General features: G+C 33.9%; 48 protein-coding genes and 1 rRNA gene (1 of these 49 running past the window's edge). 13 read left to right on the plus strand and 36 right to left on the minus strand.

Going from position 1 to position 57,671, the window contains the following annotated elements:
* The 3 genes from AC3E9W_RS00005 to AC3E9W_RS00015 form a co-directional block, all read right to left on the minus strand.
* A 16S ribosomal RNA gene (locus AC3E9W_RS00005) occupies positions 1-582 on the minus strand; the annotation flags it as partial.
* Between the two features lie 746 nt (positions 583-1,328).
* A complete protein-coding gene (locus AC3E9W_RS00010; protein WP_488766114.1) occupies positions 1,329-2,564 on the minus strand; it encodes an ABC transporter permease in 1,236 nt (411 codons plus the stop codon).
* A gap of 100 nt (positions 2,565-2,664) precedes the next feature.
* Positions 2,665-3,159 carry a YkgJ family cysteine cluster protein gene (locus AC3E9W_RS00015; protein ID WP_488766116.1) on the minus strand — a complete coding sequence of 165 codons (495 nt, stop codon included), beginning with the start codon at positions 3,157-3,159 and terminating at the stop codon, positions 2,665-2,667.
* A gap of 72 nt (positions 3,160-3,231) precedes the next feature.
* On the opposite strand from AC3E9W_RS00015, the gene AC3E9W_RS00020 reads away from it, so the two are divergent.
* Both AC3E9W_RS00020 and AC3E9W_RS00025 read left to right on the plus strand, forming a co-directional pair.
* On the plus strand, positions 3,232-3,951 hold the full coding sequence (locus AC3E9W_RS00020; protein WP_488766117.1) for a class I SAM-dependent methyltransferase: 720 nt from the start codon (positions 3,232-3,234) through the stop codon (positions 3,949-3,951).
* A gap of 4 nt (positions 3,952-3,955) precedes the next feature.
* Positions 3,956-4,501: a YfiT family bacillithiol transferase gene (locus AC3E9W_RS00025; protein ID WP_488766118.1), complete on the plus strand. Its 546-nt coding sequence runs from the start codon at positions 3,956-3,958 to the stop codon at positions 4,499-4,501.
* 77 nt (positions 4,502-4,578) lie between these two features.
* On the opposite strand, the gene AC3E9W_RS00030 is transcribed toward AC3E9W_RS00025, so the two are convergent.
* From AC3E9W_RS00030 to AC3E9W_RS00065, 8 genes are all read right to left on the minus strand, one after another.
* Positions 4,579-5,211 (minus strand): 7-carboxy-7-deazaguanine synthase QueE, encoded by a 633-nt coding sequence (locus AC3E9W_RS00030; protein WP_488766120.1) that lies wholly within the window; start codon positions 5,209-5,211, stop codon positions 4,579-4,581.
* Positions 5,212-5,311: 100 nt separating this feature from the next.
* Positions 5,312-6,979 carry a tetratricopeptide repeat protein gene (locus AC3E9W_RS00035; RefSeq protein ID WP_306161490.1) on the minus strand — a complete coding sequence of 556 codons (1,668 nt, stop codon included), beginning with the start codon at positions 6,977-6,979 and terminating at the stop codon, positions 5,312-5,314.
* A 16-nt stretch (positions 6,980-6,995) separates the two neighbouring features.
* The gene (locus tag AC3E9W_RS00040; protein ID WP_488766121.1) at positions 6,996-7,919 is read right to left on the minus strand and encodes a PstS family phosphate ABC transporter substrate-binding protein; all 924 of its coding nucleotides are present in this window, start codon (positions 7,917-7,919) and stop codon (positions 6,996-6,998) included.
* Between the two features lie 2 nt (positions 7,920-7,921).
* The gene (locus AC3E9W_RS00045) at positions 7,922-8,152 is read right to left on the minus strand and encodes a hypothetical protein (protein WP_125717677.1); all 231 of its coding nucleotides are present in this window, start codon (positions 8,150-8,152) and stop codon (positions 7,922-7,924) included.
* On the minus strand, positions 8,152-8,952 hold the full coding sequence (locus tag AC3E9W_RS00050) for an energy transducer TonB (RefSeq protein WP_488766122.1): 801 nt from the start codon (positions 8,950-8,952) through the stop codon (positions 8,152-8,154). Before AC3E9W_RS00050 ends, AC3E9W_RS00045 begins: the two co-directional genes overlap by 1 nt.
* Positions 8,953-8,991: 39 nt before the next feature.
* Positions 8,992-9,549 carry an ExbD/TolR family protein gene (locus AC3E9W_RS00055; protein ID WP_488766123.1) on the minus strand — a complete coding sequence of 186 codons (558 nt, stop codon included), beginning with the start codon at positions 9,547-9,549 and terminating at the stop codon, positions 8,992-8,994.
* A gap of 19 nt (positions 9,550-9,568) precedes the next feature.
* On the minus strand, positions 9,569-10,180 hold the full coding sequence (locus tag AC3E9W_RS00060; protein ID WP_306161481.1) for an ExbD/TolR family protein: 612 nt from the start codon (positions 10,178-10,180) through the stop codon (positions 9,569-9,571).
* A gap of 45 nt (positions 10,181-10,225) precedes the next feature.
* Positions 10,226-11,050, minus strand: a complete 825-nt coding sequence (locus tag AC3E9W_RS00065) for a MotA/TolQ/ExbB proton channel family protein (protein ID WP_008464979.1) — start codon at positions 11,048-11,050, stop codon at positions 10,226-10,228.
* 381 nt (positions 11,051-11,431) lie between these two features.
* On the opposite strand from AC3E9W_RS00065, the gene AC3E9W_RS00070 reads away from it, so the two are divergent.
* On the plus strand, positions 11,432-12,949 hold the full coding sequence (locus AC3E9W_RS00070; RefSeq protein WP_488766126.1) for a helicase HerA-like domain-containing protein: 1,518 nt from the start codon (positions 11,432-11,434) through the stop codon (positions 12,947-12,949).
* A gap of 177 nt (positions 12,950-13,126) precedes the next feature.
* Here AC3E9W_RS00070 and AC3E9W_RS00075 read toward each other — a convergent pair whose 3' ends face one another.
* Positions 13,127-14,470, minus strand: a complete 1,344-nt coding sequence (locus AC3E9W_RS00075) for an FAD-dependent oxidoreductase (protein WP_456894953.1) — start codon at positions 14,468-14,470, stop codon at positions 13,127-13,129.
* 210 nt (positions 14,471-14,680) lie between these two features.
* On the opposite strand from AC3E9W_RS00075, the gene AC3E9W_RS00080 reads away from it, so the two are divergent.
* A complete protein-coding gene (locus AC3E9W_RS00080; protein ID WP_488766128.1) occupies positions 14,681-15,274 on the plus strand; it encodes a GNAT family N-acetyltransferase in 594 nt (197 codons plus the stop codon).
* A gap of 43 nt (positions 15,275-15,317) precedes the next feature.
* Here the strand turns inward: AC3E9W_RS00080 and AC3E9W_RS00085 are convergent, their stop codons facing one another.
* Positions 15,318-16,766: a DUF1214 domain-containing protein gene (locus tag AC3E9W_RS00085; RefSeq protein ID WP_488766130.1), complete on the minus strand. Its 1,449-nt coding sequence runs from the start codon at positions 16,764-16,766 to the stop codon at positions 15,318-15,320.
* A 198-nt stretch (positions 16,767-16,964) separates the two neighbouring features.
* Here AC3E9W_RS00085 and AC3E9W_RS00090 point away from each other — a divergent pair, with 198 nt between their 5' ends.
* From AC3E9W_RS00090 to AC3E9W_RS00105, 4 genes are all read left to right on the plus strand, one after another.
* Positions 16,965-17,759, plus strand: coding sequence for a helix-turn-helix domain-containing protein (locus tag AC3E9W_RS00090; RefSeq protein WP_488766131.1), 795 nt, complete (start codon positions 16,965-16,967; stop codon positions 17,757-17,759).
* Between the two features lie 51 nt (positions 17,760-17,810).
* Entirely contained in the window at positions 17,811-19,349 is a 1,539-nt protein-coding gene (locus AC3E9W_RS00095; protein ID WP_488766132.1) for a serine hydrolase domain-containing protein, read from the plus strand.
* 353 nt (positions 19,350-19,702) lie between these two features.
* Positions 19,703-21,139, plus strand: a complete 1,437-nt coding sequence (locus tag AC3E9W_RS00100) for a serine hydrolase (protein WP_488766133.1) — start codon at positions 19,703-19,705, stop codon at positions 21,137-21,139.
* 146 nt (positions 21,140-21,285) lie between these two features.
* Positions 21,286-21,735 (plus strand): hypothetical protein, encoded by a 450-nt coding sequence (locus AC3E9W_RS00105; RefSeq protein WP_306161466.1) that lies wholly within the window; start codon positions 21,286-21,288, stop codon positions 21,733-21,735.
* 110 nt (positions 21,736-21,845) lie between these two features.
* Here AC3E9W_RS00105 and AC3E9W_RS00110 read toward each other — a convergent pair whose 3' ends face one another.
* Positions 21,846-24,236, minus strand: a complete 2,391-nt coding sequence (locus tag AC3E9W_RS00110; protein ID WP_488766134.1) for a penicillin acylase family protein — start codon at positions 24,234-24,236, stop codon at positions 21,846-21,848.
* 114 nt (positions 24,237-24,350) lie between these two features.
* Between AC3E9W_RS00110 and AC3E9W_RS00115 the strand changes: the two genes are divergently transcribed.
* Both AC3E9W_RS00115 and AC3E9W_RS00120 read left to right on the plus strand, forming a co-directional pair.
* A complete protein-coding gene (locus AC3E9W_RS00115) occupies positions 24,351-25,907 on the plus strand; it encodes a hypothetical protein (protein ID WP_488766136.1) in 1,557 nt (518 codons plus the stop codon).
* Between the two features lie 158 nt (positions 25,908-26,065).
* Positions 26,066-27,862, plus strand: a complete 1,797-nt coding sequence (locus tag AC3E9W_RS00120; RefSeq protein ID WP_488766138.1) for a hypothetical protein — start codon at positions 26,066-26,068, stop codon at positions 27,860-27,862.
* A gap of 56 nt (positions 27,863-27,918) precedes the next feature.
* On the opposite strand, the gene AC3E9W_RS00125 is transcribed toward AC3E9W_RS00120, so the two are convergent.
* The 22 genes from AC3E9W_RS00125 to AC3E9W_RS00230 form a co-directional block, all read right to left on the minus strand.
* Positions 27,919-28,365, minus strand: a complete 447-nt coding sequence (locus AC3E9W_RS00125) for a YMGG-like glycine zipper-containing protein (protein ID WP_306153160.1) — start codon at positions 28,363-28,365, stop codon at positions 27,919-27,921.
* A gap of 455 nt (positions 28,366-28,820) precedes the next feature.
* Complete coding sequence (kynU, locus tag AC3E9W_RS00130) at positions 28,821-30,095, minus strand: kynureninase (protein ID WP_488766140.1); 1,275 nt, start codon at positions 30,093-30,095, stop codon at positions 28,821-28,823.
* A gap of 305 nt (positions 30,096-30,400) precedes the next feature.
* The gene (queA, locus tag AC3E9W_RS00135; protein WP_306153164.1) at positions 30,401-31,450 is read right to left on the minus strand and encodes a tRNA preQ1(34) S-adenosylmethionine ribosyltransferase-isomerase QueA; all 1,050 of its coding nucleotides are present in this window, start codon (positions 31,448-31,450) and stop codon (positions 30,401-30,403) included.
* A gap of 323 nt (positions 31,451-31,773) precedes the next feature.
* The gene (locus AC3E9W_RS00140; RefSeq protein WP_488766142.1) at positions 31,774-33,003 is read right to left on the minus strand and encodes a 3-phosphoshikimate 1-carboxyvinyltransferase; all 1,230 of its coding nucleotides are present in this window, start codon (positions 33,001-33,003) and stop codon (positions 31,774-31,776) included.
* A 134-nt stretch (positions 33,004-33,137) separates the two neighbouring features.
* Positions 33,138-33,464: a nucleotide pyrophosphohydrolase gene (locus AC3E9W_RS00145; RefSeq protein ID WP_007811153.1), complete on the minus strand. Its 327-nt coding sequence runs from the start codon at positions 33,462-33,464 to the stop codon at positions 33,138-33,140.
* A 3-nt stretch (positions 33,465-33,467) separates the two neighbouring features.
* Entirely contained in the window at positions 33,468-35,438 is a 1,971-nt protein-coding gene (locus tag AC3E9W_RS00150) for a DUF3858 domain-containing protein (RefSeq protein WP_488766144.1), read from the minus strand.
* A 4-nt stretch (positions 35,439-35,442) separates the two neighbouring features.
* The gene (locus AC3E9W_RS00155) at positions 35,443-37,431 is read right to left on the minus strand and encodes a DUF3858 domain-containing protein (RefSeq protein WP_488766146.1); all 1,989 of its coding nucleotides are present in this window, start codon (positions 37,429-37,431) and stop codon (positions 35,443-35,445) included.
* 3 nt (positions 37,432-37,434) lie between these two features.
* Entirely contained in the window at positions 37,435-39,351 is a 1,917-nt protein-coding gene (locus tag AC3E9W_RS00160) for a DUF3858 domain-containing protein (RefSeq protein WP_488766149.1), read from the minus strand.
* A gap of 114 nt (positions 39,352-39,465) precedes the next feature.
* On the minus strand, positions 39,466-41,373 hold the full coding sequence (locus AC3E9W_RS00165) for a DUF3858 domain-containing protein (RefSeq protein WP_488766150.1): 1,908 nt from the start codon (positions 41,371-41,373) through the stop codon (positions 39,466-39,468).
* Positions 41,374-41,437: 64 nt separating this feature from the next.
* Entirely contained in the window at positions 41,438-41,890 is a 453-nt protein-coding gene (gene dtd / locus AC3E9W_RS00170; RefSeq protein ID WP_306153182.1) for a D-aminoacyl-tRNA deacylase, read from the minus strand.
* A 102-nt stretch (positions 41,891-41,992) separates the two neighbouring features.
* Positions 41,993-42,970: a ribosome small subunit-dependent GTPase A gene (rsgA, locus tag AC3E9W_RS00175; protein WP_488766152.1), complete on the minus strand. Its 978-nt coding sequence runs from the start codon at positions 42,968-42,970 to the stop codon at positions 41,993-41,995.
* A gap of 566 nt (positions 42,971-43,536) precedes the next feature.
* Complete coding sequence (locus AC3E9W_RS00180; protein WP_125717723.1) at positions 43,537-44,619, minus strand: bifunctional 3-deoxy-7-phosphoheptulonate synthase/chorismate mutase type II; 1,083 nt, start codon at positions 44,617-44,619, stop codon at positions 43,537-43,539.
* 12 nt (positions 44,620-44,631) lie between these two features.
* Positions 44,632-45,489 carry a prephenate dehydrogenase gene (locus tag AC3E9W_RS00185; protein ID WP_488766153.1) on the minus strand — a complete coding sequence of 286 codons (858 nt, stop codon included), beginning with the start codon at positions 45,487-45,489 and terminating at the stop codon, positions 44,632-44,634.
* A gap of 114 nt (positions 45,490-45,603) precedes the next feature.
* Positions 45,604-46,749, minus strand: a complete 1,146-nt coding sequence (locus AC3E9W_RS00190) for a pyridoxal phosphate-dependent aminotransferase (RefSeq protein WP_488766155.1) — start codon at positions 46,747-46,749, stop codon at positions 45,604-45,606.
* A 108-nt stretch (positions 46,750-46,857) separates the two neighbouring features.
* Positions 46,858-47,685, minus strand: a complete 828-nt coding sequence (locus tag AC3E9W_RS00195; RefSeq protein WP_488766157.1) for a prephenate dehydratase — start codon at positions 47,683-47,685, stop codon at positions 46,858-46,860.
* A gap of 427 nt (positions 47,686-48,112) precedes the next feature.
* The gene (locus AC3E9W_RS00200; protein ID WP_345140083.1) at positions 48,113-48,415 is read right to left on the minus strand and encodes a type II toxin-antitoxin system RelE/ParE family toxin; all 303 of its coding nucleotides are present in this window, start codon (positions 48,413-48,415) and stop codon (positions 48,113-48,115) included.
* On the minus strand, positions 48,415-48,621 hold the full coding sequence (locus AC3E9W_RS00205; RefSeq protein ID WP_488766159.1) for an addiction module protein: 207 nt from the start codon (positions 48,619-48,621) through the stop codon (positions 48,415-48,417). Before AC3E9W_RS00205 ends, AC3E9W_RS00200 begins: the two co-directional genes overlap by 1 nt.
* Before the next feature lie 218 nt (positions 48,622-48,839).
* A complete protein-coding gene (locus AC3E9W_RS00210) occupies positions 48,840-50,003 on the minus strand; it encodes a DUF1501 domain-containing protein (protein ID WP_488766160.1) in 1,164 nt (387 codons plus the stop codon).
* Between the two features lie 11 nt (positions 50,004-50,014).
* On the minus strand, positions 50,015-51,412 hold the full coding sequence (locus tag AC3E9W_RS00215; RefSeq protein WP_488766162.1) for a DUF1800 domain-containing protein: 1,398 nt from the start codon (positions 51,410-51,412) through the stop codon (positions 50,015-50,017).
* 413 nt (positions 51,413-51,825) lie between these two features.
* Positions 51,826-54,219, minus strand: a complete 2,394-nt coding sequence (locus AC3E9W_RS00220; protein ID WP_306153203.1) for a ribonucleoside-diphosphate reductase subunit alpha — start codon at positions 54,217-54,219, stop codon at positions 51,826-51,828.
* A gap of 264 nt (positions 54,220-54,483) precedes the next feature.
* The gene (locus AC3E9W_RS00225) at positions 54,484-55,461 is read right to left on the minus strand and encodes a ribonucleotide-diphosphate reductase subunit beta (RefSeq protein WP_179001755.1); all 978 of its coding nucleotides are present in this window, start codon (positions 55,459-55,461) and stop codon (positions 54,484-54,486) included.
* Between the two features lie 337 nt (positions 55,462-55,798).
* Complete coding sequence (locus AC3E9W_RS00230; protein ID WP_456894897.1) at positions 55,799-56,368, minus strand: DUF3109 family protein; 570 nt, start codon at positions 56,366-56,368, stop codon at positions 55,799-55,801.
* 389 nt (positions 56,369-56,757) lie between these two features.
* Between AC3E9W_RS00230 and AC3E9W_RS00235 the strand changes: the two genes are divergently transcribed.
* The 3 genes from AC3E9W_RS00235 to AC3E9W_RS00245 all read left to right on the plus strand — a co-directional run.
* Positions 56,758-57,336, plus strand: coding sequence for a MarC family protein (locus AC3E9W_RS00235; RefSeq protein WP_008465051.1), 579 nt, complete (start codon positions 56,758-56,760; stop codon positions 57,334-57,336).
* A 106-nt stretch (positions 57,337-57,442) separates the two neighbouring features.
* Positions 57,443-57,646 (plus strand): hypothetical protein, encoded by a 204-nt coding sequence (locus tag AC3E9W_RS00240; RefSeq protein ID WP_008465053.1) that lies wholly within the window; start codon positions 57,443-57,445, stop codon positions 57,644-57,646.
* A gap of 1 nt (position 57,647) precedes the next feature.
* Positions 57,648-57,671, plus strand: the start of a protein-coding gene (locus AC3E9W_RS00245; RefSeq protein WP_488767283.1) for an FAD-dependent oxidoreductase. It continues 582 nt past the right edge of the window; 24 of the gene's 606 nt are visible here — the first part of the coding sequence; the start codon lies at positions 57,648-57,650; the stop codon falls past the right edge of the window.

Here is a 57,671-nt window from a genome sequence, read left to right on the forward strand (position 1 = left end):
ACAGGACCGCCTACGGACCCTTTAAACCCAATGATTCCGGATAACGCTTGGATCCTCCGTATTACCGCGGCTGCTGGCACGGAGTTAGCCGATCCTTATTCTTACGGTACCGTCAAGCTCCGACACGTCGAAGTGTTTCTTCCCGTACAAAAGCAGTTTACAATCCATAGGACCGTCATCCTGCACGCGGCATGGCTGGTTCAGGCTTGCGCCCATTGACCAATATTCCTCACTGCTGCCTCCCGTAGGAGTCTGGTCCGTGTCTCAGTACCAGTGTGGGGGATCTCCCTCTCAGGACCCCTACCCATCGTAGCCTTGGTAAGCCGTTACCTTACCAACTAGCTAATGGGACGCATGCTCATCTTTCACCGTTGTGACTTTAATTATAAAGTGATGCCACTTCATAATACTATGAGGTATTAATCCAAATTTCTCTGGGCTATCCCTCTGTGAAAGGCAGATTGCATACGCGTTACGCACCCGTGCGCCGGTCTCAAAGCCCGAAGACTTCTACCCCTCGACTTGCATGTGTTAAGCCTGCCGCTAGCGTTCATCCTGAGCCAGGATCAAACTCTTCATCGTATATTTTAATATTATATAGTCGATGCTTTCCTATCGGTTCTTTTTCGAATCTTGCGACTCTACTGCTCTTATTTCTTTTGTCCTCATCTTTCGATTCGGACGGCTGTCAATTCAATATGTCTACGAACGTGTCTTCTTTTTAATATCGCTTGTGTTTCAAAGCGGGTGCAAAAGTAGAACCTTTTTCCGCTTATGCAAGCTTTTTTATTGAGTTTTTTTACTCTTTTTTAAATCTTTTTTCTAACTCACTGATAACACAATATTTACATTTTAAACTTTTTTAGATTTAAGTAAGATTTTTCCTTATATACTTGTAATTTTAGCAATTCCACCTTTTTCTCTTTTCCGTTTTTATATGGAGATTTTAATGTTTAGACGTCTTTTCTATTCCAGATAAAGCTAGAGTTTCCTCTGAAAACAGTTCCCCTAGCCCTGATTGGAGCGGCATCCTTTTGCTTTTTTCTTTAAAAAGCAAAAGATATAGCGGAAAGCAGGTATCAGCTCCTTATTAATAGTAAATCCCAAATTTAAAACTGCTTCGCCTGTTCGCTGTCGCTCGAGTCCAAATTCCAAAACTTAAAAGCTTCGACTCTGCTCAGCCAGACAAAACTGTATTTAATATGATTATAGCAATGCACTTGTGTTTCCGAAAAATTGAGTTTTAAAGATAATGGTGCATCTAAATAATAGAGAAACCCGACAGGTTTTAGAGTACTGTCGGGTTGTGGATATGATTTTATTGTTAATTAATCGAAGCGAATTGCTTTTACTGGGGATATTTTAGTTATTAAATAGGATGGAATCAACAACACTAGGAAACAAACTCCAATAGTAAGCAGATTTAATAAGAGTATATAAATCCAATTTAGGTAAACGGGTGCTTGATTGACGTAATAGTTTTCTGGATTGAGCTGTATGACTCCAAATTGCTGCTGGATTAGTAAAATTGAAATCCCTATCAAATTACCCCAAAATAATCCGCGGAGGATTAGGTAAAAGGCATTATACAAAAATATTTTTCGAACTGACCAGTTATTTGCTCCCATCGATTTTAAAATTCCGATCATTTGGGTTCTTTCTAAAATAAGAACTAAGAGTGCCACGACCATATTAATTGTGGCAACTAGAATCATAACAGCTAAAATGATCACGATATTAAAATCGAATAGCTGAAGCCAATCAAAAATGTAGCTGTATTTTTCTACTATGGTTTCTGTATCTAAATTAGAGGATGTTTTTTCATAAACTTTATTCCCTACTTCTTTAATGGTGCTAAAATCTTTTACAAAAATCTCAAATCCTCCAACTTGGTCTTCTCTCCATTTATTAATTCTTTGAATGTGTCTAATGTCGCCAATAATATATGTGGCATCAAAATCTCTGAATCCTGAATTGAATATGGCCGCTATTTTAAATCGGCGGATGTTTGGAAGCTTGCCTTGTTCTTCTTTTATAAAAAAAGTATTGAATTGATCTCCGACTTTCAAATTTAAACGGTCTGCAAGGAATTTTGAAATAATAACTTCTTCGTTTAATGCTTTTGAGAAATCTGGGAGTTTCCCTTCTACAATATATTCTTGTATATTATCCCAATCGTAATCTGCTCCTACACCTTTAAATATAATTCCTTCAAAAGCATTTTCAGTTCTAATTATTCCCGCTTTACTGGCTACGGCCTGAATATGGCTTACTTCTGGAACTGATTTGAAATTAGGATAGAAATCTTGTCTCTTCGAAATTGGAACTGTTGTAACTTCTGAATTGTTGTTATCATAATTCGAAATTATTATCTGACCATTGAATGCCGAAACTTTGTCACGGATTTTTTTCTGCAAACCAATTCCTGTCGCCACAGAAACAATCATCATAATTATTCCGATTGCGATTGCGGAAATGGCAATTTTTATAATAGGCGCAGAAATACTGCTTTTGTAATCTTTTGCAGTAATAAGTCTTTTGGCTATGAAATATTCTAAATTCAAATTATGAGTTTTCTTTTGAGTTGTTTAATTATTCCTTTCTCAAAAATACATCTTAAAAAAGGAAATCAGGATATTCTTAGAAACAATTACCAGTTTTAGTTTATAATGGCAGTTTCTTTTTCATTTCTTCCACTATATTAAATGCTGCCGGACAAATTTCGACGTTTTTCAACGTTAGGTTTGAAATCTGATAGAACTTATTTCGATCTGTATGCGGAAATTCTCGACAGGCTTTTGGACGAACATCATAAATCATACAGTAGTTCTCATTATCCAAAAACGTGCAGGGAACACTTTTCAAAACATAATCTTTGTCTTCGTCAATTCGCAAATACTGATCGATGAATTGCTGCGGCTTTTGTCTAAAGTGTTTTGAGATTCTTTCAATATCAGCCAAAGTAAACAGCGGGCCAGTTGTTTTACAGCAATTGGCACATTTCAAACAGTCTGTTCTTTTAAATTCTGCATCGTGCAAATCCTGCATAATGTAATCTAAATTCTTTGGCTGTTTCTTTTTAAGCTTATCGAAATACTTTTTACTTTCGTTATGCTTATCTTTGGCTAACTTACTTAAGTTATTTAAAATCTGTTTCAAGTTTAAAATTTAAAGTTGATCTGCAAAATTAAACAACTTTGAACTTGAAACCTTAAACTTTGAACTAAAACAATGAAAGATCTTTTTGGGAAAGCGATATTTGATTTTTACACCAAAAATTCGCCTGAAGATATTATTACTGAAACTTCTATTTCTGAAGAAGATGAAATGAGTGTCGAATATCTTTTCCGCACTTATAATGAAATGCCTAAAATTGAACAAAAGGCTTTACAATTGGCAAATGGAAAAATATTAGACGTAGGATGCGGAGCCGGAAGTCATGCTTTGTCTCTTCAAAATGAACGCAACTTAGAAGTAACCGCTATCGATATTTCAGAAAAAGCAATTGAAACTTGTCGCCTGCGCGGAATAAAAAATGCTAAAGTCGAGAATATCTTAGATTTTGAAGGAGAAAAATTCGATACCATTTTACTTCTAATGAACGGAACTGGGATTTTTGGCCAATTAAAAAACTGCAATACGTATTTAATCAAATTAAAATCGCTTTTAAATCCTGGTGGGCAAATTCTGATTGACAGTTCTGACATTATTTATATGTTTGATGAAGATGAAGACGGAGGAAAATGGATTCCGTCTGAAAATGATTATTATGGGGAACTCGTTTTTAACATTCGCTATAAAGGAGAAAAAGAAGAGCCTTTTGATTGGTTGTATTTGGATTACAATACGCTTCAAAATGCGGCAATTGCCAATGGTTTAAATTGCGAACTTATTCTTGAAGGCGAACATTATGATTATTTAGCCAGACTTTCCATTAAAAACAAACCATAAAACCATGAAAGAACTAGATTTAGAGAAATTAAAATATCCTATCGGGAAATTTATTACTCCTGAAAATTATTCCACGGAATATCTTGCTGAAAAAATTAAGGAAATTGAAACGCTTCCAGAAAAATTAGCAAAAGAAACGATTGATTTAACTGACGAACAATTGGACACGCCTTATCGCCCTAATGGCTGGACGGTACGACAAGTTATTCATCATTGCGCCGAAAGCCACATGAATTGTTACATTAGAATTAAATGGGCATTAACAGAAAACAATCCTGTCATTAAAGCTTATGACGAAGTTCTTTGGTCTGAATTAAATGATAATTTGACAATGCCAATTCAGCCAACGCTTGAATTATTGAAAGGACTTCATTTCAGATTAGGGTATATCATGAGAAATTTATCTGAATCTGATTTGGAAAAAACGTTTATACATCCTTCAGACAATTCTGAAAACAAGCTCAAAAAAATTATAGGAATGTATGCTTGGCATGGAAATCATCATCTGGCTCATATTACCAGCCTGAAAAAATATAAAAACTGGAAATAATCGATTGTTTACTTTTTACACAAATTGTATACTTATATAAAACAAAAAATCTCTTCACTTGAAGAGATTTTTTTGTTTTATGGAATATTGAGATATTTATGTGTCTGTAATGAAACTCTCCATTTCGGATTATTCATAACATAATCTACAATAAGCGGTGTCATTTCTTCTTTTTTACTCCATTCTGGCTGAAGAAATAAAATTGCATTATCATTTACTAATTCTGCCTGCTCTTCTGCAAAAATAAAATCGTGTTTATTGTAAATAATCACTTTTAATTCATGCGCATTATCATATACGGTTTGTGTTGGCAGTTTGTTCTTTTTTGGCGAAAGGCAAATCCAATCCCACGTTCCTGACAATGGAAAAGCGCCAGAAGTTTCGATATGAACTTTTAAATTCTTTTCTTTTAATCGGTTTGTTAGAATTGTCATATCCCAAGACAAAGGCTCTCCTCCTGTTACAACAACTGTATCAGCATATTTTGCTGCATTTTCAACAATTAAATCTACACTTGTCGGCGGATGAAGTTCTGCATTCCAGCTTTCTTTTACATCACACCAATGACATCCTACATCACATCCACCAATTCTAATAAAATAAGCAGCTCTTCCTGTATGTGAACCTTCTCCTTGAATGGTATAGAATTCTTCCATCAAAGGAAGCATAGCTCCTTTATTTACTTCTAATTGTATTTCTTTTGGTAACATTTTAATATTTTAAGAGTGCAAAGATAGTCAATAATATACGGAACAAAAAAACCGATAGTTTTTTGGACTATCGGTTTTCTATTATTTTTAAAAATCTAGATTATTTTAAAGATTTTACAGATTGTGTAGCGTATGAATTTGCTGGATCTAAAACTAATGTTTTATTGAAATATTCAACAGCTTTAGCTTTATCAGTATTAGCATATGCCGCACCGATTGCATTGTAAGCCTCTACAACTTTCTTAACAGTTGCAGGTTTTGCCATTTCTTCTGCACCTTTTGCAGTAGTCTTAGCTACATATTCCTCATAGTTTTTGATAATCATATCATCTTTATCCAATGCACTGCTAAGTCTTCCTTTGTATAAGTAAGCCTCATCGTAAGATGGAGAAGCCTCTAAAACTTTATCAAAAGTAACGATAGCATTTTCTAAAGCAGCTTTATCACGGCTTTCTGCAGGTTTACCAGCATTACCATAGTAAACAGAGATTCCGTAGTAAACAGCGTCGTCTAAGTAATTTTTAGATTCTTTGTTACCTGCACCAAGTTCAAAGATTGCAGCTGCTTGAGTATATTGTTTTTTACCAAACAATGCTTTTCCAAAGTCTGCAAATTCTTCAACTACTAATGGCTCTAATTCAACCGCTTTTTTGATATCAGCTAAACCAGCATCAAAAGCTGCTTGATCTACTGTACCGTCAGCTGCAGTTCCTTTTTTAATTTTAGATAACCCTAAGTAGTAGTAATCTCTACCAATAACTTTATTTCCTGGAGATTTGATATAATCTTCGATAGATTTAATTGCAACGTCCACATTTCCGTTTTCGTAAGCAGCATATCCTAAATATCTGTAGATTCTAGGATTTACTTTATCCTGAGCAATCATTTTGTTTGCTACAGTTTCTAATTGTTTGTAATCTTTAACCAAGATTAAGAAATCTGCATGACGCATTTTAGAATCAAGAGAGTAATCTGTCAAACTTAAATACTTCTCATAGTTTGTAATTGCGTTTTGCAAATTAACTTTAGAAGTAGAAGGTTTGTTTCTTGCCCATTTGTAATAAGTTTCAGCAAGTTCTCTGTAAACTGGCCCGTAGTTAGCGTCTAAAGCGATAACTTCATTGAAAGATTTAATAGCTTCGTCATAAGATTTAGCACCTTTTAACAAAACACCTAATTGCATTTTTGCTCTTAACAAAGTGTTATCAGCTGTAAAAGCATCACGGTAAGCTTTGTATGCATCATTTTGGTTGTTTGATCCATAATAAGCATCACCAATAGCCAAAAGTGCTTGAGCATTTTGAGGATCTACTAGTAAAGCACGTTTTAAAACATCAACAGCGCTTTTATAATCTGGATTCTCAGAATTCATGTAAGCTCTAGCGATATAAATAAATTCATTTACATCTTTTTTTCTCATGTCTTTTGTAGCCAAAGCAAAATTAGCTTGAGCTGCAGCAGTATTTTTAGCATCAAGATCCAATTGTCCTAAACCAATATAGTTTAAGTTTTTCTTGTCTGAAGCTTGTAATCCATTATTATAATAGATTTTAGCTGAATCAACAACAGATTGATTTAAATAAACATTCCCTAAAACAAAATTTGCTTCCCCATCAGAAGGTTTCGCTTTGATGATTGATTTAAGAAGCGTTTTTGCTTTGTCAAATTGTTCAGCATCTATTGCCTTCTTTGCTTGGTTGATATCTTGCGCTTGTGCCGCGGTAGCCGAGGCAACTAATGCAAGACTAAAAATTTTAAATTTATTCATCTTTATTGTAATTAATTTATTCTTTATCTCTTAAAATTTCACTTCTAATTTTCAGTTTACGACCTGGAGTCTTGAATGGCAGTAATCCTGATTTTAAAACTATGCGCTGTCCGATATCGCCGGCAATGAATGAAGAAAAGCCCATTCCAAGCCCTGAATACCCCTGACAGTTAATAATAAACAAATCACGTGCCAAAGGATATTTTCCTTCTCCTAAGTCATTTTGTGTCGGGCTATAATAACCACCGCCATTTAATCCCTGCACACTTAAAACATTTATATTCTTGATCGTTTCTGTCATATCAGGAGTTGGTTGATACAGCCAGTTGACACCAATAATACCAATCATTCCATCATTTTCAGAAACAAATTTTATTACTTCGTTATTCGTTTTAAAAGAAAAAACTCCATTTTTTGGAATTTCGTTAACCTTTGCTAACTCTTTCATGTAACGTACTGTACTTGAATTCGGATTATCAAAAACAAGTCCTTTAATTTTAGCATCTGCTTTGCCCTGCATAAAATCGATTACACTTTTCAACGCAATTAATGTATCATTATTGCTTTTGTTAGAAATAAATGCAATAGCATCATGAGCAAAAGGTGTTACCCTTGGATTAATCTTACTTTTATCGAAACGAGATCTTTCTTCTTTAGTCAAATCTCGCGTTGTAATTGCAACTTTAGCTTTTTGATTTAATAAATCATTAATTACTTCAGCTTCAGATTTTGGTTTTACTATTATTTTTGCATCATAGTAAGTGCCTTCAAAAACAGCAACCTGATCGTCTACAATTTGCTTTACTGTTTCGTCAACCGTAACATCAAGTGATCCTTTCAAAATGGTCTCTTTTTCAGTTTCACTTTTGCTTTTTTGGTTGCACATAGCAAACAAAAAGACAAAAACAACCAAACCTAAAGCCTTACTATATTTCAACATAATTATTGATCTTTTGCATTAATTAATCTTAAAAATCTTATTGCAGAATATACAATCAGTAATCCACCAAAAGCATATCTGTATTTTGGTTCCATGTTAAGCGGAAGTTTTTCCCAAAACATAATCATTAAACCGAGTACAAGATATATTAAAAAAAACAGTATTCCTAAAACAAGAAGAAATCGCTCTTTGAGCGATTTCTTCTGAATATTATTAAGCATATCTTTTAACATTATTCTGCAGATTGAATAGTAATAGGAAGAGAGTATAATACCCTAACTTTTTTACCATTTTGCTCGCCGGGAGTCCATTTTGGACATTTTTTAAGAACACGAATTGCTTCTGCTCCTGTACCATAACCGATATCTCTTAAAACTTTGATATCTGTTAATGACCCGTCTTTTTCAACTACAAACGTAACGTAAACTTTACCTTTTAAACCTTCTTCTTCTGGAGTTTTGTAGTTGTTTCCTACGAATTTGTAGAATTTCTCAATACCTCCTGGGAAATCTGGTTTCACCTCGATACCAGCTGTGTTGTATACAGTGTTATCTTCTTGAATAACCTCTTGAACTGGTCCTTTACCAACTGGCTCATCAACAGTTAAAACTGCATCTGGATCTCCTTTGATAGTCTCAGCACCAACTTTTTTGTCTTTTAATTCAACAATTTTTGGTGGATCTTCAGTTACTTCTTCCGCTTTTGCAACCACAGGTTTAACGAATTTAACCTGATCCACTTTTGGTGGTGGTGGTGGTGGTGGCGGTTGATTTGGTTTAATTTCCTCTTTTTTCGGAGGTAATTTTACCGTAGCCATCTTAACCTCTTTAACCTCTTCTTCGTCTGTCGATTCTGGTAACAGATTCGCGACAAGAGGAGCAGCAATAGCAGCACAAAAGATAAGAGAACCAATAACAAGTGCTTTCACAGTTGTTTTTCTGTTTGATTTTCTCAGCTCGTATGCTCCATATATCTTATTACGCCCTTCGAATACGATATCAAGCCACTGATTTTTTATAATATCTAATTTCATACTTCTTGATTTTTAAGTCGATAAAATTTAAGATTGCTCTTATTTTTTATCTATCACTTTTGTTTCTTCAGGTGTAAACTCAGGAACAATCGCATACGTTTCAACTCCAGTGATAGCCATTTCGTCCAAGATATCAACCAAATTACGGTAATTTGATTTTTTCGTTGGTTTAATGATCACAATGATTCCGTTTTTAGGTTTCCCTAAAGCTGCAGAATATGCTAAAACATTTTTCTTTTGTTTTAACAATTCTCTACGGATGCCATCTTTACCATATGCAATATCTTTTGGCCCCACTTTTGGTGTTGCCAATAATCCCATATAGTAAACCATTTTATTGTTCTCACCTAACATTACTGTCATAGTACGATTCTCGTCTACTTTGGTATCCTTAGTCGGCTCATCTTTATCATCTTTATTTGGCAATGATAAATCCATCGATTGAGGTTTTGACAACGAAGTAGTTAACATAAAGAATGTGATCAATAAGAATGCCAAATCCACCATCGCCGTTAAATCGACTTTCGAATTTTGCTTTTTACTTCTTACTTTACCACCTTTACCACCACCGCCGTCGCCGGTATTTAATTCAGCCATTTTAGTGTATTTTTTTTAATTAAAAGTCTTTCCCTCTCGTACCTGTAACTAAGTTAAAGGAGTTGATTTTCTGATCTTGCAAAATATCCATAATCTTTTTGATTTTTGGATATTGCTCTTTAGCATCACCTTTAATTGCAATTTGCAATTCTTTATCATCAAGGTCAATTGTAGCTCTTCTAGAAATTAGAAGCCAGTCTTTTAATTGATTATCTAACGAATCCAAAGGAATTCCAGGTTGGTTAGCTTTGGTTCTGTCAGCCGCTTTCATATCAATGATTTGCTTTAAACCTGTAATTGGCACACCAAAGTCGTCCATCAATGCAAATTTGGTTTTATCTTCTTCTGAAAATTCAATACCATATTTTGCACCCATTCCTTCAAGAGTTTTTTTACGAACTTCTCTTCCTTTGATGTCAAAAAATACTTTCCCTTTTCCTACTGTAATAATAGCCAAATCAGTATCTGGCAATTTAGTTATAGCAACAGAAGCAGGCATATCTACAGGCAATGCCTCAGGCACTTTAGCAGTAGCGGTCAAAATAAAGAACGTTAGCAAAAGGAACGCTACATCACACATCGCAGTCATATCTGTCGATGTCGACTTCTTTTTCATTTTTATTTTAGCCATTATCTTTTTATTTTATTTTTTTGATACTTAAATATCAAAAATTAATTATTGTCTTAAACTTCCTCTGAATTTTCTGTAAGTATTCACGATTGTAGTACCAGCCTCATCGATAGAGTAAGTTAAATCGTCAATTTTAGCAGTAAAGAAGTTGTAAGAAACAATTGCTAAGATAGAAGTAGAGATACCTGTAGCAGTGTTGATAAGTGCCTCAGAGATACCTGTTGCAAGAGCAGCTTGGTCAGGAGTACCAGCAGAAGCTAACGCACCAAACGCTTTAATCATACCAGATACAGTTCCTAATAATCCTCCTAATGTACCTAAAGATACTAAAGTAGAGATAATAGTCATGTTTTTCTCTAACATTGGCATTTCTAATGAAGTTGCCTCTTCAATTTCTTTGTGGATTACTTCTGAAGCTTCTTCGCTGTTGAATCCTTCTTTTTTAACATCTTGGTATTTTACCAAAGCAGATTTAATTGCGTTTGCAACTGAACCTTGTTGTTTGTCACATGAAGCGATAGCAGCCTCGATGTTTCCTTCTTTAATACTACCTTGAACGCTTTTCATGAATTTGTCAAGGTTAGTTTTTCCTGCAGCTTTACCGATAACAATAAATCTTTCGATAGAAAAAACAACAACCATTAAAAACATACCTAATAATACAGGTACGATGAAACCTCCTTTATAAACTTGTCCTAATGTATTGATTGGATGTCCAGTTTCTGGATTACCTCCTTCGAAGTTCGCAGAGTCCCCCATGATTACTTTCCAAATAAACACCCCTACTAAGATACACGCAACAATAATGATTCCAGTAATCATTCCTCCCCCATTTGAAGTGCTTTCTTTTTTAACTTTAACGTTTGCCATTTTTTTTAATTTTAATAGTTTTAAATAATTTTTATTTTTTAGTTATATTTAACTTGTAGAGGAGCAAATTTATATGTTTAGTTTAAATAAAAAAACTTTTTTTAATTTAATTGACCGAAATTTAACTTCAAATTAAAAAATATCTCATTAATTTGTTGATGCCATTTTTTAGATAAAACAAAAAAAAGGACGATAATTAGAAAAATTACAACGTTTTAGTAAATATTCAAAGATTCCATTGATATCTTCTTAAAAAGCTGCGAATTTTTTTTTTATTAAATTTTCAATCAAAAAAAGCTTTTTCTTACTAAAAAAAACCACATAAAAAGCACCCAAAAACAAAGCAATACTCATATAACAATCTAAATTACAAATAAAAACATGAATAAAAAAGAGAATTTTATTGCAGATATAAACACAGGGTATTCTTCCAGGGGAGACAGCATCATACTTGGAGGCGCAATGCTTGACGGTGAGCCAGTTGCGGAGGCTCATGTCAAAATTCCGCTAAAAACTTTAAACCGTCATGGATTGATTGCTGGCGCGACCGGAACAGGAAAAACTAAAACAATCCAGGTATTTTCGGAACAGCTTTCTAATGCTGGGATTCCTGTATTAATGATGGATATTAAAGGTGATTTTAGTGGTATCGCCAAAGAAGGTAAAGAAGAGGGTTTTATTACAGAGCGCCATGCTAAAATAAACGTACCTTATAATGTAGCCGCATTTCCTGTTGAATTAATGTCTCTGTCTAAACAGAATGGTGTGCGCCTGCGTGCTACGGTTTCTGAGTTTGGACCTGTTTTGTTTTCAAGAATTTTAGATTTGAATGACACACAGGCTGGAGTCGTAGCGGTGATCTTCAAATATTGTGATGATAAGCAAATGCCTTTATTGGATTTGAAAGACATTAAAAAAGTAATCAATTATATTACTGAGGAAGGCAAAGATGAAATTTCGGCTACTTACGGAAAAATTTCTACTGCTACTACAGGAACAATTCTTAGAAAAATTATTGAATTGGAACAGCAGGGTGGTGATCTGTTTTTTGGCGAACTTTCTTTTGAAACCGATGATTTAATGCGAATTGATGAAAACGGAAAAGGATATGTTAATATCATCCGCTTGACGGATATTCAGGATAAACCCAAATTGTTCTCGACTTTTATGCTAAGTCTTTTGGCTGAGATTTACCAAAAAATGCCCGAAAAGGGAGATGCAGGCCAGCCTGAATTGGTAATCTTTATTGACGAGGCGCATTTAATTTTTAATGAAGCCAGCAAAGCGCTTCTGGAGCAAATTGAAACGATAGTAAAACTTATCCGTTCTAAAGGTGTCGGACTTTATTTTGTTACGCAAAACCCGATGGATGTACCGAGCGGGGTTTTGGCCCAGTTGGGATTAAAGATTCAGCATGCGCTGAGGGCTTTTACTGCAAATGATCGCCAGGCAATTAAAAAAACAGCCGACAACTACCCTACTTCTCCTTATTATAAGACTGCTGAATTGTTGACGAGTTTGGGAATTGGTGAAGCTTTGGTTACGGCACTTAACGAAAAAGGGATTCCAACTCCTCTTGTTGCTACGATGATGCGTGCGCCAATGAGCAGAATGGATATTTTATCTGCCGACGAAATTGACGAAATAAACAATAAGTCCAAACTAGTTAAAAAATACGCGGAAGAAATTGACCGCGAAAGTGCTTATGAAATCCTAACTAAAAAGATTGAAGAAGCTTCACAAGCTGCTGCTCAACAAGAAGAACAAGCTCCTGCAAAAACATCTAAATCAGGACCAAGCACTACAGAAGTAGTTACCAAATCTGTATTAAAAGTAGTTACCAGCGCTACCTTTATAAGAGGCGTTTTTGGCGTTTTAACTAAAATATTTAAAAAGTAAAATTTTATTTAAACCATATAAGTTATATAAGCTTATTTAATGGCTTGTCTCGAATTTAAACAATATAAAAGTTTTTCCAGAAGTATAAATAATAAACCCAACAGGTTTTAAAAACCTGTCGGGTTGTTATCGGGAAGTTTAAAAAAAAACTTATATAGCTTATATGGTTTAAAAAATTTAAGCTTTCTCCAACAATGCGAGGATTTTGTTTTCGACTTCTGGACCGTCCCAGATGTTTTCAATGTTTTCCATTCTAAGGATTTCTTCCATAATTCCGTTTTGATAATCGCCTATTGCTAAAGCTTCTGCATACGGGCGATCGCTGAAAGTAACTCGGCTATAGAGCGGAATCCATTTGTCTGGATGTTTGTCTGAAAAGACTTTTTCTATTTTCTTTTGCAGCAAGAATTTTTCGTCTGCTGTTTTGGTACTCATTTCTAAGAAATTTCGATAAGAAAGCTCTGCAATTGCATCTGCATTTGGTTTTCTAGAAATTTGATATTCTGCAAATATCTTTTTCCAATCGTCTTGGTACTTTTCAATCATTTCGCTCAAAACGGTAATATCTTCAAAACCAGCATTCATACCTTGTCCGTAAAAAGGAACTATGGCGTGACAAGCGTCTCCGATCAAAGCAATTTTATCTTCGTAAGTCCACGGAAAGCATTTCATGGTAACCAGAGTACTTGTTGGATTTTTAAAGAAATCATTGGCCAATTCTGGAATCACTTCAATAGAATCTGGAAAGTTTTTCTCGAAAAAATCTTCAACCATTTTACGGTCGGTTAATGACTCAAATGAATTTTCGCCTTCAAAAGGCATAAATAAAGTACAGGTAAAACTTCCGTCAAGATTAGGAAGCGCAATTAACATGTACTCACCTCTCGGCCAAATATGAAATGAGTTTTTATCTAATTTATGTGTTCCGTCTGGGTTTGCTGGTATATTCAATTCTTTATATCCCATATTCAGGAATTCCTGAGAGTAATTGAACATACTCTGGCGCTGCATTCTGTGGCGGATTCTAGAAAAAGCTCCATCGGCACCAAAAACCATATCAAATTTTCTTTCTTCCCACTCGCCTCTTTCGCTTTCTCCAATATGAAGTGTGGCATCGCTCAAAGTAACATCCCAAACTTTCTGTTCAAAATGAAATTCAGCTCCTGCTTCTTCAGCAAGATCGATCATTCTTCTGTTTAGTTTTCCTCTTGAAATAGAATATATCGATTCGCCTTCTTGTCCGTAATTCTGAAAATTCAATTTATCGACCAAATGAATGGCGCGTTTATCCATCGGAATTGCGATTTCTCGAACCGAATCTCCTACACCAACTGCATCCAAAGCTTTCCAGCCGCGGTTGGACATTGCTAAATTAATAGAACGTCCAGAAAAATTTATTTTTCTAATATCGGGACTGCGGTCGTATACATGAACTGTATGGCCTGCTTTTTTAAGATAAATTGCTAGAAGCGACCCTACAAGTCCAGAACCAACAACAGCAATTTTTAATGAAGTTTGCATCGAGGAAAATTCTAATATTGGGTCGTAAAAATAACTAATAAATAGATAAGCCTTCAGATAAATAAACAAATTCTTTGCAAATAGAGATGATAAAGACTATTTATCATCCTAGTCTTTTTAAAAATATAACAAATTGTTATTTTTATTAATTTATTTAGAAAAATCAAACAATTAATTTCGCTTCAGATTACATTATTAAATACAAAAATTATGAACAGCGAAATTCTACAATCGGACATTATTTTAGAAAATGAGAAAGTGCTTTTAATTCCTTTCGAAAGTGAAAGAAATAAGGAACTTAAAGAAATCATTTTTGATGATGAAGTTTGGAAATATATGGGAATGTACGTTCGAAACGATCAAGATCTTGAAAACTATATAAAAAGTACATTAAAACAAAAAGCAGACGGAATTTGTTATCCGTTTTTAATAGTTGATAAAGCTACAAACAAAGTGGCTGGAAGCACTCGTTACGGTTATTTAAACCACGCAAGCCAGAAATGCGAAATTGGATGGACTTGGTATGGAGAAGCGTTTCAGGGAACGGGTTTAAACAAAGCCTGCAAATTTGAATTGCTGAATTTTGGTTTTGAACAGATTCAATTTAGAAGAATACAATTTAGTGCCGATCTTGAAAATATACGTTCGCAAAAAGCTATTGCCAAACTGGGCGCTGTAAAAGAGGGAATCTTTAGAAATAACTACGTCGATTCTGAAGGGAAAAGCAAAGATGATGTTTACTTCAGTATCATTTCTGAAGAATGGGAGAAAACGAAAAAAGAGTATTTTTCGGAGTTTATTTAAGAAATAAAAATAGCCCAGTTTTGAAACTGGGCTATTTTCTGTATTAATTTACTTTTTCTACATCATTCAATTTCCAAGACTGATCGTATAAAGCTTTTGTAGGACCATAAAATCTTGCGAGTAATTCGAAATCGCCTTTTGGATCTGTTGGAATCCAATTGCTTTCTCCTTCATCTGGCGGTTTAGGGCCGAAATATAAGGTTACAGTTCCATCTGTATTCTTTTTGAGTCCAGGTGTTTGAGAAGAACGACCCGCCCATTTCGTATCTCTAATAAAAGTATGAGTTTCTCTATTGTATACGGTAATTGACCAATATTGTTTTACTGGAACATTGGCTGGAACGATTACTTTATAGTTAGAATTTCCTTTTAAGAAATTGCCTTCTTTGTCTTTTAAAGCCAAAAGATAGTATTGCGATTCTCCAATATGTTTGGCACTGAAAAAAGCCATCATATAACAAACTCCTCTATTATCAACAGGATAAATTCCTGGAGTTACATACGATTTCATTACACTCAATTTATACTCGTCACTTGCAGGGAAAAACCAATTTGTTCCAGCATAAAATGGTTTTGTATTTTCGTAAATCGACAATAAATATTCTCTCGCATCTTTTGAAGCAGAATTAAATATCTCTTTAATTCTTGCATCTGGAGCAAATGTTTTTCCGCGCTCGATTCCGATTGTTTTTAAGGCATCGATCATTGCTCTGTCTCTTTCTAAAAATGGTTCTTCTTGAACAATATCGTTAAGCGCTTGATAAAAATTTTCGTTATACGGAATAGCCGAATTGAATTCTGCTTTACTTGCGTCTATGAATACGGTTTGTGGCGAACTTGACGCTTGAGCATAAGGGTAGAGTTTAATTCTTTTTCCATAATCTACAGCTGCTTTTACATCTGCAGGGCTTCCACTTTTAAGCACCGAACGTAAAAGCGCATATCCGCGATAGGTATCAGACTGCATAACAAAGTATCCTGATGGAATTTTACTTTTATCATAACCTGGCGGCAGAATAATATATTTTCCACCTTTTCCTTTATCCATTCCGCCTGGCCCCACGTCTTCAATTGCCGCCTGCCAGCAGTTCATTACGCTTCCGTTAAAAGTTCCGTTGTCTGCAGGAGGAATTTCTAAAACCACTGGCCCTTTTTCAGTATTAAAAAAAGGCATCAGATAAATTACATCTGGATTTGGCGTTAGTGTCTGATTTTTCCAGTTTAATAATTCTGGCCATAACAGAACTTGGTTGTACGAACCATTAATCTTTTCCATCTCTTTGTACATGAGTTCAAAGTTCACGGCTGGCATTCCCCAAATTGCAGCTTGTACAGCACGATTGTACTGTATCTTTTCTTTAATATTTTCTGCATGAAATTCTGTTTTCTGAGAAGATTCAGTATTTTGTCCCGAATTGCTTTCTACTGTATTTTCTTTTTTGCAAGCTGTTACGAAGAACAGCAATGCTATGGAAACCATTATTTTTTTCATAACATTAGTTTAAATTTGAATGAGACATAAAATTTCAATCAAATTTAATTCTAGCAAACATAGAATAGCTATTTTCTAGCTTCAAAGATGTTTCAAATTATAAAATGAAACCTATTTTTCATTCGTCTTCGCTTTTACCGCATAATTTTTTTAAGCTAAATTTGAAATCGAATTGGCAAATCAATCTTAAACTCACAAATGCAATTATATTCAGAACATTACGTCAGTGCAAAATCCGAAAGATTTGTCAATAAGATCTGGTGCTTGGATAACAGCATCGGCGAAAGCGTGATTGAAAATAAATTGGTTCTGCCAAACGGCTGTTTTAATCTTGCTATTATAGACGGCAATTTTATTGAAGTTCATACCAGTAAAAGCAAATACGAGATGAACAGCGGAATCTATTTTTGTTCTCAAATGACGAATAAAGTTTTGGTCAATATTCAACCGAAAACGAAAGTGACCATAATCCAGCTTCATGCTTGGACGCTTTCTATGTTTCCGAAATATGATTTGAGCAATTTTACCGATTCCATTATCAAAATTAATGTTGCAGAATTGCCGTTTCAAATTGAAATTCAATCAGAAATCAAGACATTTTTGAATACCATTAATGCTTATTTTGAAGCTTTAGCCGATTCCAATTCCAATCAAAATGTCATTGAAAAAATCTGCGAAATCATCAGACTCCGAGAAGATGAAATTTCGGTTTCTGAAATAGGAAAATTATTGAATTCTTCGCAACGACTTCTTCAAATAAAATTTAAAGCTTCAACCGGACTTACCATCAAAAAATACATTCAGATTTTAAAGTTCAGAAAATCGGTCGATCAAATGCTGAATACAGATTTAGAAAAAATGAGCCTTACGGAAATTGCTCTTTATAATAAATACTTCGATCAATCGCATTTTATCAGAAAATTTAAGGATGTGACGAAAACCACTCCTAAGATGTTCGATCCAGATTCGTATTTTCTTTCGCAAAAAAGATAAAATTTCGCTTTTGTACAATTTTGGTGCTTCTGATTGAACTACTATTGCAAAATGAATCATCATCAATCAATCATCAAAATGAAAATCATCAATCACATTCCCTTTCAATTAAAAATCATTTTAGTTGGATTTTTACTTTTTCAGATACAAACCGTTTTTTCTCAAGAAGAAAAAAATTCAAAACTGTATAAAACCATTATGTCAAAAGACAGTCTTCTTTTCGATATTGGATTTAATACCTGCGACGTTAAACAATTCGAAAATTTATATACTGAAGATTTTGAGTTCTACCATGACAAAGACAGTATTTCTGATAAAGCTCGATTTCTAAAAACTTTCAAAAGCGGTATTTGTTCTCCATCCAGAAAATATAATTATCGCAGAGAATTAATCGACGGGAGCACTGAAATTTATCCTTTGTATAAAAACGGCATTTTATACGGCGCAATACAAATGGGAACGCACCGTTTTTACGAAAGTTCGGCAGGAAATGCAGAACAAGCAGGAAGTTTTGCCAAATTCACACATCTTTGGCTCCTAAAAAACAAAGATTGGAAATTGGCACGGTCGCTAAGTTACAATCATCAAATGACTAGTTCTACCGCAGGTATTTCTGCTCTTTTTGACAATGATCAGGAAACTGAAAAATGGCTCAAAGAGAATAATATCCCTACTTTGGGAATTGGGATTATTTCAGATGGAAAACTAAAACAGATCAAAACTTTTGGCAATCTTAAAAGAGGTTTTCCAGCTCCGTATAATACGATTTGGAATGTCGCTTCTTTGACTAAACCAATAACGGCAATAATTGCTTTGAAATTAGTTTCTCAAGGAAAATGGGATTTGGACGAACCGCTTGATAAATATTGGATTGATCCGGATATTAAAAACAACCCAGATCATAAATTATTGACCACTAGAATTATTTTGAGTCATCAAACGGGTTTTCCGAATTGGAGGTCTTTTAACGAATCTAAAAAACTGGATTTTAAATTTAAACCTGGAACACAATATCAGTATTCTGGAGAAGGTTTTGAATATCTTCGAAAAGCTTTGGAAAAGAAATTTCATAAACCTTTAGATCAGTTAGCCTCAGAATTGGTTTTTGAACCACTGAAAATGACCGATTCGCAATTAATCTGGAATGACAAAATCGATCTTTCGAGATATGCCATAAATTATGATAAAAACGGAAATGCTTACGAACCTACCAAAAACAAAACTGTAAATGCCGCAGACGACTTATTGACTACGATTGGAGATTACGGTAATTTTTTGTCCAGCGTAATGAATAGTGAAGGTTTAAGTAAAAAAGTTTTTGACGATATGATCTCACATCAGGTTCAGACCAAAAAGGATAAATATTTTGGTTTAGGCTTTGAAATTTATGATCTAGGAAATGAAAACTACGCTCTTTCGCACGGTGGCGCAGACCAAGGTGTTCAGACTATTTTTATTTTACTTCCAAAAACCAAACAAGGTTTAATCATTTTTACAAATGTAGATGATGGCTATAAAATTTATGAAACCATTGTTGCTCATTATCTTGGACAAAACGGCAGAAAAGTAGTTGATATCGAAACAAAATAATTTCCATTTCAATCAGATATTAACCTTAATCTGAATTATATGCTAAAATTATTTATCCTTCTGTTATTACTTATAAGCAAAATTCTAACTGCTTAAACTTTTGAAAATATTTGTTAGTTATGAGCATAGGCCAATTTTAAAGCGGTCTGTGCTCTGCTTTTTTATATTTTAAAAAAAATGAAAGAATCTTGAAACTAAATTGCAAAACAGTCGTCTAAGATTTTAGGACATAAATATATTTCATTAAAAAATCGTGATCAAGATTTAAAAAACGGAATATCTTTCTGCTAGCAAGTTTCAATCATCAATCAAAAACAAATCATTCATTAATCTTAAACCATAACCCGTTTACTATGAAAAAATCAATCAAACTTATAGCTCTTTTTGTCGCTTTTCAACTTTCGGCATTCAGCGTTTTTGCTCAAGATAAAGCACAAAAAATTGAAGAGCTTTTAAACAAATACAGCGAATACGGACAATTTAACGGTTCTGCTTTGGTAGCCGAAAATGGAAAAGTAATCTTCAAAAAAGGTTTTGGCTCTGCAAATATGGAATGGAATATTCCGAACCAGCCTGACACCAAATTCAGATTGGGTTCTATCAGCAAACAGTTTACGGCTCTTTTAATTGTAAAATTGGCAGAAGAAGGAAAACTTAAACTTGATGTTCCTATTACGACCTATCTTCCAGATTATCCAAAAGAAAATGGCAGTAAAATTACGATTCACCAATTATTGACGCATAGTTCAGGAATTCCAAATTATACTGATGCTCCGGGATTCTTCAAAGATAAAGCCCGAAATCCGTACACTCCCGAAGCGTTTGTAAAAACTTTTTCAAGCCTGCCTTTGGAATTTACGCCTGGAGAAAAATTCAGCTATAGCAATTCAGGATACTTTTTGCTTGGCTATATTATCGAAAAAATTACGGGCAAAACCTACGAGCAATATTTACAGGAAATTATTTTTACTCCTCTAAAAATGGTGAATTCTGGTTATGATCACAGCGACGCAATTTTAAAAAACAGAGCTGCAGGTTATGAAAGAAAAGGAAAATTGATTAGCAATGCGCCTTACGTTGATATGAGTATTCCGTATGCTGCGGGATCTTTATATTCAACTGTGGAAGATTTATCTCTTTGGGATCAGGCTTTGTACACAAACAAACTTCTTTCGGCAAAATCGATGGAATCATTATTTCAACCTTACATCAAAGCTGGGGATGGATCTTATGGTTACGGTTGGTTTATAGAAGATGATGAAAATGGAAAAACTGTTGGGCACGGTGGTGGAATCAATGGTTTTAACACTATTATTTCGAGAAATTTTAAACACAAAAATCTTATCGTTCTATTAAATAATACAGGAGGTACTGTTTTAGGCGAAATGACAGATGCAATTAGCAATATACTTAATAATAAACCTTTTGAGCAGCCAAAAAGATCACTGGCGTACGAACTATTCGAAACATTTTCTACCAAAGGCTTTAAAGCTGGAATAGAATCTTATAACAAACTAAAAAACGATCCAACTTACAACATTAAAGAAAACGACATGAATCGTGTTGGCTATCAATTATTGCAAGATGGGAAAAAGAAAGAAGCTATTGAAATTTTTAAAATCAATGTAGAAACTTTCCCTAAATCTGGAAATGTTTATGATAGTTTGGGCGAAGCTTATTTGGCAGATGGAGACAAAAAACTGGCATTGGCTAATTATAAAAAATCTGTTGAACTGGATCCTACAAACGAAAACGGTAAAAAAGTTTTAGAGGAGCTTTCTAAAAAATAAAAGCAGAATATTTTAAAAATTGGACTCCAATAAAGTAGATTTAAAGTCTATTTTATTGGAGTTTTTTGTTACAACTTGTAACACTCAAATTCGATAATTTATTTTTAAAAAATATTATTTTAGCCCTGCCCAAAATAATTTTACCTATGAATAATTTTAAAAAGCACTCCTTTCTAATTGCTTGTTTCTCTCTTTTTATTTCTTCTAAAAGTATCTCACAAACCAATTACACTTCGGCCGCAATGCCAACGCAGCAAAACAAAATTATAATCGATAAAATTGTCGAAGCTGCACATTACAAAAACTATGTGATTGATTTTTGTTTATCTAAAATAAATGAAACTTCTGCAAAAGAAGGCTGGAACGAACAAAAAGCAATGGAAATTACCCAAAGCATCAATTACAAAAATTTTAGAGATGCGATTTACAACAGTTTTGTGGTTTTTGACGAAGTGGAACTGGAAACTTTATTGAAAGCTTACGAAAAAGACACGGCTTACCAAACTAAAAATGTGATGACCAATAATAAAGTGCTTATTAATAATCTGAACATTTTTGCTGATGATATTGTGAAGGGGAAATATCTTTTGAGATAAGTCTCAAAGGGACAAAGTAACAAAGGCTCAAAGCTTTTTCTTTGTGTAGAAATCTTTGTCAAAGTTTGGAACTTTGACAAAGATTACAACTTTAAACCTGAAACAAAAACTTACTTCTTCGGTTTAAAAACCAATTTTGTAGATGTTTTTACAATCTCATCTTTATTCAATTTCATTTTTCTGAACTTTCCTTCGTTATACATTTCGGCTTGATCGTCGTAATGTTTACTGAACGGATTTCCTGATTGTCCAGTTGGCAGAATACTCCAGCTGTTTTCTACATCAGCAAAATCGACAATTCTTCTGGTCGAAGGTCCGCCTTTGGTGTAATATCTTCCTTCGTCATTGTATCCGAAGAATAAATTATTGATTACTTCATTGGAACCTGGCGAATTGAAAGGCCCAACATTGAATAATCCGCGAAGGGCTTTTACTTTACCAAGCGGATGCTCGTGTTCTACGGTATGCACTTTTCCCCAATTCCATTCTGAAATATTTTCTCCTAACTGGTTCTGCAAAGCAATAACAGCATCATGAAATGATTTCGAAACAATAGCTGTTCTGGTTTCTTTTACATTTTTGGTTTTGATATTATCCCACCAAACCGAATTTTCATTTTTTATCTGATTCGCAATAACTTGTTTTCCAAGAGAAATTCCTAAAAACAAATCGAAATTATCTTTACCCATTTCGTCTTCAAACGTGTTTTTCAGATACAGATAAATCCATTTGTTGTAAATCGTTGGTGCAACATCTTCTAGATTGGTAGTTCCCTTCCAAGATTTTAAAACTTTTATCACTTCTTTTTCAGCATTAGAAAGCGATTTATGATCCAAACTTGCAATTAAGTTTTTAGAAGTTTCAACAGCCACGTCAGACGTATTATCGTAAATCATTTTGCTGATGGCTTCTTTATCCCAATCAGATTTAGCATCCAGAATTCCAGAAATTCTTTTCGCACGATCTTCTGGCAAATAATACCCCGGATATAAATAACCATTATTTATTGCCTCCGGTTGATTATTGGCAGAATAGACATAACCCCATTTTGGATTTTCAGAAGATGGATTTTCTTCAAAATCTAAAAATTTAGTGATATCATCTTTGCCGCTTGAACCGTCTAAAATCAGATGTGGATTAACGCCTTCATTATGTCGATACAATTTCCCGCTCGCCCACCAAGCAACATTTCCTTTAGCATCGCCATACATTACGTTCAATCCCGGTGCTGCAATTAAGCTGACAGATTTTTTAAAATCGGTTGTGTTTTTTGCGTGTGAAAGACCGTAAGCCGCATCTAGAATTTGGATTGGTTCTCTTGTATATGTCCACGACATTGCAATTGGGTTTTTCTTTTCTAAACGCTCCAAAAAATCGTTCATAACGGGACCGTGACGCGTAATTTTAACCGTCAAGACAACATCTGAAGAATCTTTTACTTTAATTGTTTTCTTTCTGATTTCATATTTGCTGAAACCCGTTGGAGTTTGATATTGAGTAGCATCATCTGCTTTATTTTTTTCTTGGTAAAAATCGATATCATCATTTTCAAACATCGTCAGACCGTACGCATAATCTCTATTGTGCGCCAAAAGCGGAAACGGAGTTCCAGCCAAATAACAGCCATATAATTCCTGTTTTGGCGTAACTAAATGTGCTTCGTACCAAGTTGCAGGCTGCGAGAACCCAATATGCGGATCATTGGCAAAAATCACTTTTCCTGTTTTCGATTTATGCGGTCCAACAACCCAGCTGTTACTGCCAACAAATGGCGGAATCGGAGATTGATCCAACATTGCCGTTATCGATTTTGAAATCTCGGTATATTCTTCTGTTTTTTCTTTAGAAATTTTAATTCTGGTGTTGTTAAATTCTCCTTCAATTCCTAAATCTTTCAAATATTCAACGCCGTATTTATTTTTAATTTCTGTCAATAACGGATCTGTTTTCTGTGCCATTGCAAAACTGAAAGACATATATCCGAAAATATTATATACATCTTCTATTGTAAACTTTTGTTTTTTGACACCAACCAAAGTAAATTCAATTGGCGTAACGCCTTCCTCCAAATACTGATTAATTCCGTCTAAATAAGCCTGAGTCAGTTTATAGCTTTCGCTGTTTTTGTCTAGTTTGGCAATCGCTTTCGCGGAAGCTTCCTCAATCCCGATTCCAGCAAAGAATTTATCATTTTTAAGCGCAACGCCACCAAAAAGTTCAGAAAGACGCCCTGGCGCAATTCGGCGCAACAATTCCATCTGCCATAATCTTTCTTGCGCATGCACATAACCAAGCGCCGTCATGGCATCTTTTTCAGAATCGGCATAGATGTGCGGCACTCCAAAATCATCAAAATAAACCGTAGTTTCTTTTTCGAGATTTTTCAATTCTAACGATCCTTCATATTTTGGTTTTAAATGAAAAATATAAGCGCATAAACCAATCGCAAGAATTACAATAAGTACCAACAATGCCAGCAGAATTTTTTTAATTATTCTCATATTCTAAAAAAGTAAAAAGATGAAATTCGTAATAATATAACTTTTATATAAAATTTTATAAGGAGCCACTCTTATTAAAAGTCTAAATTTATGTATTTAAAATTAATACTATAAATGTCAATCTATAAAAAAATAGCTCTTGTAGTAATTTCTCTCCTTGTGATTGTAATTCTTGCCAATATTGGTCTGAATTACTGGATCAAAAAACAGCTTCCGATTATTATTCACGAAAAAAACAAAACAGCTTATAATATTAATTACGAAAAAATTGAAGTCTCTCTTTTTTCCAGAAATATTAATGCGCAGACTTTATTGGTGAGTCCGAAAAATGAACCAAAAGACAGCAAAAATGGACTTTTTTCGAAAATTGAATCCATCACCATAAAGCATTTCAATATTTGGGATTTGGCTTTTCGCGATGTCATTCAGGCGGAAAGCATAATTATCAATAAACCGCGAATCATTTTATATAAAAAAGGCGAAAAATTAATCAATAACAGCAAAAGTATTCAGAAAGAGATTATTGATCCTTTTCGAAAAATTATTGCGGTTTCGAATATTTACCTCAACGATGGAACAGTTGATGTTGTTTCTCTCGACACAGAAAAACCAATTTTTAGCGTCAAAAAAATCCTTTTAAAACTGGAAGGGATTTTAATTACAGACGCTACTTTAAAAGAAAAAATTCCGATTCAATATAAAAAATATGCTTTGGTTTGCGACAGCTTATTTTACAGACCAAATGGTTTTTACCACATCAATATTGGAAAAATAAGCACCGAAAAGAATTTTTTAAAAATCAATAATTTCTCCAATCTTCCTCAATTGGAACGACGAGATTTTTTGAAACATCTTGACAAAGAAAAAGATATTTACCGTTTAAAATTTGACTCGGCACAGGTTGAAAAAATGGATTGGGGTTTTAAAAATGACCAATTTTATCTTAAAGCAAATTCGCTCGTAATTAATCATTTTGATGCTAATATTTATCGCGGAAAAATGATAAAAGACGATCCAAGCAAAAAATACCTGTACAATCATTTACTGCGAAATCTAAAATTTCCGCTTCAAATTGACACACTTCAAGTTTTAAAATCGAAACTGGTTTACGAAGAAGAGCTTGATTTTTCTAAAGGCCCAGGAGTTTTAACCTTCGACAAATTCAATCTGCAAGCAACTAATTTGCGAAGCGGTTTTGGCTTAAAAAAAACAGCTGATGTCAAAATAAAAGTGAAATGTATTTTTATGAAAAACTCTCCTCTTGATGTCGATTGGAGTTTTAATGTTTTGGATAAAAGCGACGGATTTCATATTCAAGGCACTATTTCGAATTTTGATGTCACAGCGATGACAAGATTCACTAAGCCTTATATCAACTCCACTTTTACAGGAACTTTTAACAAATACCGTTTTAATTTTTACGGAAACGACAACGGCTCAAAAGGAAATGCTTCTTTAGATTATGATGATCTCAAAGTGAAATTGTACAAAAAGAAAAATCCAGAAAAAGAAGCCAAACTTAAATCTGCAATTGCCAATTTACTGGTCAAAAATGATTCGAAAGACGGAGCAAAATCTGCAGAAATTGAAGTCGAGCGACTTCAAGACAGATCGTTTTATAATCTTCTGTGGCGAAGCATTGCAGAATCTCTCAAGAAGATTTTGATATAAAAAACGCAAAGATTTTCCGCCACGAATTCACGAATTTCATTAAAAATAATTCGTGAATTCGTGGCGGAAAAAACTTTACCAACCCGCAAACCTGACATTTATCAGGTTTTAGGAAGAATTATTTTTTTTCATTTGTCTCTATTTTAATCCGAATACAAATGACAAAAAGAAATCTGCATACTTTTCATATTCCGGTAATGGGATTGGCCTATACGATAGACAGCCCAATAAGAGTCGCGCAGTACGGAATTTCATCAGTTGTTGCTTTGGCCGATGATGATTTGATTGAAAAGATGCGTAATTTTTACAGCACTAAATTCAACATTCCATACGAAGAAATCACTCAAAAATTTCACGATTATCGTGCTGAAAGAATTACCTCTTATTTAAATTTAGTCGATAAAATTGTAAAAGAGAAATTCGAAAATTTTAAAACAGAATTGGCAGAAAGCAAAACGTCTTTAGAAAACTTTGTGTCAATGTTGCCTAATACTTCTGATATTAAAAAAGGATTTCAGAATTTACTGGACGATGGAATTGCTTTTAAAGAAAACATTCAGAATTATATTGAATCGCATCTTTTTCCTGGAGAGATTGACGTCAATATCATGACGAAATTAGATAAAGATAATTTTATCAAAAACGAACAGCTTCCTACCGAATTTAATGATGCTCATGCTGCTTTAAGAGGTTTTGCCAATAGTAATTTGGAATCTTCGGTGGTGCTTTCTGCTGGAATGAATCCGAGATTGTTCGGTTATTTCGAAAACTTTAAAGATTTTTTTCCAAACGAAAATAACGAGCTGAAGAAAAAAATTATCCTCAAAGTAAGCGATTTTAGATCGGCAATGATTCAAGGAAATTTTTTAGCCAAAAAAGGGCTTTGGGTTTCAGAATATCGAATTGAATCGGGATTGAACTGCGGCGGACATGCCTTTGCCACCGATGGCCTTTTATTGGGCACCATTTTAGAAGAATTTAAGGCCAAAAAAGAGCAATTGATACAATCTGCCCACGAATTAATGATTAAGGCTCTACAGTCAAAAAATATGGTTTGTCCTGAAAAACCTTTAGAATTAAAAATTACCGTTCAAGGTGGAGTTGGAACAGCAGCAGAACATGAGTTTTTATTAGATAAATACAATGTCGATTCTGTGGGCTGGGGTTCTCCATTTTTATTGGTTCCCGAAGCTACTTCTGTAGACCAAGAAACCCGTAATTTATTGATGAATGCCAAAGAAGATGATTTTTACTTAAGTAATATTTCGCCTTTGGGAGTTCCGTTTAATACGTTGAAAGGAACCACGAATGAATTTTTTAAGCGAAAGCGAATTCAGGAAAATAAAGCAGGAAGTTCGTGCCCAAAGAAATTTTTAGCCTTAAGCAAAGAATACGATCCGCACGGAATTTGTACAGCTTCAAAAAAATATCAGGATATTAAACTGGAAGAATTAGAGGCAAAAAAAGATGCTTTATCTGCTGATGAATTCGAAAAAAGCAAAATCAAAATTACCGAAAAATCATGTTTGTGCGTTGGTTTAGCCAATGCATCTTATCTGGAAAATGATATTAAAATAAAAGGTCAGGCACAAGGTGTTGTCATTTGTCCTGGACCAAACTTAGCTTATTTTGATCAAGAAGTCTCTTTAAAAGACATGATCCAGCATATTTATCAAGGCAAATCGGTTATTAGAACAGAACGTCCAAACTTATTTATAAAAGAGCTTAAAATGTACGTGGAGTATTTTAGAAATGAAATTCAATCTATCTCTGGAGAAATCACTACTGCTCAGCTTAAAAAATGGAATACTTTTAAATCGAATCTGTTGGATGGAATTGAGTATTATAAAAATTTATTTGAATCGACGATGCCCTTTAAAGGTGACTTAAATCAACTCGATTCTTGTAAATCAGAATTAGTTGGTATTAAAATTCCCGTTTCAGAGTTGGTTTAAAATTGAAAACCCCAAATGTGGTCACATTTGGGGTTTGTTTTTATTTATAGAATATACTATTCTTTCTTTTTATTCTTACTGTCAATAACAGCTCCAGTTCCTGTTCCTACTGCAGCTCCAGCTAATCCGCCAATAATAGCGCCTTCGCCTTTTTTCTTACTAACAATCGCTCCAGTTGCGGCACCAACACCAGCACCAATTACGGCACCTTTAGCGGTTGCACTCCAACCTTTCTTTTTAGCTGTTGCGGCTGGTGCAGCTGTTGTTCCGTCTTGCTGATGCACTACAACAACTTTTTCTTTCTGAGCTTCTTTCTGAGCCTCGATCTTTTCTGCATTTATTTTAGCCATTTCAGTCTTCATCGAATCGATAACACGCTGTTTGTTAATCTCAACTTTCATTGAATCAATGCTGGCTTGTTTAGCTTTATTTATATCTTCTTTGCTTTGTTGCTGGCAAGAAGTTAAAAATATCACGGTCAATAATATATATAAGCCTTTCATGATTGTAATTTTTAAAATTATACATTACAAATTACGAAATATCTGCTATAACAGTTGTTACAGAATTTTTTTGAAAGATTATAAAATTTAAGGGGCAGAGATGCAAAGTGGCAGAGATGCAAAGTGGCAGAGATGCAAAATGGCAGAGTGACAAAGGTTTTTGTCGCGATGTTTTTTTTTAATCTCGCAAAGGCACAGAGATGCAAAGTTTTAATTTGAATTGCATCCTGCTTTAGCTGGAGGGTAAATTAAGAAATACCGAAAAGGCTTTAGCCAAACTTTACTGTTTGGGCTAAAGCCGGATTTGTGACATAAAAAAACCTCCAGCTAAAGCTGGAGGCAATTGATATAATATATTAATAAATTGTTTCGGGCAGATTTAAAAGATTAAGCTATCGGGAGTGGCAAAAAAACTTTGCCTCTTTGCAACTCTGTAACTTTGCAACTTAAAAAACTTACTTCCCTAAAATTCCTTTTTTCAGAATTTGTCCGAAATCATACATATCTTCATAAGAGCAATACAGTGGAACTGGTGCAAGACGAATTACATTTGGTTCGCGCCAATCTGTGATTACTCCGTTTTTCATTAAATAATCAAATAAAGCTCTTCCTTCTCCGTGCAAAAATACAGATAACTGAGAAGCTCTTTCTTCTGGATTGGAAGGCGTGATAATTTCAAAAGTACTATCGACTTCTTTATCAATTTCATGAAGAATAAATTCCAGATAAGAAGTAATATGATCACGCTTTTTAATTAAAGCATCCATTCCAACTTCAGCAAACATTTCTACAGAAGCCAAATATGGTGCAAGAGAAAGAACCGGAAGATTACTAATCTGCCATCCGTCTGCTCCATGAACGGGATCGAAAGTAGGTTCCATTTTAAAACGGCGTTCTTTGTTATGTCCCCACCATCCCGCAAATCTTGGAAGATCTGAATTATGATGTTTTTCGTGAACGAAACAGCCCGAAGCATTTCCTGGTCCCGAGTTCATATATTTGTAACTGCACCAAGCCGCAAAATCGACATTCCAATCGTGCAGTTCTAATTTGATATTTCCAGCAGCATGCGCTAAATCCCAACCCACTTTTGCTCCAGCTTTTTGTCCGGCAGCCGTTATGGTTTTTATATCAAAAACTTGTCCTGTATAATAATTTACTCCTCCAATTAAAACTAAAGCCAGCTCGTCACCCACTTCTTCAATTTTGGCTAAAACATCTTCTAAGCGAATATTGTGTTCTCCTTCTCTGCGTTTGATTTCTACAATAGCATCTTCTGGTTTGTATCCATGAAAATTCACCTGACTCTGAAACATATACTGATCTGACGGGAAAGCTTTTTCTTCGCAGATAATTTTGTAACGTTTTCCTTTTGGCTGATAAAAAGAGACCATTAATAAATGAAGATTTACCGTCAAAGTATTCATAACCGTAACTTCTGATGGAAGCGCACCTACGATTTTACTCAACGGTTCTGCAAATCTTTCTTGATAATCCCACCAAGGTTTTTCAGCATAAAAATGACCTTCAACAGCTAGTTCTGCCCAGTCGTTCATAACTTCGTCTATGTAGGCTTTGGTACGTTTTGGCTGCAAGCCTAATGAGTTTCCTGTAAAATATATTACTCGTTTATCGTTTACTTTAGGAAAAATAAATTGTTCTTGATACTTATTTAATGCGTCTTGCGAATCAAGCTCTCGTGCAAATTCGCGTGTATTTTGAAAAGTCATTGTTTTTTGTTTTGTGTGCTAAAATAACAATTTTTGTTTGTTTTGTTTCAGGTTTAATGTTTCAACTTGAAATGCTTTGTGTTTTTTACCGCAAAGTCCGCAAGGATTTTTTATCAAACTGAACGTTTACAAACGTTAATAAGTTCGCAAAGCTTTGCGTTCTTTTTCATTTTGCAAACACAAACCGAGTAAAAAAATCCTTGCGAACTTTGCGGTTAAATTTCACAACGAACGTGAAACAAATAAAACGAAAAAACCCGACAAATCTTGAAACTTGTCGGGTCTTTTTTTATGATAAATGCTAATTATAAAATCAACATCGCATCTCCGTAAGAATAGAATTTGTATCCTTCTTTGATCGCTTCTTCGTATGCTTTTTTCATTAAATCGTGTCCACAGAAAGCAGAAATCATCATTAATAATGTTGATTTTGGTGTGTGGAAGTTTGTAATCATACAGTTTGCAATACTAAAATCGTGAGGAGGGAAAATAAATTTATTTGTCCAGCCTTCGTAAGGGTTTAAAGTATTTGCAGAAGAAACAGAACTTTCAATTGCACGCATAGAAGTTGTTCCTACTGCACAAATACGTTTTTTCTTTGCTTTTCCTTCGTTTACGATATCACAAGCTTTTTGAGTAATAATCAATTCCTCAGAATCCATTTTGTGTTTTGATAAATCTTCTACCTCAACTGGGTTAAAAGTTCCTAAACCAACGTGTAAAGTTACCTCAGCAAAATTTACTCCTTTGATTTCTAATTTTTTCAAAAGGTGTTTAGAGAAGTGTAAACCTGCAGTTGGTGCTGCTACTGCTCCTTCTTCTTTTGCATAAATAGTTTGGTATCTTTCAGCATCCTCAGCAGTTACTTCTCTGTTGATGTATTTAGGAATTGGAGTTTCTCCAAGTTCTGTCAATTTATTTCTGAATTCTTCGTAAGATCCGTCATATAAGAAACGTAAAGTTCTACCACGAGAAGTTGTATTGTCGATTACCTCAGCAACCAACGAATCGTCATCACCAAAATAAAGTTTGTTACCAATACGGATTTTTCTAGCTGGGTCTACTAAAACGTCCCAAAGTCTTTGCTCAGAATTTAATTCTCTTAATAAGAAAACCTCAATTCTTGCTCCAGTTTTTTCTTTGTTTCCATACAAACGCGCAGGGAAAACTTTTGTATTATTAAGAATTAAAACGTCTCCGTCATCAAAATAGTTGATAACGTCTTTAAACATTTTATGTTCGATAGTATTTTTTTTACGGTCAATTACCATTAAGCGAGATTCATCTCTGTTTTCTGCTGGGAATTCAGCCAAAAGTTCTTTCGGTAAGTTGAAATTGAAGTGTGATAATTTCATATTTGAATTATAGATTTTAGCGTATAGATTTTAGATTTGCTCATCTAAAATTTTAAATCGGTTGCAAATATACGATTGTGAGATAGGCGTTGTCAAGTGTTTTGCCTTTTATTTTCAAAAGTCCTTGATTTACTGAGGTTTCAGATTGACTTTTTTAAACCATATAAGTGATATAAGTTCATTTTAAACTAGAACTATAATTCGGCTAAAGCCAAAAAATGATGCTAAAAAAATACCTCCAGTTAAAACTGGAGGCAATTGATATTAAGCTTATTCAGCCAGTTAAGCTAAAAATGAACTTATATAACTTATATGGTTTAAAATTAAATCTCTTCAATTTTAAAATTTAATACTTTCAAGTCATTCCAGAAATCTGGGTATGATTTAGAAACCACTTCTGCATCGTCAATGATAATAGGTACTTTAATCGCAAGCGGCGCAAATGCCATTGCCATACGGTGATCATTATAAGTTGCAATATGAATATCGTGATTAATATTTTCTGAACGAACTAAAGTCAAACTATCATTAGTCACCGAAATATTAGCGCCCAATTTAGTAAGTTCGATTCTTAGAGCTTCTAAACGATCTGTTTCTTTAATTTTTAAAGTGTGAAGACCTGTTAAATGACATCCGATTCCTAAACCTAAGCAGGTTACTACAATCGTCTGTGCGATATCTGGCGTATTGTTCAATTCAAAATTTACATCTTGGTAATTGAATCCAGAAACTTTTTCCAAAGTCATTTTATTGTTTTCGAAAGTCGTTTTCACTCCCATTTTCGCGTAAAGCGAAACCAATTCAGAATCTCCCTGAAGACTGTTTTCTTTATAACTGCTTAAAGTAATTTTTGCAGCATCTGATAAAGCAACAAGACTGAAGAAATAAGAAGCCGAACTCCAATCTGATTCGACTACCATCTCTTTGGTTTCAACTGAGGTTTTTGGATAAACTTTAATTACGTTTCCTTCAAAACTCGTTTTAATATCTAAATCCGCTAGCAAAGCTAAAGTCATTTTGATATACGGAATCGAAGTAATTTCTCCTTCTAAAGTCAGCTCTAAACCATTGTCTAATTTTGAAGCTACTAATAAAAGTGCCGAAATATATTGGCTGCTCACATTTGCTGCCAGAGTTACTTTTGAAGCAGTAACTTTTTTTCCTTTAATTCTAATTGGCGGGTAACCTTCATTTTTTTCGTATGAAATCTCAACACCTAATTGTGCTAAAGCTTCAACCAAAATTTTAATCGGACGTTCCTGCATTCTGCTCGAACCTGTCAGAACTACTTCTCTGCCTTCGTTAACCGAAAAATAAGCCGTAAGGAAACGCATTGCTGTTCCTGCGTGGTGAATGTCTACAATTTCATCATTTCCGGCAAGAGCTTTCTGCATTACTTCGCTGTCATCTGAGTTTGATGTATTGGCTAAAGTAATATTTGGAAATAATGCTTTTAGTAACAATAAACGGTTCGTTTCACTTTTAGAACCGGTAATATTTAGTTGCGAATCATCAATGGTGAATGGTGAATTCGTGCTTAATTTTAAATTCATTTTTTTAATTGTAAGTTGTGAATTATGAATTATGAATGACTAGAAACATAATTCAGCCCCGCAATTTACCACTCCCCATTCATAATTCAAAATTCAAAACTCATAATTCAAAACTTATGAGTGATATTTCACAATTATTTCAATTTATCATTGTTTTTGTGACGATCTTTATCTCTAACCGATTTTAGATCCATTTTTTTATCAAAAGCAGCTTGCAAATCGATTCCTGTCTGATTTGCCAAACATAAAACTACGAAAACAACATCCGCCAATTCTTCTCCTAAATCTTTGTTTTTATCGCTTTCTTTTTCAGATTGTTCTCCGTAACGGCGTGCAATAATTCTGGCCACTTCTCCAACTTCTTCTGTGAGCTGCGCCATATTGGTCAATTCGTTAAAATAACGAACGCCGTGTTCTTTTATCCAAGTATCTACGTCAAGTTGTGCATTTTTCAAGTTCATCTTCTATGTCTTTTTTAGAATTATTTTATTGTTTTGAATTTCGATTATTTTCTGAAAAAAATCTCTAATCATATCGTAATCATCGGTCGGAAAAATAGCTTTGCTGATTTCCTGAGTAACTATAATTTGTATCTGGCTTTCATCTGCCATCGTGTTCATGGTGTACGAAGCCGCTTTATCTTCCATTACAATTCTTAATGGAGTTGGCACCGATTCTACCTTATAACCATCTGGTATTTTCAAAAATAGATTATACTTTCTTTGTTCTGGATAACCAAAGTAAATTGGCATTTGCCTTTTTTCTAATTTAAAAGGATTGCTTCCGTAAGTAAAAAACAGCAGTGGATTGAGCACTATTTTGTCTCCAATTATGTCATAGGCTTTATTGGAACTAAATGTGATTTTTTCAAAAACAGGTTTCGATAAATTGCTGTTTTGATTTTCAATTTTATAATCTTCTATTTCAATTCCTCCAAAATCATTTTCCAATCTTTCGATATTGCTTGCATTGCTTTTGCCACCATAGTTTTCTCTAAAAGAAAGAGCCAGATAATTTGTTTTCTGCAGTGATAAAGTGCCATTAACCTGCCCTAATTCTGGCGAAATCAACACTTGAATTGTATTGATACGTTTTGAAAAGCTTGTTGGAATTAATTCTATTTCTTTAGAAAAACCATCACTCTTAATTAGTCTTCCTTTCCAGTTTAAAACGTTTAATGGAAGAATGTTTGGAATTGTAAACTTACTGGATGCATCCATTAAAATCTGTTCGCCATCAATTTCAGCTGCGGCAATCACATAATTAAAAACGGTACGGTTAGGAAATAATGGAATTCCATTTTCGGTAGTACTTACTAAAACTGGATTTGCCTCAATTTTAGCCGCCTTTAACATGGCAATCAGCAATAGATTTATTTCAGCCACATTCCCTGCTTGTTCTTGGTAAGCTTTTTTAACTCCCTTAACCGTATAATAACCTTTCTTTTTATCCCAATTCATTCTGTTCTGAACAAATTTAAAAATGGTATCCATACGTTGTTTTGGAGAATTTGTGTTTTGCAGGAGTTTCTTCAAATCTTCTTCAAAAAAACTTCTTTCGGATAATTCCTTTCCAAATTCAGCGTCTTTGTAAGTAGTGGACGCCAATCCTTCCCAGGTTTTAGTATAATCTACGACTGGCTTGTCTGGAAATCTTTTTAGTTCTAGTTCATTTTGAATCGAACCTCTATAGTTGTCTATATTATCAACAAAACTTTCTTCTTTCAGTGCAGGAACATCTTTTCCGGTATATAAGCTTCGAATTTGCTTGTAATTGCTGGCATAAATCTGTTTAATATTCTCTACCTCTCCGCTCATTTCTGGTTTTATGTTGCCAACAATAAGCGTTTTATAGATAAAGAATTCCGGAATTTCAGATTTATATTCAAAATAATTGACTGGAATATCATACTGAAATTCAAAATCAGGAAGACGAACAAGGTTTTCAGATTTTAAAACATATTTAAATTCTATAACAGATCCTTCTTTTACATTAGGAAGCGTGATTGAGGCAACGTTCCAATATTGATTTACTTTATTATTAAAATTGCCATCGCTTTTCATTTTTGTTTTTACAATTTCTCCATTTACGAGATTGTATGTTACAGCGTCCGAAAAGGAGACTTTATCGTCTCTTAAGTTCTCGTATCCTACGTAATAAGATACTTTTTGAGTTGCCCAGCTTAATCCTTCTTTTTTATAAATTTTAATTCTGAATTCGTAAACATGATTCGCAATAAAACCATTTTCTTCTGTATAAGTAAAATAGGTTCTTCCTTTTTTAAATAAAATGGCCGCTGGCGCAAAAGTATCTTTAGGGTTTTCTTTTTCCTGTAATTCCTGAATGGTTACTTTTCCCAATTCAAAATTTTGAGCGTTAATTCCAGAAGTAAAAAGAATCAGAAAAAGAAAAATGGCAAGCGGACGAAAATTCATTTTATCATATTTTTTTTAGAACAATTTTTTCATTTTGGCTTACAATCATTTTCTGAAAAAACTCTTTTATCATTCCGTAATCCTCAGCTGCAAAAATACTATTGTTAATTTCTTTTTGGCTTATAATTTGAATTTTGTTTTCTGAAACTGAAAAATTTAAAATAAACGACATCTTTTTGTCTTCTGAAGAGATTTTAACCGGTTTTGGCATTGATTCTACTGTATAGCCTTGTGGAATTTCGACATTAAAAGTAAATCTTTCCAAATTTTTATACCCAAAATAAACCGGCATTACTCTATTTTCCTGATTGAATGGATTTTTTGTTTGTGTGAAAAACAATAACGGATTTACAAAAATCTTACCGTTAATAATATCTGAACGGCTGTCTGAAGCAAAAGTAAAAGTTTCTATAACCGACTGATCTAAATTTGATTTCTGATTCTCTATTTTATAATTTGAAATCGTTAATCCTCCCAATTTATTCTCAAATTTTTCCAGATAAGAATCTTCCGTTTTAGCATTGTTTTCTTCTCTAAAGCTGTACGCATCATAATCTGTTCGCTGCACCCTCGCCTGACCATTCATTTTTCCGTCAGGATCCACTTTAACCATAAGAGTATAAATTTCTTTAGATTGTGATGCAGGATCTAATTCTATTTCTTGCGAACTGCCATCTTTCTTAACCAATCTTCCTTTCCAGTTTAATACATTTAATGGTAAAATGTTAGGAGAAGTAAGTTTATGTGTTGCATCCAAAAGGATTCTTTTTCCATCAATATCTGCTGCAACTATTACATAATTAAATCCTGTTCTTGTGGGATAAACCGGAAGTCCGTTCTGGATTGTACTTACCAAAACAGGATTTGCTTCTATACCAGCCGCACGAAGCATATTGATCAAAATAAAATTAATTTCGGCAACATTCCCCGTTTGATCTTTATAAGCTTTTACAACTCCTTTTTCTGTATGACAGCTATTAATTTCATTCCAGTTCATTCGATTTTTAACATACGTAAAAATCAGATTCAATCTTTCATTTTTATCTTCTACGTTTGTCAATAATTTATTGAGATCGTCTGTAAACAAAGAGGATTCATTAAGCTGTTTGCCAAAACTCTCGTCTTTAAAAATCGTTTGTGCAACGCCTTCCCATGTCAAACTGTAATCTTTAACAGGCTGATCTGGCATACGAACTCTCTCTAGTTCCTGCTGAATACTGCCTCGATAATTTTCAAGATTATTGATATACGGTTCCTCTTTTAACGCTGGAACATCTTTTCCTTCATAAAAGGTTTCAATTTGTTTGTAGCTAAAGGAACTGGTCTGACTGTAAGCATTGTCAAAACTCTGACTAGCACTTGTAAATTTAGATTCCGTTGTAAGCGGAATTCCTCCAATTAAAATTGGCTTATAAACAAAAAATTCTGGAATTTGTGTCTTGTAATAAAAATAGTCGACAGGAATGTCAAACTGAATATCAAAATCTGGAAATTTTATAAGATTTTCCGATTTTAAAACATATTTGTACTCAATAATAGAACCCACTTTTACATTTGGCAATGTAATGGTCTTTTCTTTCCAGTATTTATTGATTTTGGTTTTAAATTCTCCTTGATTATTTAGTTTAGTTTTTACAATGTTTCCGTTTTCCAAATTATACGTAACCGCATCTGAAAACTCTAAACGATCTTCATTTAACTTTTCATATCCGATATAAAAACGCACTTTCTGGTCGGCCCAGCTCAAACCTTCTTTCTTGTAAATTTTGATTTTTACCTCGCAGACATGGTTGGCATAAAATCCAACATCCTTGTTATAACCAAAATAAGTCCTTCCCTTTTTAAACAAGATAGCAGCGGGCGCACTGCTATCTTTAGGATGAACTTTCTCATTTAATTCTGAAATTGTTACTTTGCCCAATTCATATTTTTGAGCTTGAATTGTTATTGTACTTCCCAAAAGGGCAGTACAAATTAGGAGAAATCTCAACATAATTTAAATACGTTTTAAAACGATTTTTTCGGTTTGTTTTGCGATCATTTCTTTGTAGTAATCTTTTAGAATTACGTATTGTTCTTTGGACACTATAGGCGAATTAATTTGATGTGACACTAATAATTGTAGGGTATTATCAATGACTGCAATGTTATATCTAAAAACTCCTAAATCTTCGTCCATCGCGACTACTCCTCCAAAAGGAATTGTTTCTAGCGCATAACCTTCAGGAATTCGTATGCTAATATTGTATTTTTCTAAAAAAGGAAATCCAAAATCTACTGGATATTCTCTTGTTTCCTGCTTAAAAGGATTTTTTGTATTAGCAAAAAAGAGCATTGGCTTAATATATATTTTGTCTCCTATTAATTCGCAAAAATTGGTGCTTGTAAACGAAAAGCTTTCTACAGCTGGCAACAAAACATCTTTTTCATTTGATCTGCTATAATCGCTTATTTCAATTTTGCCATATTTATTTTCAAGATCGTCGAGATAGGCGTCTTCTTTCGTTTTTTCAAAATTATTTCTGCAGTCCATTGCTTTGTGCTCTGTGTACTGGCATCTTACTTTTCCTTTTATTCTGCCTCCAGCTTCGATAGTATAATCTATTGCAACATTATCTGCTGCAAATTTTTTAGGAGCCAAATCAATGCTTTCTGAAGTTCCGTCTTTACGAATTAATCTTCCTATCCAATTTAAATCTCTTAAAGGAAGTACGTTTGGAGCAGAGAAAGGATCTGTCGCATCAAGCAGTATCATTTCGTCTCCTGATTCAACAGCTGCAATCACATAATTGAAAGCATTTAGATTCGGAAAAAAAGCTATTCCATTTGAGCGCGTACTTATCAAAACAGGATTTGCTTTAAGTTTCGCCTCTCGAAGCATTGCGGTAAGCATTAAATTAATATCTGCGCTATTTCCTATTTTTTCTTTGTAAGCTTTACGAACTCCTTTTTCGCAAGAATAGCCAGCATGCTGATTCCATTTTACATTTGATTTCACATATTCTAAAATCGCAGTAATTTTCGCATTAGCTGTTGTTTTTCCGTCTAACAATACTTTAAGATCTTCTTCAAAATATCCTGATTTATTTAATTCAGTCCCGAAGGAATCAAAATCATAAATAGTTTTGGCAACACTTGTCCAGTCTGATGACAATGTCTTATAAAACTGTCCAGGAACAGAAATTCTTTCTAACTCAATAGTAATTCCTGTTCTGTAATTGTCAATATTATTTACAAAAGCTTCTTCTTTCATTGCTGGCAGATTCTGAAAAACATAACTTGTTTCTGTAGCAATATAATTGTAAGTGTTAGCCACTTTCGAAGTTATTTTGGGCGCAAAAAAACCTTTCAGATTTTTTTTAAACACAAAAGCATCTGGAAAAATGGTTTTAAGCTCAGAATAATTGACTGGGATATTTTCTTGAAAATTCCAATTGTAAAGAGTAGAGAAACCACCTTCTTCGGTGTACTGAAATTCAATAATGGAACCTTCTTTTACTTCTGGAAAAGCTATTTTTTTAATCCAGTAACTGGTATTGTTTTTTTCGATAAACTCATTTTCAGGTTTGAGTTTTGTCTTTACAATTTTTCCGTCAACTAAATTATAAGTAAAGGCACTCACTATATGTACATAACTTAGTTTTCCTGCCGCAAAATAAATTGCAATATTTGACAAATAATAGCCTTCGCTTTTATAAATCTTAATTTTCTTAGTGGTCGTCTTTTGAGAGTTTCCGTTATTATTAAGATTTAAAGCGATATTGCTATACAAAATAGCCGCCGCCGAAGTTGAATCTTTTGGATGCCTTTTTTCTTCCAGCTGTGCTATTGTAACATTTCCTAAAGAAGCATTTTGTGCAATTCCTTTCAGAAATGCACAAAACAAAAAGATAGAAATTATAAAATTTCTCATCTTACTAAATACGTTTTAAAACGATTTTTTCGGTTTATTTTGTAATCATTTTGATCATAATGAATTCTAGCTTCTCTCATTGGTAATTTTTGGTTTGGTTAGTTTATAATTGGTTTAATTTTTTGTCAATATTATTTTGGCGTTATCATTTCTAGAAACTTGTTCCATAAACAAGCGGTATTCATCGTATTCTTTGTTTGAATATTTCCCTTTGTTTAAGAACATCGATCTTTTATAAGTTAGTTTGTTATTGTCTTTTTTAATGATTTCAGTTTTGTATTCTCCAAATTTTCCTTTTAATTCATAGTTTGAAGGCAGAAATTCGATACTAAAACCTTCTGGAAGATTAATCTCAATTTCATCTGTATCTAAATAACCACGCTGAATTTGAAATGGATTTTTGCGATTTCTAATTCGTTTCACACTTCCCGTATATTGATTAAAAGCATCAACTACAAAAATCATTTTGTTGCCCGAAAGTGCTCCATAATTTGCAGCGCTTAACTGGACATCTTCGGTAAAACGAATATTTTCTTTATCGTTAGTAAAAGTAATTTTACCCAATTTCAGGTTATTAATATTATCCCAGTAATTTTTATAATGTTCCTCTTTCTCATTTGGCTGCATCGTTTCTACTTGAGATTTAGATGCATAAACACTTCCTTGAGAAGCTATCTTTAAAACTCCAGAAAAATTTCCAGCTTGATCGATTGTGTACACTCCTTTACCTTCCTGTATATTTCCTTTGTCATCATAGATTTTAGTTCGTACAATTTCTCCACCATCAGGTTTCACAACCAAAACATCGCGATCATCTGTAAATGTGCCCTGATATCCAAACGGATCATCCTGACTTGTACATTCTAGCCAGACGTAATCATCTTTATTTGGGATGGCTAAAATTATATGATTCCCCTGTTGAGAAACAAAATCCGAAGTAATATCTGTTTTATATGTATCGCCAAATACTTTAGTATAATAAGATTTCACGCCAACAGATTCTAACAGAGCCTTCGTGTAGTTAGTCAAAGCTTTACAATCTCCATAGCCTAGACGATCAACATCAGACGCAAGCATAGGTCTCCAGCCTCCAATCCCTTCCATAATTGCTACATATCTCACTTTCTGCTGAAGGTAGTCATAAATTAATTTCGCTTTTTTAATTGGATCTTGTTCACTACCAACAAGTGTTTTCATTTTCAACTTTGTCTCCTCTGAAATTTGACTTGTTCCAATTAATATTCTATCATACCACCATTTTCCAAATTCTTGCCAAGTTTTAGCATTTCCATCAACTCCTTCCAAATTAAAGAACTCAAGCGCCATCATTATTTTAGGATAAATATCTGTAAATGAAGGGCTATAATCTTCTGCTTTTTGAGCTAAAATAGAAGAAGCTTCGTATGAAATCTGGGTATCTGTATCTATTTTTTTGTCAATCTGAAAGTTTGAGAATTGAATTTCTTTTTTTCTAAATCCAAGGGATTTTGGATAGCTGACATTTAAAATACTTTTTTCTACACTAACAAAATAATTAGTTAAAGGATACCAAGTTGGAATAAAAGCTGTTGTAGAAGTTTCATATTCACAATTATAAACAACTGTAAAAGGATAAGAAATAGGAGTATACTCCATATACATGATACGACTATCTGAAAAAAGGATAAATCCTTCAACAGCACTTCTATCAATAAAGTCCTTTCTTTTTATTTTTTTTATCTCTTTTCCAAGGGCATCGTAAATAGTTGCTTCAATATTTTTTACATTGTTTCGTTTATCATAATGCTGATAAGCATCAATTTCTCTTTGACCTTTATCATTTAAAACTGTTATTATTCTTTGCTTTTTAACATTCATACTTCTTTGAGAAGTAATAACTATATCTATTTGATCAAGTCTTACAACAGCGTTAGCATTTTGTTTTAAACTATCTGGAATAGTAGATATCGGATAAATGCTCTTTTGAGCGAATAAATTAAGGTTGAGTAAGAGTAAAAATAACGCAAAAAAAAGGTTTTTCATTAATAGGGATTTTCGTCAAATATATATTTTTTTCAGAAATCCTTAACAAATGTTTAATAATATTTTATTCCCTGTTTTTGCTGTCCATTACAATTGTAACTGGTCCGTCGTTTAGTAGACTGACTTTCATATCGGCACCAAAAATTCCCGTTTGAACTTTCTTTCCCAACTCTTTTTCTACTGCTTGAACAAATTTTTCGTAGGTCGGAATTGCAAAATCTGGTTTTGAAGCTTTTATATAAGAAGGACGATTTCCTTTTTTCGTTGAAGCATGAAGTGTAAATTGGCTTACCACAATAATATCGCCGTCAATATCCTGAACCGAGCAGTTCATCACATCATTTTCGTCTCCAAAAATTCTCATTTTCACAATTTTACCAGCCAGCCAGTCCATATCTTCCTGCGTATCGGCATCTTCGATTCCGACTAAAACCAATAACCCTTTTTGAATTTCGGCTGTTATTTTTTGATCTACAGTTACTGAAGCTTGAGAAACTCTTTGGATGACTACTTTCATGAAATTATAAATTGCAAATTATGAATTATAAATTACTTGTTAGACGCAATACATTGCATCGATAGTTTGGAATTTGGGATTTAAAAAATTGGAATTTTAAATTTATTTTCGGGTTTCATCACTTGCCGCACGGTCTTCGCCGTAAGTATCGGTACGATAATGTTCTTCGTCACCTTCGAGGATTTTAAGATAACTGTTGTAGCGCGACCAAGCAATTTCGTCTCTTTCTAACGCTGCTTTTATAGCACAATGCGGTTCTTCTTTGTGTAAACAGTTGTTAAACTTACATTGATCTTTTAATCGGAAGAATTCTGGAAAATAACCGCTAATTTCTGAAGGCTCCATATCTACAATTCCAAAACCTTTGATTCCTGGTGTATCGATAATTCGAGCATCAAAAGACAAATCGTACATTTCGGCAAAAGTAGTGGTATGCTGTCCTTGTTTGCTCTGCTCTGAAATTACGGAAGTTTTTAAATGAAGACTTGGTTCTAAAGCATTGACCAAAGTCGATTTCCCCACTCCTGAATGTCCAGAAAACATGCTTACTTTGCCAATCATCATTTCTTTCAGTTTGTCAACTCCTTTATTTTCTGTCGAAGAAATGCGAAGACATTTATAACCAATTTCAGAATAGATGTGCTGTAAATACAACTGATCGTCTAAAGTCTGTTCTGTTAAAGTGTCGATTTTATTAAAAACAAGAATTGCTTCGATTCCGTAAGCTTCGGCAGTAACCAAAAAACGGTCAATAAAACTAGTCGTTGTCGGCGGATTATCAATTGTAATCAGTAAAAAAACCTGGTCAATATTGGAAGCAATAATATGAATCTGCTTGGACAAGTTTACCGATTTACGAACAATATAATTTTTTCTTTCGTGAATGTTGTGAATTGTTCCCGTTACAGCATCTGAAGTTTCATCCAATTCATAATCGACTATATCGCCTACAGCAATAGGATTGGTACTTTTGATTCCTTTAATTCTGAATTTCCCTTTCATACGGCATTCCACAAAATCCCCTTTTTCAGATTTTACGGTATACCAGCTTCCTGTAGATTTATAAACGGTTCCTGTCATTCTTTAATTTTAGATTTCAGATTTTAGATTTCAAATTAAACCTTAAATCTTTTGCAAAGATAAATGAATAATTTTAAACATAACTCACAGTTTTTATCTCGAAAAACAGAACACAAAAAGACTCCTCCGAGATAAAAAACTTTTAAACCATATAAGTCATATAAGAAAATATTAGAGTTGAAAACGAAAAAAAAAAAAAATCATATAAGAAAATGTTTCTCAAAGATTGAAACACAATATTCACAAACATAGCCCACGGTTTCAACCGTGGGGACAAAGATTGGAATTACGCATTGTGCAAAGATTGTATATTGCATCAACCATTGCAAACATACATTGCGTACCCACGGTTAAAACCGTGGGCTATGGTTATCTAGCGAAGAAAAACCTTTTCAAACTTATATATCTTATATGGTTTAAACCCAAAAAAAAATCCCCAACTCTTTTTTCAAAGTGTTGAGGATTCTTAAAAAACAATCTACTTTTAATGAATGCTATAAGAAAACTTTAAATAAAAATTTTTAAATCTAAAATTATCTTATATCACTATATGTTTTTAAAGAAAATTATGCGTTGAAAATTTTTTCTTGGTGACCGATACTTTCTTGGTGAATTGCTTTGAACATTCTCAAAACAAACTCTTCAGTAAGTCCTTTTTTCTCACCTTCTAAAATCATCTTTCCTAAGATTTCGTTCCAACGGTTGTTTTGAAGAATTGCAACGTTAGCATCTTTTTTCACCTGACCGATTTCGTCAGCTACTTTCATACGTTTTCCTAACAACTCTAATAAGTTAGCATCTAAAACGTCGATGTTAGCTCTTAGTTTTGTCATTTTTTGACTGTACTCGTCTGTAGTATCATCCGTTTTTCTGATAGTCAAATCTTTAATGATTTGTTTCAAAGAATCTGGAGTAACTTGCTGCGCAGCATCAGACCAAGCATTATCTGGATCGAAGTGCGTTTCGATGATCATACCGTCGTAGTTCAAATCTAAAGCCTCTTGAGTTACTTCGAAAATCATTTTACGATCTCCAGTAATATGAGATGGATCAATGATTAATGGTAAATCAGGAAATTTATTTTGCAATTCGATAGCAATCTGCCATTCTGGAATGTTTCTGTATTTAGTTTTTTCGTAAGTAGAGAAACCTCTGTGAATAACACCTAATTTCTCGATACCTGCCATGTGTAAACGCTCAACACCACCTAACCATAAAGCTAAATCTGGGTTTACAGGGTTTTTCACCAAAACAATTTTATCAGTTCCTTTCAAAGTATCAGCAATTTCTTGAACTGCGAAAGGGTTTGCTGTTGTACGAGCACCAACCCATAATACGTCGATATCGTGTTCTAAAGCCAATTTACAGTGAGCTGCAGTTGCCACTTCAGTACCCATTAATAAACCAGTTTCTGCTTTAGCTTTTTGTAACCATTTTAATCCGATTTCACCAACACCTTCAAATCCTCCTGGGCGTGTTCTTGGTTTCCAGATTCCAGCTCTGAAAACGCTTACTTTAGAATCTTTCAATTCATGAGCAATTTTCAAAACCTGATCCTCAGTTTCTGCACTACAAGGTCCAGCTATCACAAGTGGGTGATTTAAATTGAAATCTTCTAACCACTTTCTCATTTCTTTCTTATTTTCCATTTTTAATTGTGTTTACTTTTTTATAGTTATTCCGTTTAATATTTCTCTAATTTTATTTACACCTTCCATTTCTTCAAAAATGGCGTTGTAATTGTCGTCTGCCAGCAAATCTCTAAATTGAGTTAGATTTGCAATATACCCTTCTAAGGTTTCCAGAACGTATTCTTTATTTTGTTTAAAAATTGGTGTCCACATTGCGGGTGAACTTTTTGCTAGTCGAACCGTACTTTCAAATCCACTTCCCGCCATGTCAAAAATATCCTGTTCGTCTTTTTCTTTATTCATTACCGTTTTTCCGAGCATAAACGAACTAATGTGCGATAAATGCGAAACGTAAGCAATATGTTTGTCGTGCGAAACGGGATCCATATATCGAATTCTCATTCCGATTGAAGTAAAAAGATTTAATGCTTTCTCTTGTAATTTAAAAGCCGTCTTTTCGACTTCACAAATAATGTTTGTTTTTCCTTGAAACAAACCTCTTATTGCTGCCGATGGTCCAGAAAACTCTGTTCCCGCTATCGGATGTGTAGCAATAAAATTTCTTCTTTTCGGGTGATTCGCTACTGCTTCACAAATTGGCTTTTTAGTCGATCCTACTTCAAAAACTATTGTTTTATCTCCAACTTCATCCAAAACTTTAGGTAAAACCGTCAGCGCTACATCTACTGGAACTGATACGATTACAAAATCTGCTTTTTGTAAATCTTCAAAGCTTCCCGCTTCGTCAATAACGCCTAATTCAATTGCTTCCTGCAAATGCTGTTCATTGCTATCGATTCCTAAAATAGTCGCATCAGGATAACGCCCTTTGATGTCTAGCACCATCGAACCGCCTATTAACCCTATTCCTATTACGTATACTTTCATAATTCTTTAAAATTCCAAGTTTTAAAATTCCAAATTCCAACTAGAAAGGCTTCGACTCCGCTCAGCCTGACAATCTGGATAAAAATCTTGGTTCTTGATTCTTAAATCTTAATACTAAAATCGATCAATCGCTTCCTGTACTTTTTCTTCTTTTACACACAATGAGAATCTAATATATCCTTCACCGTTGCTTCCGAAAATGGTTCCCGGCGTGATGAAAATATGTTTCTCATATAATATTTCGTCAATGAACTTTTCTGATGATTCGATTCCTCCAGGAAGTTTTGCCCATACGAACAATCCAACTCCTTCTTTATATACTTTGCAGTTTAACTTTTCTGCCAGCTTTTCGGTTAATTCTCTTCTTCGTCTGTAGATTTTATTGTTATCTTCAAACCAAGATTTATCACATTTTAAAGCTGCAATAGCACCTTTTTGAATTCCGTAATACATTCCGCTGTCCATGTTGCTTTTTACTTTTAGAACTGCATCGATAATTTCTGGATTCCCTAAAACCATTCCGACTCTCCAACCTGCCATGTTGAATGTTTTACTTAATGAATTCAATTCTAAAGCCACATCTTTAGCACCTTCAACCTGCAATAAACTCATCGGATTATCATTCAAAACAAAACTGTACGGATTGTCGTTGATCAATAATATATTGTGTTTTTTAGCAAAAGCAACCAATTTTTCAAATAACGCTAAACTTCCTCTCGCTCCTGTTGGCATGTGCGGATAACCCAGCCACATTAATTTTACTTTCGAAAGATCTAATTTTTCTAAAGCTTCAAAATCTGGTTCCCATTGATTATCTTCTTTCAAATCATAATAAACTGGAACCGCTCCTACCAAATTGGTTACCGAAGTATAAGTCGGATAACCTGGATTTGGAATTAAAACGTGATCGCCTTCGTTTAAAAATGCCAGCGAAATGTGCATAATTCCTTCTTTTGAACCCATTAATGGTAAAATCTCATTATTCGGATTCACTTCAACACCAAACTGATCTTTATAGAAATCCGCCATCGCTTGTCTCATTTCTGGCAATCCCTGATAGCTTTGATAACCATGCCCATTCTCGTCCTGAATTGCTGAAGCTACTGCTTCAATTACTGCTTTCGACGGACTCAAATCTGGGCTTCCAATTCCCATATTGATGATCGGTTTTCCTTCAGACATCAGCTGTCTCACTTCTCTTAACTTTGATGAGAAGTAGTATTCTTCAACTGTGTCTAATCGTTTTGCTGTTGTTATCATGATTCTTATTTATTCTCTTTTTATTTCTTTTGTCTCGTGAGCTTCGACTCCGCTCAGCCTGACAATTGTTATTGGAATTGTAATTTTGGAATTTTGGAATTTCCTTTTTTATGGTCTTGTATTTCTATATTCTCCCAACACTTTAAAATATTCTGCCATTATCGTTAATAACGCTTTTGCTTTTGCATAATCTTCGTATTTCTCGAATGTTACGTCTACGAAAAACGAATATTTCCAAGGCGTTTCGATTTTTGGAAGCGATTGAATTTTTGTCAAATTCAATTTGCAGTCGCTCATTACATTCAAAACTGCTGCTAAGCTTCCCCTTTTATGGTCCAATTCAAATTTTACAGAAGCTCTGTTAATTTCGTTTTCTGGCAAAAATGAATTTTGCTTTTTGATGATTACGAAACGAGTCATATTGTTTTTAATCGTTTGAATCGCCGGGGCAATAATATCAAGATCGTACATTTCAGCAGCAGTCTGACTTGCAATCGCAGCAATTCCCGTCAACTGTTTTTCCTGAATTCTTCTCGCCGTTTCTGCTGTATCTTTATCCTCAACCAATTTGATATTTGGATATTGTTTCAAGAAATCCATACACTGCAAAAGTGCCATTGGGTGCGAATGAACTTCTCTAATATCTTCAATTTTCTGACCTTTTAAAGCCATTAAATTCTGCTGAATATTTAAATAATGCTCTCCAATTATGTGTAAATTATTCTTGTCAATCAAAGCATAATTTGGGATAATCGGCCCTGCAATCGAGTTTTCAATTGCCATTACAGCTTGATCAGATTTTCCGGCAATAAGGCTGTCGATCAATTCTTCAAAAGACAAACATTCATCAATATCCACATTTTCAGAGAAATACTCCTTTACAACCTGATGATGAAATGATCCTTTAATACCTTGTATTGCAATTTTCGTTGTCATATAGTCAAAAAAAAATCCTGATTTGCATCAGGATTGTATATTAGTTTTATTTGTCTTAAAATTCGATCTCAAATAACCATAGCACAATCCTGACTTCTACTAAAGAAGAAATAAAAGTTGTTGCTAAAATAAAAACGGTTACTTGCCATTTTGTTTGTCTTATTGTTTAAATTCTCTGCGAATGTATAAATTATTTTTAGTGCACCAAAAAAAAGATTGCATTTTATGAAACAAAAAGGGATTTCTTAACAAATTTAGGATGATTTGTATGATAATGTAAAAAAATCGGCTTTTTTTTGAAGGTACTGAGATGGTAAGTTGCTAAGGTTCTGAGATTTTTTTCGCCACGAATTCACGAATTAGCGCAAATCTTTGTGATTTTATAATCAATTTCTCTAATTTCAAACAGATTAAAAAAGATTCATGTTTATTTTAAACCTAATCTCTTTGACCAATTTTTAGGTGAACGGGAAGTATGAAAAACACCTATCACTATTATTTCGTTCTTTTCAAATTTATAATGTATTCCATATGGAAATCTTGAAATGAAACGAACTTTTACTGTTTTATATCTTTTTTGAAATGCATCTGGATTTCGTACAAGAGTATCTAATCCAGCCTCGAGACACAACTCAAAATCATACGATAATCCGATTCTTTGCTCTTCGTACCACAGCACAATGTCCTCGATATCAAACAAAGCTTCTTTTGTAAAACGAATATTAGTCACTATCTAATAGATTTTAAGTGAGCTTTTATCTCATCCCATGTATATAATTCGGTTTTACCTTCTTCTAAATTTTTTAGTCGAATATCAAGTTCTTTTTCAACTTCACTGGAAATGCTCAATTCTTCTTTAGACACACTATCCCACAATTGTTCAGCCAGAATTATTTTTTCAGCATTACTGTATTGAGACAAGTTTTTAATTTCCATGATTAATAAAATTTATTGATTACAAATTTACGCAAATTTAATAACGAAAAATAATCATGATCTAGGATTAGTTTTTTTCGCCACGACTCGAGCGATAGCGAATAGGCGAAGCAATTCACGAATTAGCGCAAATCTTTGTGGCTATTTATACAAATTGCACAAATTAAACGACTAGATTTTCAAAAAAAATTCGTGAATTCGTGGCGAAAAAAAACACTTTAAAACAATCCAGAAACCGTTTTATTCTTAATCCCAATCTTCGTGTAATCAAAATCGAGTTTTTCTTTTAATAAAGAAGCATATACACTCCTAAAATCGGTTTCGTATTTTAAATCGCCGTTATCTAAGTCTGCTAAGTTTGGATTTTTGCCTAAAATAGTTCCTTTATTATTTCCGCCAATAATGAACATTGGCGCGGCAGTTCCATGATCGGTGCCATTTCCGTTGTCTTTTACGCGGCGTCCAAATTCTGAAAAAACTACTATTGTAACATTTTGTAGAAGATTGGCTTGTTTTAAATCTTTGTAGAAACTAAATATAGAATCATTTAAATCTGTCAATTTTCTTTCGTGAATCGAAAGCTGATTGTCGTGCGTATCAAATCCGTTTAAAGACGTGTAATATACTTTTGAGTTCAAATTTCCTTTTATCAAACGGGCAATCCATTCTAAGTTTTTAGAAAGCTCAGTTTTTGGATAACTATTTTCTGATTTTGATTTCGATAATGCTTTCTGAATTTCATCTGAACCTTCGGTAACCGAATTGGCGATTTTTCGAACAAAATCCAATTGTGGATTATCAGATAATTTTGAATCTTCCATACCACCTTTCACTTTAAAACGATTCGGATCTTTTACCGTAATCGAATTCGGTTCAATTCCTTTCAAAGCCAGATTATCAATCGAATCTAAATTTACACCCGCCGTTGGCTGATGTCCGTTACATTGCAAATCCAAATAACGCCCCAACCAGCCTTCGTTTACATATTTATTAGAATCCACAGCCGTCTGCCAAATTTCCTGACTTCTAAAATGCGAACGAACAGGCTCTGGATAACCCACATTTTGAATCACGGATAAATCTCCGTTTTGCTGCATTTGAGCAAAATCTTTTAGCGACGGATGAAATGCCATTCCTTTATTCTTTCCAACAACAATATCTTTATTTAAAGCAATTTTGGTTCGCAAATCATAATATAGCGGATCATCATACGGAATAAAAGTATTCAGTCCGTCATTTCCTCCATTCAACTGTACAAAAACAACACATTGTTCGCCGACAATTACATTTTGCTGTGTTCCAAAAGCATGCAGAAAATCCGGAAGCACAAGCATACCACCAGTAAAAGTTCCTGTCAGGGTCAAAAAAGTTCTTCTGTTCATGATTCAAACTTTTAAATTAATTGATATTCGGGCAGTTTGGTAATGTAATTGAATAATCGAATCACAGCAGCATCAGCATTAGGCTCTTTTGGATCAAAATCGTATTTCAAAAGGTTTTCCATATCTTTTTGAATAGCTTCGTTTGTTTTAAAAAGCAACCGATCCGACAATTCCGAAATAATGGTTTTATTATTTCCACCATCATTAAACTGAACTTTCACTTTTACTTTATTAATTTCCAAAACAGGTTTTTCGGGTTCTGCATTCATTTTATTTAGAAATTTCCCAGTAATCGTTCGTCCTTTACAAAGCAAATCTGAAGTATTGTTTCGCTGTAAATAAATCTGCGAAGTCAGCCAGGAATTTCCTCCGTCCCAACCTTTCACATTGGTTTGATTGTACAAATCCATTCCTTGTTGCTTCAGGAAGTATTGGACCATTCTGTTGTCAAAATCTTCCATTTGCAATTCATTTGTCAATTGCAAAATATAAATAAGCGGATTTTTAATTTTACTTCCAGCGTTTTCTTTTGCATATTCTTCGGTAAAAATTTTGGTCAGCAAAGGCTCAATTTCAAACTTTGCTTTTCTAAAATAATCGCCATAATACGTCACTAATTTTTCAGGCGGATTATCATATACAAACCATTTTAAAATTTTTCGGGTAATGAGATACGGAATATTTTTTTGTTCAAAAATGATGTCAACTAAATCATCAGCTTTCCAATTTCCAGTTTTTCCGAAATAGGTTTTATCGCTATTGTCTTCGATATTTTTTCTATAAACGGCACCATTATCGCCAACATTTAAACCTGCTAAAGCTTTTGCGCCGTTTTTAATATCTTCTTCAGAATAATTTCCGATTCCGATAGTAAACAATTCAAGAAGCTCGCGACTCAGATTTTCGTTGACTTTTCCTTTTTTGTTATCGCCATTATCGAGATATCTCACCATCGCGTTTGATTTTAGAATCTGTTTGGTCAGTTCTTTAAAATTGCCAAAAGCATTTTCCCGCAAAATCATATTGTGCTGATAAATCCAGTAATTGACTTTTACTTTTTGTGAAGTCGACACGAAGTTATTATGCCAAAAGCAGACCATATTTTCCCGAAGCGGAAATTCATCAGTTCGCATTTTATTAATCCACCATTTCTTGAGTTCAAGATTAGAGTAGACTTCTTTCTTTAAAGCTTTCTTTTTGAATTCTGAATCGGCATTTTTGATCGACTCGCGAAGTTCTTTTAATTCCAATAAAGTTTTGGGATCATCTTGCAGAAAAGCAGGAAGTTCTTTGTCGAATTTTGAGTCGTAAGAATGCTTTAGAAATTTTTCTAATCCGAGTTTTTCTATCTTTTCGGCTTCTTTTCCGGAGAAACCCAAGCGTAAGGACCAAAGACTGCTCTTTTTCATAATTTGGAAATTATTACTAATAAGACTTCGTTCTCTTTAAAAGGTTTAATTTTTTTTAAAGGAACTAAGATGCTGAGATTCTAAGGTGCTGAGATTTGAAAGTGTTTGGTAACAGTTCTAAACGGAGGATTTTTGGGGATATTGTTGATTTAGCCACGAAGTCACTAAGGCGCAAAGTTTTTTTATTTTAAGTATAGTTTTGTCATTTCGAGGCACGAGAAATCTCCGCAAGTAGCTCCGTAAAGTATTTCGCCAATCTTTGTAGAGTTTCTTGCGGAGATTTCTCGTGCCTCGAAATGACAAGATTGGGGAGAAAGCAAAAAAACACATATAAAAAAAGCAGTTATCAAAATAATAACTGCTTTTCATATATCAACTTAAATCTAAAATCTCAGATCTAAACTCTAAAATCATTAAGATCCACACATTTCACAATCCTCTGGATCTGCTGCTTGTGCTTTTAACAACATTGCTTTATAATCTTCAACAGAGATAGCTTCTGTTTCTGCAACTAAGCTTGGTGCGGTTTCCTCTTTTTTATCGTTGTTTAATGTGAATTTAATCGCATCTACAGCCGCTTTTGTTCTTAGGTAATACATTCCTGTTTTTAAACCAGACTGCCAAGCGTAGAAGTGCATTGACGTTAGTTTAGAATAGTTAGCATCTTGCATGAACAAGTTCAATGATTGAGACTGATCAATAAAATAACCTCTTTGGCGAGACATATCGATAATATCTTTCATCGACATTTCCCAAACCGTTTTGTAAAGATCTTTTAAGTCTTGCGGAATAATATCAATATTTTGAATAGATCCGTTATGACGCATAATTTCCTGTTTCAATGTCTCGTTCCATAAACCTAGTTTTACCAAGTCTTCTAGTAAATGTTTATTTACTACGATAAACTCTCCAGACAATACACGACGTGTATAAATGTTTGAAGTATAAGGTTCGAAAGCTTCGTTGTTTCCAAGAATCTGAGAAGTTGAAGCGGTTGGCATTGGCGCAACTAACAATGAGTTACGAACTCCATGTTCCATAACTTCTTTTCTTAAAGAAGCCCAGTCCCATCGTCCTGATAATTCCTCATCTTTCATTCCCCACATGTTGTATTGGAATTCTCCTTGTGACATTGGCGAACCTGCAAATGTAGAATATGGACCTTCTTCTTTTGCCATTTCCATAGAAGCCGTTACAGCTGCAAAGTATAATGTTTCGAAAATCTCTTGGTTCAATTGTTTTGCTTCATCACTTGTAAATGGCATACGCAACATGATGAAAGCATCAGCCAAACCTTGCACTCCTAATCCAACCGGACGGTGGCGCATGTTTGAGTTTTCTGCTTCTTTTACAGGGTAATAGTTTCTGTCGATTACTTTATTCAAGTTACGAGTTACACGTTTTGTAACATTGTAAAGTGCATCATGATCAAATTTTCCATTATCAATAAACATTGGCAATGAGATCGAAGCTAAGTTACAAACAGCGATTTCGTCTTTAGACGTAAACTCCATAATCTCTGTACACAAGTTAGAAGAACGAATAGTTCCTAAATTTTTATGGTTCGATTTACGGTTTGCTGCATCTTTGTACAACATATATGGCGTTCCAGTCTCGATTTGAGATTCTAGGATTTTCTCCCACAATTCACGAGCACGGATTGTTTTTCTTCCTTTATTTTGGAATTCGTAATCTGTATATAATTTTTCGAATTCGTCTCCGTAAACATCATATAATCCTGGACATTCGTTAGGACACATTAAAGTCCAAGTCGAATCTTCCTGTACACGTTTCATAAACAAATCTGAAGTCCACATTGCGAAGAATAAATCTCTTGCACGCATTTCTTCTTTTCCTGTATTTTTCTTTAAATCCAAGAAATCAAAAATATCAGCATGCCAAGTTTCGATGTAAATCGCAAAACTTCCTTTACGTTTTCCACCTCCTTGATCTACGTAACGTGCAGTATCGTTAAAAACTCTCAACATCGGAACAATTCCGTTTGAAGTTCCGTTTGTACCGCGAATGTAAGATCCAGTCGCACGAACGTTATGAATAGAAAGTCCAATTCCTCCCGCTGACTGCGAAATTTTAGCTGTTTGTTTTAATGTATCGTAGATTCCATCAATACTATCATCTTGCATTGCCAAAAGGAAACAAGAAGACATTTGAGGTTTTGGAGTTCCTGCATTGAACAACGTTGGCGTTGCATGCGTAAAGAACTTTTTAGACATTAAATCATAAGTTTCAATAACCGATTTTAAATCATCTAAGTGAATACCAACAGATACACGCATTAACATGTGCTGCGGACGCTCAACGATTTTTCCGTTTATTTTAAGAAGATAAGAACGCTCTAAGGTTTTGAAACCAAAGTAATCGTAATTAAAATCTCTTGTATAGATAATATGAGAATCTAAAAAAGCAGCATTTTCCTGAATCACTTTGTATACGTCATCAGCAATTAATGGCGCATCTTGCCCGTTTCTTGGATTTACGTAGTGATACATATCTTTCATCGTTTCTGAGAAAGATTTTTTGGTATTTGAATGCAAGTTAGAAATTGCTACACGAGCTGCCAATTGAGCATAATCTGGATGCGCAATTGTCATAGAAGCCGCCGTTTCTGCTGCAAGATTATCCAATTCAGAAGTCGAAACCCCATCATACAATCCTTCGATAACCCTCATGGCTACCTTAACTGGATCTACGAGCTCATTTAAGCCGTAACACAATTTTTTGATTCTTTCTGTAATCTTATCAAACATTACGGGCTCTCTGTGGCCATCTCTTTTTACTACATACATAAGCTTACCTTTTATAGTTATTGAAAAAATGAAAGTACCTAGAGAACGAACTCCAGCACTTAAACATTGCGTGTTTTAAAATTAATTTTAGAGAATTACCAAATTCTCAATAGTTACTCGTTTCAAATTCGAAAATCGAATTTAAATGCGCCTAAAATTGCTATTGAATCTGCGATTTGGGAAAGAGATTCAACCTTAAAATATTCCTTGTAATCTTTTTTAGTGCCTCTTGAGGATATAAGACGCTAAAAGTATTTTTGTTGTCTAAAAATCTGCATCAAATGAAATTTTTTGAGCGTCACTGTCATTGTTCATCACACCTGACTTTTGATACTCTGCAACACGTTTTTCAAAGAAATTAGTTTTTCCTTGAAGTGAAATCATGTCCATGAAATCGAATGGATTTGCTGATCCGTAAACACGCTCACAACCTAGTTCAACCAAAAGTCTATCGGCAACAAACTCTAAATACTGTGTCATTAAACCAGCATTCATACCAATTAAACTTACCGGAAGAGATTCAGTTACAAATTGTCTTTCGATATCTAATGCATCAACAATAATTTCTTTAATTCTTTCTTTTGGCACTTTGTTTACCAAATGATGATTGTGCAAGTGAACTGCAAAATCACAGTGTACGCCTTCGTCACGAGAAATCAATTCATTAGAGAAAGTCAAACCTGGCATTAAACCACGTTTTTTCAACCAATAAATTGAACAGAAAGCTCCTGAGAAAAAGATTCCTTCAACTGCAGCAAAAGCAATAAGTCTTTCAGCAAACGAATCTGACTCGATCCATTTTAAAGCCCATTCTCCTTTTTTAGCAATTGCAGGAAAAACTTCCAAAGCATTAAACAACTCTGTTTTTTCTGCTTCGTCTTTTACATAAGTATCAATTAATAAAGAATACGTTTCGCTATGAATATTCTCCATCATGATTTGAAATCCGTAGAAAAACTTCGCTTCAGCATATTGAACTTCGTTTACAAAATTCTCAGCCAGATTTTCATTTACGATTCCATCAGAAGCAGCAAAGAATGCTAGGATATGTTTGATGAAATATCTTTCATCATCATTCAATTTATTATTCCAGTCTGTCAAATCTTGGTGTAAGTCGATTTCTTCTGCAGTCCAAAAACTAGCTTCCATCTTTTTATACCACTCCCAAATATCATGATGCTTAATCGGAAAAATAACGAAGCGATTTTTATTTTCTTGTAATATTGGTTCGATTTGTGACATGACAGATTCTGTTAATTTTTGTATTGAAATTTTGTGCTTAAACAAGCAGTACAAAGATTGTTAATTAACGCCAAAAATAAAAGTCAAACTTATTCACAATCGGACGTAGTTTTTAACAACGGCCGAAAATTGCGATATTTTTCAGACAATAATTAATTATTTGTAAATGAGACATTTAAAAGTGCTAAATTCTCGGAAAGAGCCGTAAAATATAGACTTTTAAATATAAAATGCAAGTTATTTTGAATAGTTTTTAAAAAAGTTTTTTAGCGTCAAAACTTTATTTTTTTGAGTTAAAATATGTAGTCAAAAAGACTATATAACGGATAGTTGTTTTTTATGAATTTTTGAGCTCTTCAGCAACCTTTTCCAATTCCATATACCAATCTTCGCCAAAGCGTCTTATTAATGCTTCTTTGACAAATTTGTAAACTGGAACTTCCAATTCTTTACCTAAAGAACAGGCATCATCGCAAATATCCCATTTGTCGTAATTAACTGCTGCAAATTCTGTGAAGTCTTTTACACGAATTGGATACAAATGGCAAGAAACCGGTTTTTTCCAATCGACAATTCCTTGATTGTACGCTTGCTCTATTCCGCAAAGCGCTGTTTTACCGTCAAAAATTACATAAGCACAATCTTTGTTATCGATGAGCGGCGTTTCAAGATCACCGTCAGTTCCGGTTAACCAAGTCCCTTGCGCTTCGATAGCTTCTATTCCTTCTTTTCGTAAAAAGGGTTTTACTTTAGGATAAATTTCTTCTAAGATTTTCGTTTCAGCCTCGCTCAAAGGCGCGCCCGCATCTCCATCCACGCAACAAGCTCCTTTACAAGCCGACAAGTTGCACACAAATTCTTTTTCCAGAATATCTTCTGAAATAATAGTTTTACCTAACTGAAACATGATAGTATACTGTATTTTAATAAAGTGCAAAGATAGTCAAAGAAAGCAGATAAAAAATGTACCGTAGAGATTCTATCACAGCGTTACACAAAGTTTATCACAGAGGCGCACAAAAATTTTATTAAGCTTTGTGAAAATTTAAATCTTAAATCTTTGCGAACTTTAAAAATTAAAAACTTTGTGAAAACTTTGCGTAGCTCTGTGGTAAAACTCATGAACTTTCCCAAAAATCTTTGTGAAACTCCACGACAAAATTCATAATTGTTACAAATATCACTTTTTTAACATGTAAAACATGTTTTTATAACAAAAATACAAACTATCGAAAAATCACCTAACTTTATTATTTACTTTTGCAGCAAATTTTAATTCCTCAAAATCAAATTGATATGTTAGAAATCGATTTTAAAGAAATCATTACCGTTAGTATGGTGCTTTTTGCCGTGATTGATATTGTTGGTTCTATTCCGATTATTGTGAATTTAAGAGCAAAAGTCGGCCATATCGAATCTGAAAAAGCTTCTATCGTTGCTGGAGCTATTATGATTGTTTTTCTTTTTGTTGGAGAAGGACTTTTAAATCTTATCGGAATCGATGTACATTCGTTTGCCGTTGCCGGATCTTTTGTACTTTTCTTTCTTGCTCTGGAAATGATTTTAGGAATCAGAATTTATCGTGACGAAGAGCCAGGTTCGGCTTCTATTGTTCCTTTAGCGTTTCCTTTAATTGCTGGAGCAGGAACAATGACTACTTTATTATCGCTTCGTTCTCAATTTCACACCATCAATATCATCATTGCGATTGTCCTTAATATTATACTGGTTTATATCGTTTTAAAATCTTCTAAAAAAATCGAAAATTTGTTAGGAGAAAACGGACTTGGCGTGGTTCGCAAGACATTTGGAGTGATACTTTTAGCAATTGCTGTTAAATTATTCGCTGCTAATGTTAAAGGTTTGTTTGTCTAAAATTTATTTTTATAAATTTACCCCGTAAAATTTCTAAAATACAACTTTAAGGCATACCCTCCATAAAGTTCTACTTTATTATTTTAGACAAAAACAAAAACAATCTATGAAAATTTTCACTTCAATCTTAGTGCTTTTGGCATTAGCTTTAATCGTTTTTAATATTACGCTATTAGACTTTAAAAACCCTTTTCAAGGAGATAGTATGGTAGCTTTTATTGGAATCGCCGCTTCATTTTGCGCTGTTTTGATTCTTTTGATTTTTAGAATTTCAAAAAGAATTGAAGAAAAAATGAATGACAACAGATAATATGTTTGATGTTTTAATTATTGGC

Source organism: Flavobacterium sp. 38 (assembly GCF_057799715.1).

Excerpts from the sequence above, each read along its gene's own strand:
- AC3E9W_RS00020 (WP_488766117.1), top strand. The coding sequence starts at position 3,232 with ATGAAAGATCTTTTTGGGAAAGCGATATTTGATTTTTACACCAAAAAT.
- AC3E9W_RS00025 (WP_488766118.1), top strand. The coding sequence starts at position 3,956 with ATGAAAGAACTAGATTTAGAGAAATTAAAATATCCTATCGGGAAATTT.
- AC3E9W_RS00030 (WP_488766120.1), bottom strand. The coding sequence starts at position 5,211 with ATGTTACCAAAAGAAATACAATTAGAAGTAAATAAAGGAGCTATGCTT.
- AC3E9W_RS00035 (WP_306161490.1), bottom strand. The coding sequence starts at position 6,979 with ATGAATAAATTTAAAATTTTTAGTCTTGCATTAGTTGCCTCGGCTACC.
- AC3E9W_RS00040 (WP_488766121.1), bottom strand. The coding sequence starts at position 7,919 with ATGTTGAAATATAGTAAGGCTTTAGGTTTGGTTGTTTTTGTCTTTTTG.
- AC3E9W_RS00045 (WP_125717677.1), bottom strand. The coding sequence starts at position 8,152 with ATGTTAAAAGATATGCTTAATAATATTCAGAAGAAATCGCTCAAAGAG.
- AC3E9W_RS00050 (WP_488766122.1), bottom strand. The coding sequence starts at position 8,952 with ATGAAATTAGATATTATAAAAAATCAGTGGCTTGATATCGTATTCGAA.
- AC3E9W_RS00055 (WP_488766123.1), bottom strand. The coding sequence starts at position 9,549 with ATGGCTGAATTAAATACCGGCGACGGCGGTGGTGGTAAAGGTGGTAAA.
- AC3E9W_RS00060 (WP_306161481.1), bottom strand. The coding sequence starts at position 10,180 with ATGGCTAAAATAAAAATGAAAAAGAAGTCGACATCGACAGATATGACT.
- AC3E9W_RS00065 (WP_008464979.1), bottom strand. The coding sequence starts at position 11,050 with ATGGCAAACGTTAAAGTTAAAAAAGAAAGCACTTCAAATGGGGGAGGA.
- AC3E9W_RS00070 (WP_488766126.1), top strand. The coding sequence starts at position 11,432 with ATGAATAAAAAAGAGAATTTTATTGCAGATATAAACACAGGGTATTCT.
- AC3E9W_RS00075 (WP_456894953.1), bottom strand. The coding sequence starts at position 14,470 with ATGCAAACTTCATTAAAAATTGCTGTTGTTGGTTCTGGACTTGTAGGG.
- AC3E9W_RS00080 (WP_488766128.1), top strand. The coding sequence starts at position 14,681 with ATGAACAGCGAAATTCTACAATCGGACATTATTTTAGAAAATGAGAAA.
- AC3E9W_RS00085 (WP_488766130.1), bottom strand. The coding sequence starts at position 16,766 with ATGAAAAAAATAATGGTTTCCATAGCATTGCTGTTCTTCGTAACAGCT.
- AC3E9W_RS00090 (WP_488766131.1), top strand. The coding sequence starts at position 16,965 with ATGCAATTATATTCAGAACATTACGTCAGTGCAAAATCCGAAAGATTT.
- AC3E9W_RS00095 (WP_488766132.1), top strand. The coding sequence starts at position 17,811 with ATGAATCATCATCAATCAATCATCAAAATGAAAATCATCAATCACATT.
- AC3E9W_RS00100 (WP_488766133.1), top strand. The coding sequence starts at position 19,703 with ATGAAAAAATCAATCAAACTTATAGCTCTTTTTGTCGCTTTTCAACTT.
- AC3E9W_RS00105 (WP_306161466.1), top strand. The coding sequence starts at position 21,286 with ATGAATAATTTTAAAAAGCACTCCTTTCTAATTGCTTGTTTCTCTCTT.
- AC3E9W_RS00110 (WP_488766134.1), bottom strand. The coding sequence starts at position 24,236 with ATGAGAATAATTAAAAAAATTCTGCTGGCATTGTTGGTACTTATTGTA.
- AC3E9W_RS00115 (WP_488766136.1), top strand. The coding sequence starts at position 24,351 with ATGTCAATCTATAAAAAAATAGCTCTTGTAGTAATTTCTCTCCTTGTG.
- AC3E9W_RS00120 (WP_488766138.1), top strand. The coding sequence starts at position 26,066 with ATGACAAAAAGAAATCTGCATACTTTTCATATTCCGGTAATGGGATTG.
- AC3E9W_RS00125 (WP_306153160.1), bottom strand. The coding sequence starts at position 28,365 with ATGAAAGGCTTATATATATTATTGACCGTGATATTTTTAACTTCTTGC.
- kynU (WP_488766140.1), bottom strand. The coding sequence starts at position 30,095 with ATGACTTTTCAAAATACACGCGAATTTGCACGAGAGCTTGATTCGCAA.
- queA (WP_306153164.1), bottom strand. The coding sequence starts at position 31,450 with ATGAAATTATCACACTTCAATTTCAACTTACCGAAAGAACTTTTGGCT.
- AC3E9W_RS00140 (WP_488766142.1), bottom strand. The coding sequence starts at position 33,003 with ATGAATTTAAAATTAAGCACGAATTCACCATTCACCATTGATGATTCG.
- AC3E9W_RS00145 (WP_007811153.1), bottom strand. The coding sequence starts at position 33,464 with ATGAACTTGAAAAATGCACAACTTGACGTAGATACTTGGATAAAAGAA.
- AC3E9W_RS00150 (WP_488766144.1), bottom strand. The coding sequence starts at position 35,438 with ATGAATTTTCGTCCGCTTGCCATTTTTCTTTTTCTGATTCTTTTTACT.
- AC3E9W_RS00155 (WP_488766146.1), bottom strand. The coding sequence starts at position 37,431 with ATGTTGAGATTTCTCCTAATTTGTACTGCCCTTTTGGGAAGTACAATA.
- AC3E9W_RS00160 (WP_488766149.1), bottom strand. The coding sequence starts at position 39,351 with ATGAGAAATTTTATAATTTCTATCTTTTTGTTTTGTGCATTTCTGAAA.
- AC3E9W_RS00165 (WP_488766150.1), bottom strand. The coding sequence starts at position 41,373 with ATGAAAAACCTTTTTTTTGCGTTATTTTTACTCTTACTCAACCTTAAT.
- dtd (WP_306153182.1), bottom strand. The coding sequence starts at position 41,890 with ATGAAAGTAGTCATCCAAAGAGTTTCTCAAGCTTCAGTAACTGTAGAT.
- rsgA (WP_488766152.1), bottom strand. The coding sequence starts at position 42,970 with ATGACAGGAACCGTTTATAAATCTACAGGAAGCTGGTATACCGTAAAA.
- AC3E9W_RS00180 (WP_125717723.1), bottom strand. The coding sequence starts at position 44,619 with ATGGAAAATAAGAAAGAAATGAGAAAGTGGTTAGAAGATTTCAATTTA.
- AC3E9W_RS00185 (WP_488766153.1), bottom strand. The coding sequence starts at position 45,489 with ATGAAAGTATACGTAATAGGAATAGGGTTAATAGGCGGTTCGATGGTG.
- AC3E9W_RS00190 (WP_488766155.1), bottom strand. The coding sequence starts at position 46,749 with ATGATAACAACAGCAAAACGATTAGACACAGTTGAAGAATACTACTTC.
- AC3E9W_RS00195 (WP_488766157.1), bottom strand. The coding sequence starts at position 47,685 with ATGACAACGAAAATTGCAATACAAGGTATTAAAGGATCATTTCATCAT.
- AC3E9W_RS00205 (WP_488766159.1), bottom strand. The coding sequence starts at position 48,621 with ATGGAAATTAAAAACTTGTCTCAATACAGTAATGCTGAAAAAATAATT.
- AC3E9W_RS00210 (WP_488766160.1), bottom strand. The coding sequence starts at position 50,003 with ATGAACAGAAGAACTTTTTTGACCCTGACAGGAACTTTTACTGGTGGT.
- AC3E9W_RS00215 (WP_488766162.1), bottom strand. The coding sequence starts at position 51,412 with ATGAAAAAGAGCAGTCTTTGGTCCTTACGCTTGGGTTTCTCCGGAAAA.
- AC3E9W_RS00220 (WP_306153203.1), bottom strand. The coding sequence starts at position 54,219 with ATGTATGTAGTAAAAAGAGATGGCCACAGAGAGCCCGTAATGTTTGAT.
- AC3E9W_RS00225 (WP_179001755.1), bottom strand. The coding sequence starts at position 55,461 with ATGTCACAAATCGAACCAATATTACAAGAAAATAAAAATCGCTTCGTT.
- AC3E9W_RS00230 (WP_456894897.1), bottom strand. The coding sequence starts at position 56,368 with ATGTTTCAGTTAGGTAAAACTATTATTTCAGAAGATATTCTGGAAAAA.
- AC3E9W_RS00235 (WP_008465051.1), top strand. The coding sequence starts at position 56,758 with ATGTTAGAAATCGATTTTAAAGAAATCATTACCGTTAGTATGGTGCTT.
- AC3E9W_RS00240 (WP_008465053.1), top strand. The coding sequence starts at position 57,443 with ATGAAAATTTTCACTTCAATCTTAGTGCTTTTGGCATTAGCTTTAATC.